The sequence below is a fragment of the Acidovorax sp. genome (genome assembly GCF_016783915.1).
Taxonomy (GTDB): domain Bacteria; phylum Pseudomonadota; class Gammaproteobacteria; order Burkholderiales; family Burkholderiaceae_C; genus Acidovorax.
In genome coordinates, this window is the sequence record NZ_JADHVT010000024.1 from 1 (window position 1) to 43,556 (window position 43,556).

Sequence of the window (43,556 nt, forward strand, 5' to 3'; positions counted from 1 at the left end):
GTCAGGAACACCACATGCGGCATGCCGGGGATCAAACCCAGCAGGATCAAGATGCCTGCCGTCACACCCAGCACGCGGGGCGACATGAACAGCTGCTGAACGATCTGGCGGCCCATGTCGTGGTCCTTGCCCACGCGCGAGATCACCATGGCGGCTGCCACCGAAATCAGCAGGCCGGGAATCTGTGCCACCAGCGCATCGCCAATGGCCAGCAGGATGTAGCTGTCTGCGGCCTGCTTGGCCGACAGGTCGTGTTGCAACACACCAATGGCGAAGCCACCGATGATGTTGATGAGCAGGATCAGGATGCCTGCGACGGCGTCGCCGCGCACGAATTTGGACGCGCCGTCCATGGAGCCGAAGAAGTTGGCTTCTTCTGCCACTTCGGCACGGCGGCGCTTGGCTTCTTTTTCGTCGATCAGGCCGGCATTCAGGTCGGCATCCACCGCCATCTGCTTGCCGGGCATGGCGTCCAGGGTGAAGCGGGCCGACACTTCGGCAATGCGCTCTGCACCTTTGGTGATCACCACAAAGTTGATCACCACGAGGATCGCAAACACGATCAGGCCGACCGCGAAATTGCCACCGATCAGGAAGTGGCCGAAGGCCTCGATCACTGCACCCGCTGCGCCCGGGCCCTGGTGGCCTTCGAGCAGTACCACGCGCGTGGAGGCGACGTTCAGCGACAGGCGCATCAGTGTGGTCAGCAGCAGCACCGAAGGGAAAGCCGCGAAGTCGAGCGGGCGCAGCATGTACGCCGCCACCATCATCACCATCAGCGCGACGGCGATGTTGATCGTAAAAAAAGCATCCAGCAGCCACGGCGGGATAGGCAGCACCATCAGCGCCAGAATCGCCACCACCAGCAGCGGTGCCGACAGGCCCTGCAGGGCGCTGGCGTTGGTGCCCGCCCATTGCTGCAAAGACTTTACGGAGGTATTCATACGACAGCACCTTGCACCGTGGTGCGGTTCAGCGGATCGAGTTCAGGCGGCACGAAAGGCTCTACCAGGCTGTCGGGCATGCGGCCTTCGCCACGCAGGGCAGCCTTGAGGCGGTACACATAGGCCAGCACCTGGGCCACGGCGGTGTAGAGCGTGGCGGGGATAGCCTGGTCCAGTTCGGCATGTGCATAGAGCGCGCGGGCCAGCATGGGCGACTGCAGCACGGGCACGTTGTGTTCCTTGGCCACGTCGCGGATCTTCATGGCAATGAGATCGGTGCCGCGCGAGATGACCTGGGGCGCACTCATGGTCTTCTCGTCGTACTTGAGGGCCACCGCATAGTGGGTTGGGTTCATCACCACAAAATCGGCCTTGGGTACAGCGCCCACGCTGGCGCGGTCGGCAATCTCGCGCTGCTTCTGGCGGATACGGCCCTTGGTATGGGGATTGCCGTCTGATTCCTTGTGCTCCTGCTTGACTTCTTCGTGCGACATCTTCAGTCGCTCCTTGAAGAAGTACGCCTGCAAAGGCACATCGACCAGAGCCGCCAGAAACACGACCAGCAGCAACAGGCTCATGCCCGAGGTCAGCCAGTCCGCGATTTGGCGAATGGCCAGTGGCGACGGTTGCAGGACCAGCATGGCGACCGTTTCGATGCTGTTGCCCAGGAACTTCCAGGCCACGTAGGTCAGGATGGCGGTCATCAGCACCATCTTGGCCACGTTGGCCATCTGTTGCTTGGAGAACAGGTTGGCCAGCCCGGAGATCGGGTTGAGCCGGTTGAACTGCGGTGTGATGGGCTTGGCGCTGAGAATCCAGCCGCCCGCCCCAATGGCGCTGATCAGCGCAGCAGCGCTGGTCAGCGTGGCAAACACCGTGCTGGCCACCAAGCCCACGATGACCATGTCCTGCAGCCGCGAGAGCATGGTGCCCGGCGCCATCACCGTGGCTGCATTGAACGCCAGCTGCTGGCTCATGGCCCACTGCATGCGGTCCATCAGCTGGGGCGCCAGCAGCAGCAAGCACGCCGCCCCTGCCCCCAGGATGGCCAAGTGCGACAAGTCGCGCGAGCGTGCCCCTTGGCCGTCTTCGCGCGCTTTTTGCAGCTTGCGTTCTGACGCGGGGAGGCTTTTTTCTTGGCTGGATTCCATGGTGGCATGACGGCTGGTGTCATGCCATTGTCGTGAGCGACCTGAAAATCTAAAGGCTGATAAGGGGGCTGCAGCCCCCTCTTTTCCATGAGGACCGCGGCGTTTTCAGTGGAGGTACCTGGCCCACCCTCTACCGTGTGGCATCACCTTGTAGCGTCAAAAATAATAGCTTCCAGCGCTTATTACACAAGCGCTGGAAGCCAAATGAGCCAAAATTTGAGGATCAGAAGCCCAGGCTGGCCAGCAGATCGTCCACCTGGGACTGGTCGGTAACCACGTCGGGGGTATTCTCCGGGTCCACCACCGGGCCCTGCAGGTGCGCTGGGCGGGCGGGTTCGGCGGGCACCTGCGCGTTGGTCGGGGCTGTTTGGATCAGCAGCTGTACCAGTTGCTCTTCGATCGTGGCTGCCAGGTTCACCACGCGCGCAATCACCTGGCCAGTGAGGTCGTGAAAATCCTGCGCCATCATTATTTCCGTGAGGTGCGTGTCCGCCTCTTTGGTCACGCGCTCCACATCGGTCAGGAAGTTGAAGATCTCACCCTTGGCCACGGCAGCCACCGGGTCAGCCACCAGTGAATTGACGACCCGGCGCGTTTCTGCCGCGATGTAGTCGTGCTGAGCCTTGGCTTGTTCGACGCGGTTGAGCACCTTCTCGGCCGCTTCTCCGGTCAGGCGGGCGATATACGAAAGCCTGCTCTGAGCGTCTGGCAACTCGCCCATGGAGCCGCGCAGCTTGTCGGCATATCCCAGCTCGTTAAGCGAATCGTGAAGCTGGCGCGTCAGCAGACCAATCTTGTGGTGAACATCGGCAGGCTGGCTGTTGTCCGGTGTGTCGTCCATGGTGTCATAACCCCATCTTCTTCAGAATCAAGGTCACCTTCTCTTCCAGGGTTGCCTTGGTGAAGGGTTTGACGATGTAACCTGCAGCGCCTCCCTGGGCAGCGGCAACGATGTCTTCCTTGCGGGCTTCGGCGGTCACCATCAGGACGGGCAGGTGTTTGAGCTTGTCGTCCTTCTTGATCTCGGCCAGCAACTGGAAGCCGTTCATGTTGGGCATGTTGATGTCGGTCACCACGAAGTCAAACTTGCTGTTGCGCAGCTTGTTGAGTGCGGCGACACCATCCTCGGCCTCATCAGCGTCTGCAAAACCGCTCTCTTTGAGCAGATTGCGAACGATGCGTCGCATGGTGGAGAAGTCGTCAACGATCAAAAAACGAAGGGCTGTGGTCACTTGGGACCCTTTCAGTCGAGATTTACTGTAGGCATTGTCATGGGCAGCAGGTTTGGTGACAAGTCGTAACTGTTACCTGCCAGGGGGGGGATTTTCCCGCTTTTCAGTCAGCAGTTCTGTGGACGTGATTTCGGGGATCCCTTTGCCCATGAGTCGTTCTTCGGCCTCTCGGGTCAGCACCGTGATGGTGATGCGCCGGTTGGAGGGGGACCGTGGGTTTTTGGGGTCCAGCAGATCGCTGGCCGCCAAGCCCACCACACGGCCCAGTTTAGCGTCTGGCATGCCTGCGGAGACCAGCTCCCTTCGCGATGCGTTGGCGCGGTCTGCCGACAGCTCCCAGTTGCTGTATCCCTTTTCGCTGTTGCCATAAGGTACAGCGTCGGTGTGGCCTGCGAGGCTGATGCGGTTTTCGACGCCACCCAAGGCCGCGCCGATTTCGCGCAGGATGTCGCGCATGTAGGGTTTTACCAACGCACTGCCGCTGTCGAACATGGGGCGGTTCTGGTCGTCAATGATCTGGATCTGCAGGCCGTCGGGCGTGATGTCGATGCGGATCTGCGACTTGTACTCATTCAGGCGCGGGTTCTCGGTGATCAGCGCATCGATCTTGGCCTCCAGGGCCTTGATGCGTTCCTGATCCTGCTTTGCGCGTTCGGCCCGTGCCGCATCAATGCTCATGCGGCGCTGTTTGGCTTCTTCCACGTCGGAGCGGCGCACCTGGCCATGCACCTTGGCCAAGTCGTTGCCGCCACCTGGAATGACGCTGGAGCTGTTGCCCGAACCGTCGCCCCCTGTCATCGCCACTTTCAATGGTGAGGCGAAATACGCTGCAATGCCTTGCAATTCGCCCTTGGCGGTGGATCCCAGCAGCCACATCAGCAGGAAGAACGCCATCATCGCCGTCACGAAGTCGGCATAAGCGATCTTCCAGGCGCCACCATGCACCGCGTGGCCGCCTTTCTTGACGCGCTTGATGATGATGGGTTGTAGTTTTTTTTCTGCCATGGTGGCGGGGGCGTTGGGGGGCGGCTACTGCATTCGCTGCTGCTACTTCTTGCCCTTCACATGCCCTTCCAGCTCAGAGAAGCTGGGGCGGACGTTGGAGAACAGCACCTTGCGGCCAAACTCGATCGCTGTCGCAGGGTTGTAGCCCTGCATGCTGGCCAGCAGGGTGGACTTGATGCACTGCAGTTCCTTGGCGGCGTCCTCGGTCTTTTGCTCGACGAGTCCGCCCAGCGGTTCCACCACGCCGTAGGCCAGCAGAATCCCCAGGAAAGTGCCTACCAGCGCCGAGCCAATCATGCCGCCCAGCACGGAGGGCGGCTGGCCCACCGAGCCCATGGTGTTCACCACGCCCAGCACGGCGGCCACGATCCCGAAGGCGGGCAGGGCGCCTGCAAGGCGCGCCAGGGCGGCCACCGGGGCGTGTGCTTCCTGGTGGTGGGTGTCGATCTCGCTGTCCATGAGCGCTTCGATCTCGTGGGAATTCAGGTTGCCCGACACCATCATGCGCAAGTAGTCGGTGGTGAACTCGATCACATGGTGGTCACTGCCCACCGTGGGGTATTTCTTGAAAATTTCCGACTCGTGCGGCGCCTCGACATCCTTTTCAATCGCCATCAGCCCCTCCTTGCGGGCCTTTTGAAGGATGTCATAGAGCATGGCCATCAGCTCCATGTAGCGCTCCTTGGTGTATTTGGAGCCTTTGAGCGCCATCGGCAGCGCAGCCATGGTGGCCTTGATCACCTTGGGTTGGTTGTTCACCACGAAGGCACCCAGTGCCCCCCCCAGAATGGTGATGATCTCGAACGGCAGCGCCTTGAGAATCACGCTGATATTGCCCCCGTGCACGATGTACACACCGAAGATGCAGCCGAGGCAGACGACGTAACCGATGATGACAAACATGCTTTAGACGTGTAGGGCGGCGGCAGGGGTATGACTGCATTGGTGGGGCTGCAGTCCACGGAGTGACCGAAGGTTACTGTAAATGTATCGGATTGCAGAACGCGAAATGCCCCAAGAGAACGGTCAACAGGGGGTTTCTTGGGCGAATGACTGCTGGCCGCTCGTGCCGGTGGCTCGACTGGAGATGTTACTGACGGGGCTGTAGGCGCGTCCCTGGTCAACCGGATGCAGAGGGCTCTTGGTGGGCTTTCGGGCTGGTTGTGCTCAGAATTTTGTGTCAGAACGCCGTGAGGCGCTTTTCTTTATTGTCTTTGGTGCTATCAAATTGATATCAAGCGGGTTGCGCATATTTGCGGCGCGTCCACTATCTGCCCGGAGGCAGCGCATGCAAACGCCTCATTTGAAAGGTGTTTCTGCAGCGACTGCACCTTTTTGGTCCGTAGGGCCTGCACTATGCTGCGGGCATGAAAGCTGTACTGCTGGCGGGCGGCCTGGGCACCCGTATCTCGGAAGAGTCGCACCTGCGTCCCAAGCCCATGATCGAGATCGGTGGGCGGCCCATCCTTTGGCACATCATGAAGATGTACGCCGCCCATGGCGTGAACGACTTCATCATCTGCCTGGGCTACCGGGGCTACGTGATCAAGGAATATTTCGCCAACTACTTCCTGCACATGTCCGATGTGACCTTTGACATGGCCAACAACCGCATGGAAGTGCACCACCGCCATGCCGAGCCCTGGCGCGTGACGCTGGTGGACACGGGTGAAAGCACCATGACCGGCGGTCGCCTGCGCCGGGTGCAGGAATACCTGCCCGCGGGCGAGCCCTTCTGCTTTACTTATGGCGACGGAGTGGCCGACCTTGACATGACGGCCCAGTTTGCCTTCCACCGGGCTCATGGCCGCCAGGCCACGGTGACGGCCGTGCAGCCCCCGGGCCGCTACGGTGCCTTGGTGCGGGATGGCGACACCGTGGCCGGGTTTGAGGAAAAACCGCGTGGCGACGGCGGGTGGATCAACGGCGGCTTTTTTGTGCTTCAGCCTGAAGTCATTAACCTCATCGACGGCGACGCCACCAGCTGGGAGCTGGAGCCCATGGCCCGCTTGGCCACCAGCGGCCAGCTGCGCGCGTTTGAGCACACGGGCTTTTGGCAGCCCATGGACACACTGCGCGAGAAAAACCTGCTCGAAGACCTGTGGCAATCGGGCCGCGCGCCGTGGAAGTGCTGGTAACCCACGATGCGCCCTGATCCCGACTTCTGGCGCGGCAAGCGCGTGTTGCTCACCGGCCACACCGGCTTCAAGGGGGCGTGGCTGGCCCTGTGGCTGCAGCGCCTGGGCGCGCAGGTCACCGGTGTGGCGCTGCCGCCCGCCACCGAGCCCAACCTGTTCACCCTGGCCCAGTTAGGCCAAGCGGGCCCGGGCTTCGAGAGCCACTTTTGCGATATTCGCAGCCCCCAAGCACTGGCCATGCGCGTGCGCGCCGCCCGGCCCGAGGTGGTTTTGCACTTGGCCGCGCAGGCGTTGGTGCGGCCCGGCTACGCGGCGCCACTCGACACCTTTTCCACCAACGTCATGGGCACGGCACATCTGCTCGATGCCCTGCGTGGACTGGCGGGCGTGCGCGTGGCCGTGGTGGTCACCACCGACAAGGTCTACCGCAACCGCGAATGGGCCTACCCGTATCGAGAGGACGACGCCCTGGGCGGGCACGACCCCTACAGCGCCAGCAAGGCCGCCGCTGAGTTGGTCACGGCCAGCTACCGCGATTCCTTTTTGGCCGCACAGGGTGTGGCCGTGGCCACCGCCCGCGCGGGCAATGTGATTGGCGGCGGAGACTGGGCGCAAGACCGGCTGCTGCCCGACGCCGTGCGCGCCTGGGAAAAGGGCGCAACCTTGCACATCCGCCGCCCCCAGGCCACGCGCCCCTGGCAGCATGTGCTGGAGCCGCTGGCCGCTTACCTGAGTCTGGCCCAGTGCCTGTGGGAGTCGCCCACGCTGGCAGGGGCCTTCAACTTTGGCCCGCTGCCGCACGAGGCGGCCACGGTCAAAAATGTCATCGAATTGGCATCTGCTGCATATCCAGTAAGCGCTACTAGCTATGAAAACGAGAGCGAAGGCCCGCACGAAGCTGGCTGGCTCGCGCTGGAAACCGCGCACGCCCGCCAGGTGCTGGGCGTGGCCCCCCACTGGGCGCTGAGCACGGCCGTGGCCCGCACCATGAACTGGTACCGCCAGCAGCGCGGCGGCGCCGACGCCCGCGCGCTGTGCCTGGCAGACATCGATGCCTGGGAGGCGCGCCCATGAGTCGCCTCGCCCTGGCGCCGCTCCCGCTGGCGGGGCTCTTTCGCGTGCAACGCCAGTCGCTGGTGGATGAGCGTGGCTTTTTTACCCGCATGTTTTGCGCCGACGAACTGGCGGGCGCTGGCTGGGCGAGCCCCATCGCCCAGATCAACCAAAGCTACACGGCGCTGAAAGGCACCGTGCGCGGCATGCACTACCAACAGCCGCCGCACGCCGAGATGAAACTCGTGAGCTGCCTGCGCGGCGAGGTCTGGGACGTGGCCTTGGACCTGCGCCAGGGCTCGCCCACTTTTCTGCACTGGCATGCCGAGCATCTGTCGGCCGACAATGGCAGCGCGCTGCTCATCCCGCCCGGCTTTGCACACGGTTTTCAGGCGCTCACCGACCATGCCGAGCTGCTCTACTGCCACTCTGCGGCCTACGCACCCGCGGCCGAAGCAGGCCTGAACCCTCTCGATCCGCGCCTGGCTATCGCCTGGCCCCTGCCCGCAAGCCAGCTCTCGCCTCGCGATGCGGCGCAGCCCTGGATGGCGGAAGAATTTGAAGGAGTGCGCCTGTGAAGTGCCGACACTGCGGCAGCCCGCTGCAACTGCCGTTTCTGGACCTGGGCAGCGCGCCCCCGTCCAACGCCTACCTCAGCGAGGCCGCGCTGCGCGCGCCCGAGTCCTGGTTCCCCCTGCGCCTGCTGGTGTGCGAAACCTGCTGGCTGGTGCAGACCGAAGACCACGCCGGGCGCGAGGCGCTATTCACCGACGACTACGCCTACTTCAGCTCGTTCTCCTCGTCGTGGCTCGCCCATGCCAAGGCGTACGTAGAGACGATGCGCGAGCGCCTGGGGCTGACCGCCGACAGCCGCGTGGTCGAGGTCGCGTCGAACGACGGCTACCTGCTGCAATACGTGCAGGCGGCTGGCATCCCCTGCTACGGGGTGGAGCCCACCGCCAGCACGGCGGCAGCAGCCCGCGCCAAAGGCATAGCGGTGGTGGAGCGCTTCTTTGGCGTGGCGCTGGCCGACGAGCTGGCCGCCGCCGGTCGCCAGGCCGACCTGATTGCCGCCAACAACGTGCTGGCCCATGTGCCCGACATCAACGACTTTGTGGGCGGCTTCACGCGGCTGCTCAAGCCCCACGGCGTGGCCACTTTCGAGTTTCCGCACCTGCTGCGCATGGTGGAGGGCTGCCAGTTCGATACGGCTTACCACGAACACTATTCCTATTTGTCGCTCACGGCGGTGCAGCGCATCTTTGCGGCCAACGGCCTGGCGGTGATCGATGTGCAGGAGCTGCCCACCCACGGCGGCAGCCTGCGCGTGTTTGCCGCCCGCGCCGACGCGGTGGGCCATCCGCAGGCCACGATGGAAGGCGCTGTCCGCGTGCAGCAACTGCTGGCCACCGAGGCAGCGGCGGGCATGCTGGGCGCAGGTTTTTACAGCGATTTCCAGGCCCAGGCCATACGGGTCAAGCGCGAGCTGCTCACATTTTTGCTGCAATGCCAAGCCGATGGCATCACTGTGGGCGCCTACGGGGCGGCCGCCAAGGGCAACACCCTGCTCAACTTTGCGGGTGTGCGGCCCGATCTGCTGCCTTATGCCGTGGACAAGAACCCCGCCAAGCAGGGCCAGTACCTGCCCGGCAGCCACCTCCCCGTGGTGAGCGAGGCGCACCTGCGCGCCCACAAGCCGCAGCGCATCCTGATCCTGCCCTGGAACCTGCGCAGCGAGGTGGCCGAGCAACTCGACTACACGCGCAGCTGGGGCGCGCAGATGGTGGTGGCCGTGCCGCGCCTTGAGGTGTTCTAGGTGATCGAACTGCACCCCACTGCCAAGGTCTCGCACCTCGCAGACATCGAAGACTCGGTGCGCGGCACACGCATCGTGGTGGGCGCCCACTCGGTGATCGACAGCTTCGTCAAGGTCAAGCCTGCGGGCGGCAGCGGCGACCTGGTGGTGGGCGAGCATGTGGTCATCAACGCGGGTTGCGTGCTCTACACCGGCAACGGCATCCACATCGGCAACCATGTGGCGATTGCCGCCAATTGCACCTTTGCGCCGGTGAACCATGCCTATGCCGACCGCAGCTGCCTGATCCGCGAGCAGGGGTTCTTGCCCAGCAAGGGCGGCATCGTGATTGAGGACGACGTGTGGATTGGCGCCAACTGCGTGCTGCTCGACGGTGCCGTGCTGCGGCGTGGCTGCGTGGTGGGCGCGGGCTCCATCGTGCGCGGCGAGCTGCTGGCGTACACCGTGTACGCCGGGCAACCGCTGGCGGCCGTGGGGGAGCGCCGGTGACGGGCCTGCCCCTTTCGACGTTTACGGTGCTGGGCGCCTCCGGCTACATCGGCAGCCGCCTGGTGGCCCATCTGCAGGCCCAAGGCCACTCGGTGTGGTCGCCTGCGCGCGGCGCTGCCGAGGTGTTCACCCGGCAGCTGGGCCATGTGATCTATTGCGTGGGGCTCACCGCCGACTTCCGCACGCGCCCGTTCGACACGGTGGACGCCCATGTGGGCCTGCTGGCCGAGGTGCTGCGGCGCGCGCAGTTCCACTCGCTGCTGTACCTGTCGTCCACCCGGGTCTACATGGGCGCCACCCGCACCGACGAAGACGCGCCCCTGGCTGTGCTGCCGGGTGACCTGTCCTACCTGTACAACCTCACCAAGCTCACCGGCGAATCGCTGTGCCATGCCTGCGGGCGCCCCGGAGTGCGCGTGGCGCGCCTGTCCAACGTGGTCGGGCCGGGCATGGACGCTGCCTCCGGCAACCTGGTGGCCGATCTGCTGCACCAGGCGCAGGGCGGCCGCATTGTGCTGCGCTCCGATCCGCAGTCCGCCAAAGACTATGTGCATGTGGACGACCTGCTGGACTGGCTGCCGCGCATTGCGCTGGCAGGCCGCGCCGCCACTTACAACGTGGCCAGCGGCCGCCAGACTACTCACGCCCAGTGGCTGGCCTGGCTGCAGGCGCGCACGGGCTGCAGCGTGGAGGTGGCCGGGCAGGCGCCGCTGCAGGCGTTTCCCCCCATCAACGTGCTGCGCCTGCAGGGTGAATGGGGTGTGGCACCCCGCGCCGTGCTGGCCGATGACCTCTTGCCTTTTCCGCCGTCGAACGACCCTGTTGGAGTACCCCCGCCATGAACCCCGTTGACCAATTCGCCCAGGAACGCCGTGACCGCCTTGCGGGCTATGCCCAGGACTCCACCTTCCAGACCCTGTCGCGCGACTGGCTGCAGGCGTCCATGCAGCGGCAGTACGTCTACAACTTCGACTGGATGGGCCGGCCCATCATCCAGTATCCGCAGGACATGGTGGCCATGCAGGAGCTGGTGTGGCGCGTGCGGCCGGATCTGATCATCGAGACCGGCATTGCCCACGGTGGCTCGCTGGTGCTCAGCGCCTCGCTGCTGGCGCTGCTCGACATGAGCGATGCGATTGAAGCCGGCACCACGATGGACCCGCGCGCGTCACGGCGCAAGGTGCTGGGGGTAGACATCGACATCCGCGCGCACAACCGCGCGGCCATCGAATCCCACCCCATGGCCAGCCGCATCGCCATGGTCCAGGGCTCTGCCATTGCGCCCGAGGTGGTGCAGCAGGTGCGCGAGTTTGCCCAGGGCTACCAGCGCGTGCTGGTGTGCCTGGATTCCATGCACACGCACGACCATGTGCTGGGCGAACTCGATGCTTACGCGCCGCTGGTCACGCCCGGCAGCTACTGTGTGGTGTTTGACACCTTTGTCGAAGACATGCCGCCCAAGTTCTTTGCCGACCGCCCCTGGGACGTGGGCAACAACCCCAAGACGGCGGTGCACCAGTGGCTGGCCGGGCACGCCGAGTTCGAGATCGACGCCGAGATGGAGCAGCGCCTGCAGGTCACGGTGGCGCCGCACGGGTTTCTGCGGCGCAAGGGGTGATGGCAGGGGCTTGTGATCGAAAACATGATTCAACATGCCGCTATAGCGCTTTATGGATAAGCGCATGGCGCTATTAAATCTATAGTATTTACCTGGGCGGAGTAGCCAGTGCTGCCAGGCGTCTGCGGGTGTCAGGTCGCTGAAGTGGAGCCCAGGCCCATCGCCTGTGTGGCATGTTGCAGGTAGGTCACCGCAAATTCGGTGTGGCCGTGGGCATGCTCCACCTCGGCCAGGCAGGCCAGGGCCACGGGGTCGTGGGGCACGGCGCTGAGCACGGTTTCGGCCAGCTCGGTCACGGCGATCCAGTGGCGGTCCGTGATCTGGTGCTCGGTGGTGGTGGCAGACGCGGGGATGGGCGTGGCCTTGGCTTTTTCCACCAGGTCCTGCAGGCGCTGATGGGCCTCGTGCAGGCTCACTCGCTGGCCGGGCTTCAAGCCCACGCCGGGTACCGGGCCGTGGGTCCATTCCTCAGGCAGCTGGGGCAGCCATTCCTGAATCGCTTGCGCCTGCGCTTTGGGGTCGTCCGGGTGCTCGGCCTTGGCCAGCCACTGCAGCCACATGACACGCAAGCCTTCCGAGAAGTGGTGGTTGAAGATGTCCTCTCGCATGAGGGCCGAAGTCTCAACCTCGCCGCGCAGGCCCAGCCGCAGCGTGTTCAGCGCCTGTACGTCAGTGGCCAGGTCCGTAGCGATGCGCACATACTCTTCGGGCGTCTCGGCCAGCCATTCGGTGCGGCCCAGGTAGGCCAGCAGGCCCACGCCCATGCGGCTCTTGAAGCTCTCGCCCACCATCGACACGATGGGCAGGCCCATCCACAGCACGTCGAAGGTGGTGGTGCCGCCGGTCAGCGGGAAGGGGTCGAGCGCGATGTCGATGCGGTGGTAGGTCAGGTACTGGTTCTCGGTGCGTTGCGCCACCAGGTCTACCCGCCCTGGGGGCAGGCCCAAGCGCTCGCAGCGCTCTTGGTAGGCCTGCGCAAAATCGGGGCGGTCAAGGTTCTTGCCTTCGATCAGCAGGCGCGACCCTGGCACGGCCGCCAGCACCTGGCCCCACAGGGCCAGCACGTCGTCGGTGAGCTTGCCCAGGTTGTTGCACGAGCCAAAGGTGATGAAGCCGTTGACGAGCGCGGGCGCCGGGCGCACCTGGTAGCGCGGCTGGTAGCGCCACAGCGGGTTGCGGCTCATGGGGCGGTAGCAGGCAAACAGCGTGGGCAAGCGGTAGAGCTGCTCTGTGTACTGCGTTTCGGCGCCGGGCGGGTCGGTGATCTCGTCGGTGAACTTGTAGTCCACGGCCGTAAGCCCGGTGGTGGCCGGGAACCCCAGCCATGACACTTGCACCGGGGCAGCCTTATGGGCCAGCGTCAGCAGGCCGTTGTTGCCGGTGTGGCCCGCCAGGTCGATCAGGATGTCGATGCCTTGAGCGCGAATGGCCTCGGCCTGCTGCTGCGGGCTGAAACCGGCCAGGGGCACAAAATGGTCGGCATGGCGCTGGACGCGCTCGGTGACGTGATCGTCCCGCGGGAACAGATAGAAAGCGAAAACCTCAAACTGCCGCCTGTCCAGTTGCGCCAGCAGACCCTCCACAAAGTACATCACCGAGTGCACCCGGAAGTCGGGGGAGAGGAAACCGATCTTCAGGCGCCGCCATGGCGAGCCCCGGTGCTCCTGGAAATCAGGCCATTCTGGGCGCAGCGGCGGCTCGAACACAGCGCCGTACTGCCGCGCGGCTGCCGATAGCTGGGCGGCGTTCACCTGGGGATCTGCAAGCATGAACAAGAGCTTGTTGGTGTAGTTGCCTGGGTCGTTGTAGCGCAGGGCGATGGCTGTCTCGCAGTCCTTGACAGCCTCGCGCACCTGGCCCAGCTCGCGCCGGTGGATGGCGCTTTGCATGAGTGCGGCGACGCGGTCGTGCAGGGTCTCGGCCAGGGCGGCGGCCTTCTGGCTGGCGTCAAAGCCCTTGTCGTGTTGGGTCAGCAGGTAGCAGCATTCGGCCAGCTTGATCCAGCCAATGGCCTGCTGGGGGCGCAGTTCGCACACTTTTTCCAGCAGGGGCAGGGCGTCGATATTGCGTGCTTGCTCAATGAGCACGTTGGCATAGTTGACGAGTAGCTCGGCGTCCTCAGGCCAGTACACATAGGCCTGTCGGTAAGCCTTGAGGGCGGCGTCGAACTCGCGCTGCTTGTTCAGCGAGAAGCCCAGCAGCCGGTGGGCGCTGAGGTGGCGGCCGTTCTTGCGCAGCACCTGGCGGCACAGGCGGGTGAGAGCAGGCCAGTCAGCGGCGGCAAGTGCGGCCTGCAGGCGGGACGCGTCCTGGTCGGTGTGTTTGGTGTGCACGATGACGTCGATCTACGAGCAAAGGAGCGGGATGGGGTGGCAGTGTGCCATGTGCAAAGGGGCCCGATGGGCCCCTTTGTTTCGTGTTTTTGCTGCATCGCACGCAGTACGGGCGGGCAATGGCTTACTTGAGCAGAGACAGCACGCCCTGCGGGATCTGGTTGGCCTGGGCCACCATCGCCGTACCGGCCTGTTGCAGGATCTGAGCACGCGACAAGTTGGCTGTTTCGGCCGCGAAGTCTGCGTCCTGGATGCGCGAACGCGATGCGGACAGGTTCTCAGACGTGATCTGCAAGCTGGAGATGCTGGTTTCGAAGCGCGATTGCAGGGCGCCGAGCTTGGCACGTTCACCGTTGATGAAGGCCAGGGCCGAATCTACGGTCTTGAGCGCGTCGGTGGCGTTGGTGAAAGTGGTCACGTCCAGGTTGGCCACCGTGTGCAGCGAGGAGCCACCGTTGTCCAGCTGGTTGCTGGCCGAGGTCACGGCGAAGGACTTTTCGGAGTCCAGCGTGATGTAGCCGCCCGTGTTGATGAACTCCACGTTGGCGTCGGCCGCGAGCGTCTGGGTCGCGCCGTTGCTGGCACCGGCTGCATCGTAGCCGGTCACGGTCACGGCGCCCGCGTTGGCGTTGACGGTGTCACCGATCACGATGTTGTTGCCCGTAGCGTTGGTCAGGATGATCTGTGTGCCGTCGGAGTTGAGCGAGGCATTGATGCCTGTCTTGGCCGATTGCTCGTTGATGGCCGACACGGCTGGGGAGAGGCGGTCGGTCCCCGTGCCTGCGACCAGCGTGAATGAAATGGTGCGGGGGCTGCCGACGTTGTCACCTTCCAGCGTCAACGAATAGGACCCAGCCGCCGCCATGCCACCCAGGCGCACTTCGGTGCGGGCTGTGGCGGTCACGCCAGTGGTGGCCTGTAGTGCATTAATCTGGTCGGCGGTGGCTTTGGCGGTAGCACTTGCAGCCACCGTCAGGGTGCCAGTGCCCAGGTAGCCGCTGACGGCTACCGAGCCGGTAGTCACGCCGTTGGTGCCTGCTGTGGCCTGGGTGGCCGATGCGCCAATGCCCGAGCCGTTGGAGGCGACGTTCTGGTTGTTGCCGTACACGCTGGTGCGCAGATTGGCTGAGGCCGCCACAATGGTCTGGTTGGCGTTGGCGCCCACCTGGAACTGTTGCGTACCAAAGGTGCCGTCCAGCAATTTCTGGCCGTTGAACTCGGTGGTTTGCGAAATCCGGTCAAGTTCTGCCACCAATTGGCCGACTTCCTGTTGCAGGGCCTGGCGGTCGCCAGCGCTGTTGGAGGCGTTGGCCGACTGCACTGCCAGTTCACGGACCCGCTGCAAAATGTTGCCCGCTGACCCCATTGCACCTTCAGCTACCTGTGCCAGCGAAATCCCATCGTTCGCATTGCGAACAGCCTGGTTCAGGCCACGGATCTGGCTGGTGAAGCGCTCGGAAATCGCCAGACCAGCAGCGTCATCCTTGGCGCTGTTGATGCGCAGGCCAGACGACAGGCGCTGGATGGCTGAGTTGAGCGACATCTGGCTGGTGCCCAGATTGCGCTGCGCAGTCAGCGAGCTGATGTTGGTGTTGATGGTTGCTGCCATGGCGAAACTCCTTAACGTCGCGAGACGGATCTGTTTGCCGGTTCAAGCGCACCCGTCCGGCTGTCAATGGGGGAACGATGGATGGATTGTGGAGACGCTGATTTCTGGTGTAGGGGAGATAAGCGGCAAAAAAGTCGCGCAACTTGTGCGTTTGCCCCTCAAGTTTTCCGGCGGCGACCCGAAAACAATTGCAACGGTCCGTAAGCGGCCCGCCGTTCACCAGATGGCCTGCAGCACTGGGAACCCAGGAGGCCAGCGCGGTGCTGGCGCCCCCGGCTGGCGGCAACGCCATATTCAGTCAGTTCTTTCAGGAGATTTGCAATGGCTTCCACCATCAATACCAACATCGCTTCGCTCACAGCCCAACGCAACCTGGGTATGAGCCAGACTTCTCTCAATACGTCCATTCAGCGCCTGTCGTCTGGCCTGCGCATCAACAGCGCCAAGGATGACGCTGCTGGTCTGGCGATTTCCGAGCGCTTCACCAGCCAGATCCGTGGCCTGAACCAGGCAGTTCGCAATGCCAACGACGGTATCTCCCTGGCGCAAACCGCTGAAGGCGCCTTGAAGGCTTCCGGCGACATCCTGCAACGGGTGCGTGAACTGGCTGTGCAATCGGCCAACGCCTCCAACAGCGCCGGCGACCGCCAGGCCCTGCAGCAGGAAGTGGGCCAGCTGGTGTCCGAACTGGACCGCATCTCGCAAACCACTGAATTCAACGGTTCCAAGCTGCTGGATGGCAGCTTCGGCACGCAGCAGTTCCAAGTGGGTGCCAATGCCAACCAGACCATCGTGGCTGCCACGGGCAATCTGCGCACCAGCGTGTACGGCAACAACCAGAACGTCGCCTCCAACGGCTCGGGCATTGGCGCATCGGCCACCCAGGCCACAGCAGGCACCAACGGTGTGACCACAGGCACCGTGGCCATTAGTGGAGCACTGGGCACCGGTACGCTGACTGTGGCTGCTAGCGCCACGGCCAAGGCTACGGCCGACCAGATCAATGCCCTGAAGGCAGATACTGGTGTGACCGCCACGGCCCGTACCGAAGTGCGCCTGGGTGGTATGGCGGCTGTCGGCTCTTACTCGCTGACGCTGGAAGGTGACAACGTCGGCGCTGCACGTACCGTGTCCTTCACGTTGACCTCCGCCACCGGCACGGACCGCCTGTCGGCCGCTGTGTCCGCTATCAACGACCAGTCTGCCAAGACCGGTATCAATGCTTCTCTGAGTTCCGACGGCAGCCAGATCGTTCTGACCAATGCCACGGGTAACAACATCGTGGTGGGCGATACGGCCAATGCCAACGCGGCCAACGTAACGGTCACCGGTTACGACGCAGCTGGAGCGGCCAACGGCGGCACGACGACCCTGAGCTCTGCTGCCGCAACGGTGGAAAACGTTAACACCGGTGGCTACATCACGCTGGACTCGGAAAAGTCTTTCGCCATCACTTCAACCAGCAACCAGCTGGACAATGGTGGTTCGGCCCTGCAAACAGTGGCCAATCTGGATGTGACCACGTTCAGCAATGCCACCAATGCACTGAAGACCGTGGACTCGGCCCTGGCCTTCATCAACGGTGAGCGTGCCAAGCTGGGTGCTCTGCAATCGCGCTTTGAAACGTCGATCAGCAACCTGCAAGTGACGTCGGAAAACCTTTCTTCCTCGCGTTCGCGTATTCTGGATGCCGACTTCGCCGCAGAAACGGCCAACCTGTCGCGTGCCCAGATCTTGCAACAGGCTGGTACGGCAATGGTGGCCCAGGCCAACCAGCTGCCCCAAGGTGTGTTGGCCCTGCTGCGTTAAGCGGCGGGCATGGCAGGCAGCCAAGGCGTTGCAGCGCCCTGGCGAACCTCAGGCGGCGGCAGATTTCTGTCGCCGCCCTTTGGCTTTTTGGAAGGCGGGTGCCAGGACCGCTGGATAAGACGGGTTTCCTGGCGTGTTTACGGACGTTCTTGATCGCCGTTCGGCGCCATAATTTCCGTTGGACCAGTTCAGGAGGTTTGTATGGCAACCATTTCATCCCCAGGTGTCGGCACGAATGGACTTGATGTCAAAAGCATCATCTCCCAGCTCGTCGCTCTGGAAAAAAAGCCCCTGGACACGCTCAAGCTGCAGGCGGCCACAGTCAATACCAAGATTTCCGCCTTTGGACAGATCAAGTCCTTGGTATCTACGCTGCAGGACGCAGCGGGCAAGCTCACCAGCGTGACCGGTTGGAATGGTGTGGCTACCACGTCATCCGACTCAAAATATGTTTCCGCCACTGCCGTTGGGGGCACGCTGCCCACAACGTTCAGTGTGGAGGTCCAAAGCCTTGCCAAGGCGCAGGCCACCGCGTCGGCAGCATTGCTGCCTGTAGGTGGTGCGCTTGGTGCTGGCACGCTTCGCCTCGAACTGGGCAAATGGAGTGTCGCACCCGCGTCGTTCACGCCTGGCAGCGGCCAGCCCGTCGATATCGCCATCAGCGCGAGCGACAAGCTGTCGGACGTGGCCAGCAAGATCAATGGCGCCAATGCTGGGGTAACGGCGTCGGTACTCAGTGATGCTTCGGGTGAGCGCTTGCTGCTGCGCAGTAAGAGCACTGGTGAAGAATTCGGGTTTCGCCTGAGCGTGATGGAAGGCGGTGATACGGATCCCCAGAGTGCGGGCAACACCGACGCCACTGGCCTGTCGCGCCTGGTCAACGGCTCCACGGTCACGCAGGCGGCCGCCAATGCCAAGGCCACGGTCAACGGTATTGCCGTGTCTTCGGCCACCAACACGTTTGCGTCCACGATCTCGGGCGTGACTTTCAAGGCTGAACAGGTGACGACTGCGCCTATTGAAGTCACGGTGAGCAAAGATAATTCTGCGATCCAGTCCAACATTGATGGATTCGTGAAAGCCTACAACGCCATCAACCAACTGTTACAGGATGCCACCAAGTACGACGCTGCCACCAAGTCGGCGGGGTTGTTGCAGGGCGATTCAACGGCCGTGGCCCTGCAAAGTTCCCTGCGCAACGCCATCCAATCGGTCACCACAGGGGGCGGGGCCTTTCAGCGGCTGGCGGACATTGGTATTACTCAACAGTTGGGTGGTGATCTGGCGGTCGACTCCACCAAGCTCAACAAAGCCCTGTCCGAAAATCCTGATGATGTGAAGAACCTGTTCCGGAGCACGGGAGGTGGTTCTGCCGACGGCATTGCTGTGCAACTGAAGGCGCTGACGACCAACCTTCTGTCGAATGACGGGTTTTTCAAATCCAAGGATGCCACCTTGCAGTTGAGTCTGAAGCGCAACAGCCAAGACCAGACGCGGGTGAATGAGAAGGTCGATGCATTTGAAAAGCGCATCACGCAGCGCTACAACGCGCTGGATACCCAGTTGAGCAGTTTGAATGGCCTGAACGCGTACATCGCCCAGCAGGTCACTGCTTGGAACAAATCAAACGGTTAATCAGGGGCTTTAGTTTTTCTGGCGCTAGCCGATAACTTGAGTAATACCTCGGAAGGATTGTCAGCATGTTCAGCGCCTACAGCCCCCGTGCAGCCAACGCTTACCAGCGCATCAACGTAGAGACCAGCATGCACACGATCGACCAGCATCAGCTGGTCAGCCTGTTGTATGAAGGTGTTCTCAACTCCATTGCCACAGCACGCGGCTCTATGGCTCGCGGTGATGTGCTCGGCAAGGTCAATGCCATTTCCAAGGCCATCCGAATTCTGGAAGAGGGGTTGAGCACCTCGCTCGACAAGGTCGATGGCGGTGAACTGGCGGAGAACCTGGGTGCGCTTTATGACTACTGCATCCACCGCCTTACTCTGGCCAATGCCCGCAACGACGACTCCATGATGCAAGAAGTCATGCGCCTGATCGAGCCCGTGGCCACCGGGTGGAATGAGATCAAAAAATTGGGTGCCAGTGCTGCCGAAGCATCGTCCTCGGGCCAGCCCGTGCTGGTGGAGGCATGATCATGTCCCACATGCTGATTGACTATTACAAGGCGATTGAAGACAGCAGCGCCAAGATGCTGGAGGCTGCCAAGCTGAAGGACTGGGACGGTGTGGTGCGCTACGAAGGCGCCTGTGCCGTGCTGATTGAGCAGCTGCGCTTCAAGTCGCAAGAGCACGAGTTGCTGCCCGAGCACCGCCGTGAAAAGACCCGCATCATGCAGCGCATCTTGCGCAACGATGCGCAGATCCGCTGCCTGGCAGAGCCCTGGCTTGCGCAGTTCGAGCATCTGTTCGAGGGGCAGCCCCAGATGATGCACTGAGTGCGGGCAGTGCAACGCTCCTGGGCTGCTGCTGTGTGTGGCAGTGGCCTAGCGGTTAAGGGTGGTTGCTTGTTAGGGCTTGGATTGTCGGTTGAGCGGAGCACTGCGGTGATGGGCGGTACCGTCCAGTGGGATGCCAAAGTGCGCGGTACTGAACCTGTCGCCACTTCGACCGCCAAGCGCCTCTGTATCAAAAAATGCACTAAATGTGCCTGAAGCGCTAGTGCAGCATGTCCTTGCTGCTATCGAAAATATAGTTTCTTGTGTTGGCACAGCGCAGCGCCACACAGCTGCCCCGTTGAGAACGGGGCCTTCATACTTCACCAGCAGCTCACACCTGCATGTTCATGATGTCGGTGTACGCCTGCACCATGCGATTGCGCACGTGCAGTGTGGCTTGAAAGCCGATTTGCGCCTTCTGGATAGCCACCATGGTCTCTTCCAGACTCACGGAGGGGTTCTCCATTTGCACCTCCTTTTGCATCTCGGAAGACTTGTTTTGCGCGGCACTCACTGACTGCAATGCGCCCTTCAGCGCGCCGGAGAAGCCGACTTCATTGCCCGTGGTTTGCGGCGCTGCAGCACGGCGCGCCACGCCAGCGCCCGTGAGCGGGGCGGTTGAGCTGGAGATGCGAAGGTCCATGGCGGTATCCGTAGGGGAATGGCGGTATGCTGCGTATCCTAGCTACCGGCCCGGGATTCATCGCTCTGAATAGATGGCCAAACGGATGGCTTATCCAGCGAACATTTTGGGGGCGTGACCGAATAATCGAACCCACGCTAGGTCTGTTGCAGGGCCTGCTTTAATGGAAAGCAAGATGTCTGCTGTTGCTGAAGTCCCTCTCAATCCGCTACCGACGCCGGCCAGCCCCAACTGGCTGCAGCGGCTGTCCGCCCTTGACAGGGCGCAGCGCATGCGGCTGGGTGCGGGCGTGGCGCTGCTGGTGGCTGCTGCCGTTGCGGCCGTCGTGATGGGGCGCCAGCCCGACTACCGGGTGCTGTTTTCCAATCTGGGCGACAAGGATGGCGGGGCCGTGGTGGCCCAGTTGTCTCAAATGAATGTGCCCTACAAGTATTCGGAGGGCGGTGGCGCCATCCTGATTCCTGCCGAGCGCGTGCATGACGTGCGCCTGCGTCTGGCTACGCAGGGCCTCCCCAAAGGCTCCGTCGCGGGTTTCGAGCTGATGGAGTCCAACAAGTTCGGGATGACGCAGTTCCAGGAGCGTCTGAACTTCCAGCGCGGGCTGGAGGGGGAGCTCACACGGTCCATCCAGGCCTTATCGTCCGTGCAAAGTGCCCGTGTGCACCTCGCGTTACCCAACCAGAACGGATTTTTCCGTGAGCAGCAAAAACCCTCAGCCTCGGTGCTGGTGAGTCTGCACCCCGGGCGCATCCTGGACCGCGCCCAACTCGCGGGCATCGTTCACCTGGTAGCTTCCAGCGTGCCAGAGCTGGCGCCGTCTGCCGTGAGTGTGCTGGATGACACGGGCAAGCTGCTCTCCCAATCGCCCGACAGCACGGCTGGTGCTGAAATCAATGCCCAGCAGCTTTTGTATGTGCAGCAACTGGAGCAGCAGTATTCGCGCCGCATCATGGACATTCTGGAGCCCGTGGTCGGCCGCGACAACGTCAAGGCACAGGTAACGGCCGAGGTGGATTTCTCGCAGACCGAGTCCACCTCCGAGCAATTCCGCCCCAACCAGACGCCAGACTCCAGCGCCGTGCGCAGCCAGCAGGTGCTGGAAAGCCGTGGCAGCGCAACGAAGACTGCGACGGGTGTGCCTGGTGCTGTCGCCAACCAGCCTCCAGCCCCGTCGGCAGCGCCCATCAACGGCGCCAACCCAGCGCCCAACGCGGGCGGCCAGCAGGGTACCGAGGAGCAGACCAATAAGCGTGAGTCCACCACCAATTACGAAGTGGACAAGACGGTGAAGGTGGTCCGCGGCAGCTCGGGAGCCGTCAAGCGGCTAAGTGCTGCTGTGGTGGTCAATTACCAGTCTGCAGAAGACAAGGGCAAGACCGTGACCAAGGCACTCACCCCCGAGCAGATTGAGCAGATGACCGCACTGGTGCGCGAGACCATTGGCTTCAATCGTGAGCGCGGTGATTCAGTCAACTTGATGAACACACCGTTCCAGGTCACTGCGGTGCCCACCACCGATATTCCACTTTGGAAGCAGCCTGAAGTGATGGACCTGGCCAAGACCTTTGCCTGGCCCGTGGGAGCCGTTCTGTTTGCCGCCCTGGTTCTGATGGGGTTGGTGCGTCCCGCGCTGAAGGGCCCCAAGATTGTGAAGACTGAGGCGCTGTCTGTAGCCGGTGGCCAGCTGGATGCCCTGGAGGCCGAGACCCCCGAGCGCCCGGCCCTTGCGGGTCCTGGCAAGAAGGACGAAATGCTGCCAGCCACACCGGAGCAGCTGCGGCTGGAGGAGGCGCGGGTGCTTGCGAAGGAGAACCCGGTGGCTGTAGCCAATATTCTCAAGACTTGGTTGAACGGCGAGCCCGTCTAGCCACCGATTGCACGGATGACGACCATGGACGACCAAGGACTTCACGATGCCGCCATCATGCTGATGTCTCTCGGCGAAGAAGAGGCGGCGGAAGTGTTCAAGCATTTTTCGCCCAAAGAGGTGCAGAAGCTGGGCGAGACCATCGCGCGCATGCGCTCGGTATCGCGCGAAAAGGTGGACGAGGTCATCAACAAGTTCTCCAACGCGGCTGCAGCCCAAAGCCTGCTGGTGTCCGATACCGGCAACTACGTGCGCGCCGTGCTCAAGCGTGCCCTGGGCGATGACAAGGCCGGCCTGCTGATCGACCGGATCTTGCAAGGGGGGGATGTCTCGGGCATCGAGAGCCTCAAGTGGATGGATCCGCTGTCAGTGGCGGAACTTTTGCGTAACGAGCACCCGCAGATCGTTGCTGCCATCCTGGTGCATCTGGACAGTGACCAGGCGTCGGGCATTCTCATGCACCTGACCGACCGTCAGCGCAGCGAAATCCTGTTGCGCGTGGCTACGCTCGAAGGCATCCAGCCCACGGCCCTCAAGGACCTGAACGAAGTGCTTTTCAAGGTGCTGGCGGGCGGGGACAAGATCCGCAAGAGTTCGCTGGGCGGCGTCAAGGCTGCCGCAGAGATCATCAACTTGCTGGGCGGCAACATGGACGCTGTGGTGCTCGAATCCATCCGGGGCTACGACCCCGACCTGGCGCAGAAGATCATGGACAAGATGTTCGTGTTCGAGGACGTTCTCAAGCTCGACGACAAGGCCATTCAAACGGTACTTAAGGAAGTGGCATCCGAAACCCTCATCGTGGCCCTTAAAGGAGCGGTTCCCGAACTGCGGGAAAAATTCCTCTCCAACATGTCTTCGCGTGCTGCCGACGCGCTGCGCGAAGACCTCGAATCGCGCGGCCCGATGCGGCTGTCTGAGGTCGAGGCGCAGCAGAAGGAAATCCTCAAGACAGTGCGTCGCCTGTCTGACGAAGGCCAGATCGTGATCGGAGGCGGTGGTGATGATGCCTTCGTCTAACCAGCGGTCTTATTCGCGGTTCATTCCCAGCGAGGAGGTCGGTGACTTCAAACAATGGAAGTTTGCGGCAGTAGACGGATCCGACCTGGTGGAGCCTGATTCCGAGCCTGAGCCCGTGGCGGAGCTACCTGCCGAGTTGGATGAGGCGGCACAGCAGGCGCTTTTCCAGCAGGCCTGCGACGATGCGTATGCAGAAGGCTTTGCCCAAGGGCAGGCGCAGACCGCTCTGGAGTGGCAGCGCCGCATGGATGAATACATTGCCCAGCAGGGGCAAGAGGCGGCGCAGCGCCTGCAGAGCGTGCTGCAGACGTTGGACGCGAGCCTGATCGACATGCAGCAGCAGATGGCCCAGCAGGTGCTCGAGCTGGCGTGCGACATCGCGCGCCAAGTGGTGCGCCAAGAGCTGTCGGTCAACCCCAATGCCCTGCTGCCTGTGGTGCGGGAAGCCGTTGGCATGCTGGTGAGCGAGGGGCGTCCAGCTACCGTGCGGCTCAATCCGGTGGACATGGAGGCCATGGCCGTACCTCTGCGCGAGGAGATCAACGCGCCCGGTGTGCAGTGGATGGCTGATGCCGCTGTGCCTGCGGGGGGCTGCTTGGTGGAGTCGGCGGGCACGGTCGTCGATGGCAGCATCGACAAGCGATGGCAGCGTGCCATTGCGTCGCTGGGGCTGCAGTCGCCCTGGGACGACGGGGAGCGCGGGGATGGCGATGACCGTTGACACAGCTTCTGCCTGGACCCGGTTCATGGACGACGCGCGCGAGCGCGTGGCCGAAGGTGCGCCGCTGGAGACGCGCGGTACGCTCACCCGGCTGACGGGCCTGGTGCTGGAGGCGGTGGGCATCCGCGTACCTGTGGGCTCGCAATGCATGGTGCAAATGCCGGGGCACGCACCGGTGTTGGCTGAGGTTGTGGGGTTTTCTGCCGACCGTGCATTTTTAATGCCGGCTGGCGACATCCATGGGCTGTCCAGTGGCGCCAGCGTGGTGCCAGCTGCGCCCTATGTCCCCATGCCCCGCTTGGGCGAACCTCCTCGGCCCGTGCAACGCGCCGGAGTGCTGCGTTTGCCGATGGGCGACGGATTGCTGGGGCGTGTGGTGGATGCCCAGGGCCTGCCTCTCGACCATGGCGGGCCGGTGCAGGACGTGGTGTCTGAACCCATGGGGCGGCGGCAGATCAATGCCATGGACCGGGACCCGGTGCGCGAGCCCTTGGATACCGGTGTGCGCGCCATCAATGCCTTGCTGACCGTAGGGCGTGGTCAGCGGCTGGGGCTGTTTGCGGGCTCTGGGGTGGGCAAGAGTGTGCTGCTGGGCATGATGGCCCGCTATACCCGGGCCGATGTGATCGTGGTGGGGCTCATTGGCGAGCGGGGGCGCGAGGTCAAGGAGTTTGTGGAAGACATCCTGGGAGAGGAAGGCCGTGCGCGGTCGGTGGTGGTGGCGGCTCCCGCTGACGCGCCGCCCTTGTTGCGCATGCAGGGCGCGGCCTATGCCACGGCGGTAGCCGAACATTTCCGCGACAAGGGTCAGCATGTGCTGCTGCTCATGGATTCACTCACCCGATACGCAATGGCGCAACGGGAAATCGCCTTGGCCATCGGCGAGCCGCCTGCGACCAAGGGGTATCCGCCGTCATGTTTTGCCAAACTTCCACAGCTGGTCGAGCGCAGCGGCAATGGCCTGCATGGTGTGGGCTCCATCACTGCGTTCTATACCGTGCTGTCGGAGGGCGATGATCAGCAGGATCCGATCGCGGATGCCGCGCGCGCCATTTTGGACGGGCACATTGTGTTGTCACGCGCCTTGGCAGAGACCGGGCACTTCCCGGCCATCGATATTGAGCAATCGGCATCGCGGGTGATGCACAACGTGGTGTCGCGTGGGCATTTTGACCTGGCGCGGCGGTTTCGCGCAGTGTATTCACGTTACCAGAAGAGCCGGGACCTGGTGCAGGTGGGGGCGTACATGAGCGGCTCTGACCCTGCGTTGGACGAGGCGATCCGCTTGCAGCCGCAGATGGCGGGTTTTCTGCAGCAGGACATGTTCGAGGCAGCCTCCATGGACCACTGCGTAGCCGCCATGGCGGCGGTGCTGGACCATTGACGGACGACAGGGTAAGTCGTCATGTCCAACCTCAACGCCCTCTCTGTCGCAGTCGAAGTGGCCTCCCGCAAGCGGGATGACGCCCGCAAGGTGCTGCAGGACACCCTGGCTGCCGAGCAGGCGGCGCGCGCGCAGCTCGGTCAGCTGGAAGACTACGCCCGTGAAACCGAGTCCCGTTGGGGAGTGAAGGCCAACACAGCCATGCAGCCCGAAGTGATGTACCACCACTACCAGTTCATGGACAGGCTGGGTCATGCAGCCAGCATCCAGACCGGTGTGGTGGGAGACCAGTCTGCGCGGGTGCAGGCTGCCCAGCGCGCTTTGCTGGATGCAGAGCTGCGTTTGGCGAGTTTGCGCAAGGTGGTAGACAAGCGGCGCAACGACCTGGCCCGGCAGCAACAGCGCAGGGACCAGAAACAGACCGATGAACGCGCCGCGCTGCAGTATCGCAACGCGGGCCAGGAGAATTGAACATGGAACCCACCAAAGTAGCTTCCTCCCAGGGCACCCAGCCAGCCCACACGACGCGCAGCAAGGCAGCGTCCCAGCCTGCTGCCGTAGACGCTAGCGATCCTGCGGCTGGAGGAGGGTTTTTGGCGCTGCTGGCGGCGTTGGGGGGCGGGGCTGAGGAGGAGGGCGTATTGAGCTCCGTAGGAACAGATGTTCTCGCCGCGGACAGCTTTCCTGACGTCGGGTCCACGGCTGTAGATGTCTCGGCGGTGGCAGCATGGCAAGGGTTGTTGGGCATGGTGCCCGCCGATGGCGCTCCTCCAGCCGCCGCCGGCACGGACGGAGGTGCACGCCTGACCGCCGCCTTCGGTGCGGGGGGAGTGCCGTCGCCAGCAGGTTTGGGGGTCGAGTGGACGCCATTTGGCCGTCCCCAAGGCTTGGTAGCAGAGACGGCGATGTTGGACTCTGCTGCAGACCTGAAGGACGCGCAGCCTTTGAGCGCGACGTCAACGGCTGGTCGCACCTTCTCTCGGTTGCAGAGCGTTGCGGCGCCCCGTCCTGGGCTTTCAGGCTCGGGAGATGCCGGCGTGGGTCAAGGCGCGCTGGGTGGGTTGAAACCACACTTATCGGGACACGTATCGACGGCCGCTACGCTCTCACAGGCGGTGTCCGAGCGCGCTGCCCAGGCCTCATTGACGGGGGCACAACCTTCCGAACGCGCGGGTGGGCCATCCTCAATATCTGCTGGTGTCGAAGGTGTCACGCCTGTTGCTGATGGTTTGTTGGTCGCTGCTGCTTCGGCGCACGCGCCGGAGTTCTCCGCTGGTGGGCGTTCTAACGGTGAGAACTCAGGAAATGGGGGCTCATGGTCTGAGAGCGCATCGGGCGCATCGCCAGTAGAGGCAGGCAATTTCGCCGATGCAGCGGTGTTGGCGGATCCTAACGCTTTGGGCGCAGAGGAGCAGGTGGCTGAGCAGGTGGCCTACTGGGTGAACCAGAAGACTCAGAACGCGGAATTGACGCTGCAGCGCGATGGTCAGCCGGTGGAAGTGTCGGTGTCTCTGTCGGGCAATGAAGCGCATGTGTCGTTTCGCAGTGACCAGCAGCAGACGCGGGAGCTGCTGGACCAGAGCATGGCGCAGTTGAGCGATTTGTTGCGCAGCGAGGGCTTGGTGTTGTCAGGCATGTCGGTGGGTACATCGGCGCGCGACAGCGCGGGTGGTGGCGAGGAAAGGCAGCAGCGTCCCCAGAGTGGTGCGCGCCAGGCGCGGGTGGTATCTGCTGCCCCCGCAGGCAGTGCGTTGCTGGCGCGCGGTGGTGGGGCCACGGACCGCGCTGTGGATGTCTTCGTCTGATTGTGCGAGGGTGATGTGGACGGTCCTCAGTTCTGTTCACATCCAGCAGTGCAGGCGAGCGCGGTGAATGCCATGGTTTTGGGCTTTTATTCTGGCTATTATTGGTTGCACCCCCGACCCATAATGGGCTATCCGGTTGTGCTCGCACTTTGATAGCGCCAGTGCCGCCTGTCCCCTACCGCAAGGAATTCCATCGTGTCAGCCAATACTCCCGCAGCAGCCGCGCCCGCCAAAAGCAAGAAGATGCTGTTGATCATCATCGGCGTGGTGGTGGCGGTGTTGGTGATCGGAGGTGGTGCGGCAGCGTGGTTCATCTCCAGTCGGTCGCATGCCGCTGAGGACGAAGAGGGTGGCGGTGCACCTGCTGCACACAAGGAGGCTCCGAAAGTCGCCCCCACATTCCTGCCCATGGAAAACATGGTGGTCAATCTGGCCGATCCGGGTGGTGACCGCTTTGCGCAGATTGGCATTACGTTGGAGCTGGAAGACGCTAAGACGGCAGAACAGGTCAAGCAGTACCTGCCGTCGATTCGCAGTGGCATCCTGATGCTGGTGTCGCAACGCACGTCCACTGAGCTGCTGCAGCGCGAGGGCAAGGAAAAGCTGGCCACTGATGTCTTGCGCGAGGTCTCGCGACCTCTGGGCTACTCGGTGCCCTCAGAGCGTGAGCGCGCAAAGGCTGCGGCTGCCGCTGAGCAGGACGGAGATGCAGAGGAACGCCCCGCCGCGCGCAAGCGCACAGAGCGCAATCCGGTGCGCAAGGTGCTCTTTTCGAGCTTCATCATCCAATGAGCCAGCCGGGTAAGGACCAGCCATGAGCGATTCATTTCTTTCGCAGGAAGAGGTTGATGCCCTTCTGGAAGGGGTCACTGGCGAGAGCCAGAAGTCCGTCGAGGAAGTGGCCGAGGCGGGGTCGGTACGCAATTACGACATTTCCAGCCAGGAGCGCATTGTCCGTGGCCGCATGCCGACGATGGAAATCGTCAACGAGCGGTTTGCGCGCAACTTCCGTATCGGGCTATTCAATTTCATCCGCCGCAGCCCCGAAATTTCGGTGGGTACTGTGTCGGTGCAACGCTACAGCGCTTTTCTGCGAGAGCTGGCGGTGCCTACGAATTTCAACATCGTGGCGATTCGTCCGTTGCGGGGCAGCGGACTAATTGTTTGCGAGCCGTCGCTGGTCTTCGGCATCATTGACACCTTGTATGGCGGAGTCGGCAAGTTCCAGACCCGCATTGAGGGTCGTGATTTTTCGCCCACCGAGCAGCGCGTCATCAACCGGCTTGTGGATGTGATTTGCGCGGAGTACAAGAAGGCGTGGCAAGGGATCTATCCGCTGGAACTGGAATACCAGCGCTCGGAAATGCAACCCCAGTTTGCCAATATAGCTACACCCAGCGAGATCGTGGTGTCCACCGCCTTCCAGCTGGAAATTGGCGACCTTTCAGGCGCCATCCACGTCTGCATGCCCTATGCAACGCTGGAGCCGATCCGCGATGTTTTGTATTCGTCCACGCAGGGCGACTCCATTGAGGTGGACCGCCGCTGGGTGAACGTGCTCAAGCGCGAAATCCAGTCCGCAGAAGTCACGCTGGTGGCGGAGCTGGCGAAGGCCGATGCCACCGTGGAGCAACTGCTGGCCATGAAACCGGGTGACTTCATCGAACTGGACCGTGAGCCCCGCATTCGTGCATCGATCGGAGGGGTTCCAATTTTTGAATGCCAGTATGGAACCCACAATTCCAAGTACGCCATCCGCATTGAAGAGTGCCTGCGCACTTCGGACATGAGCTGGCTGGGAGAGAAGAATGGCAACTGAAGAAGACAACAAGGACGCAGGCGCGGACGACCCGTTTGCGGGTTGGGCCGAGGCGCTCGAAGAGCAGAAGCGGACGGACGACAAGCCGGCGGACGCAGAGCAGGGGGGGCCGCTTTCCGGCGAGCCTGTGCGCTCATTTTCCGGCGCTGCGGGTGGCGATACCGTCAACGACATCAACATGGTGCTGGATATTCCAGTGCAGCTGTCGGTGGAGTTGGGGCGCACCAAGGTGCCCATTAAGTACATTCTTCAGCTAGCGCAAGGCTCGGTGGTAGAGCTTGATGCACTGGCTGGCGAGCCCATGGACGTGCTGGTCAATGGATACCTCATCGCCCAAGGCGAAGTGGTGGTGGTCAATGACAAGTTCGGTATCCGCCTGACCGATGTGGTCACGCCGTCGGAACGTTTGCGCCGGGTGAGTCGTGGATAGTGGGAGCATGACGCAGACACTGCTCGTCGTGGTGCTTTTTGTTGGCGCCATGGCGTTGCTTCCGTGGGCTGTGCGGCGCTTGCAGCAGCGTCAGTCCGCGGGGGCGCTGGCGGTCGGGGCAGCGTCACGTGTGGTGTCGGCAGTGGCCGTCGGACCTCAGCAGCGGGTAGTAACGGTGGAAGTCGGACCTGAGAATGCACGTACTTGGTTGGTGCTGGGTGTCACCGCGCAACAGGTCAGCTGCCTGCACGTGCTGCCAGTGGTGGTCAAAGGGGCTGGTGATTCGGTGAATGCTCCACTTGCACCAGGGCCATCGTTTGCCCAGGAGATGCGAACTGCGGCCGCTGATTCTGGAAAGTCCGCGCATGTCTGAACGTGCCCCCCTACTTGCAAGGCGTGGCGTGCGGATGGCGGGGCGTGCGTGGCCGTGGGCCGTTGCCGTGGCGGCCGTATTGGCGCAGAGCTCTGCTTGGGCCCAAAGCGCAGGCGCGCTGCCTCTGGTAGTGGGCAGTGGGCCATCTGGCGCAAGCTACTCGGTGCCAATTCAGACCTTGCTGTTCTTCACGGCGCTGTCGTTTTTGCCCGCAGTTCTGCTGATGATGACGGGCTTTACCCGCATCGTGATCGTTTTGTCCTTGCTGCGTCAGGCCTTGGGGACACAGTCGGCCCCGCCCAACCAGGTCATCATCGGTCTGTCGTTGTTCTTGACCTTTTTTGTCATGGGTCCGACGCTGGATCGTGTGTACCAGGACGCTTACGTTCCCTACACCAACAACACGATCAGCTTCGAACAGGCGCTGGACAGGGCGGAGGCGCCCATGCGCAGCTTCATGCTCAAGCAGACGCGGCAATCTGACTTTGCGCTTTTTTCAAGATTGGCACGTCTTGACCCCAAAGTGACGGCCGAAACGGCACCCATCCGTGTGCTGGTGCCTGCCTTTGTGACCAGCGAGCTCAAGTCGGCGTTCCAGATCGGGTTCATGATCTTCATCCCGTTTCTCGTTATCGATATGGTGGTGTCCAGCATCCTGATGTCGCTGGGCATGATGATGTTGTCGCCGGTGTTGGTGGCATTGCCGTTCAAGCTCATGCTGTTTGTGCTGGCAGATGGCTGGAATCTGCTGATCGGATCATTGGCCGCCAGCTTTGTCACCTGAAGGATTCCCCCATGACTTCACAAATGGTGCTGACCATTGGACGTGATGCCCTCACCTTGCTGCTGATGATTTCCATGCCTGTGCTGGGGGTGGTCATGGCGGTGGGGTTGTTGGTCAGTATTTTTCAGGCTGTCACGCAGATCCATGAAGCAACGCTGGCTTTTGTGCCCAAGCTGATTGCCGCCATGGTGGTGTTTGCGATTGCGGGGCCTTGGATGCTCAGTACCCTGGTGGACTTCATCCGCAGGACGATCGAATCGATCCCCTCGATGATTGGGTAGTGCCATGCCAATATGGGCATCTGGCTGCCTGACGACAATGTTGGGCCGCTTGCGCCAGCGACCCTCACATGGGGCACTTGTTCTGTTTCCGTCGAGGCGCCCCAGCTATGTCACCGGAGGGGGAGCGTGATTACTTTCTCCGAGGCACAGATCATGGCGTGGCTGTCTCCCATCCTGTGGCCTTTTTTGCGCGTGCTGGCCTTGTTCTCCGTGGCTCCGGTGTTCTCCATGCGCGTTGTGCCCATGCGCGTCAAGATCGGCCTCGCGTTCTTGGTGGCTTTGTGTGCGCAAGGTGTGCTGGGCGAGCAGCCTGTCATCAGCGTGAACGGCCGTGAGGCCCTGGGCACGGTGGCGCAGCAAGTGGCTGTAGGGCTGGCGATTGGCTTTTCGGTTCGCCTTGTGTTCACTGCTGTCGAGCTGGCTGGTGAAATCATTGGGCTGCAGATGGGGCTCAACTTTGCTTCATTTTTTGATCCCACCTCCAACGGGCAGATCAGCGCTGTGGCCCGTTTCTTTGGCCATATGTCCATGCTGCTCTTCATTGTCATCAATGGCCATTTGTTGATATTGATGGCCGTGATCAAGAGTTTTGACCGCTTTCCTGTCGATGGCAATTTTCTGCAGGCGTTGGGGCAAATGCGGTTGTATGAGCTGGGTGCTTCTCTCTTTTCCAGCGCGCTCTGGATTGCCATGCCCATGATTGCGCTGCTGCTCTTTGTCAACTTGACCATGGGCATCATCTCGCGCGTGGCACCGCAAATGAATATCTATGCGGTGGGTTTCCCGGTCACGCTCACGGTGGGGATGTTAGGTATAGCAGCCACATTGCCGATGCTGGAACAGCCAGTGCTGGCGTTGATGCAGCAAGCCGTGGATCTGTTCTCTGTCGGCAGGTAGGACCACTGGCTACACCAGCTGGTTGCGGATCGCATAAACGGTCAGTTCGGCGTTGTTCGAAAGCTTCAGTTTTTCAAGAACCCGTGAGCGGTACACACTCACAGTTTTGGGGCTCAGCATCAATTCATCGGCAATGTCCGATAGACGTCGGCCCGAGGCAATCTTGACCAGGGTTTGCAGTTCGCGTTCGGAAAGCGCTGCATGGGGCACCTCCGGCGTGGGCTGGGCCAAGCTGTCCGCCAGCATCTGGGCCACTTCGGCGGTAAGGTACTTGCGCCCCTGCATCACCGTGCGTACTGCCGCAATCAGCTCAACCGGGTCGCCAGCCTTGTTAGCGTAGCCTTGGGCTCCCGCCTTGAGGCAGCGCAGTGCATATTGATCCTCGGGGTACATCGAAACCACCAGCACCTTGATGGTCGAGTGGGTCTCGCGCAGGCTGGCGAGTACTTCCAGGCCGCTGCGTCCAGGCATGTTCAGGTCCAGCAGCAGCACATCACAGGCGGCCGTGCGCAGAACATCGCGCAGCTCAGAATACCCGCCCGCTTCGCCGGTCACCTGAATGTCCGGGGCTTCGGCGAGTGTGTCGCGAATGCCGCGCCGCAATACGGCATGGTCGTCGCACAAGACGACATGGATCACTGGGCATCTCCTGGAGCGGATGTGGAAGGAGATGGTAGCGGGACGGACAGGATGACCGATGTGCCCTGACCTGGGCGACTGCTGATGTCCAGCCATCCCCCTACTGTTCGTGCTCGCTCTTGAAGGCCTTTGAGGCCAAAGGCCTTGGGTTTGTCGCGAACTGTCGCATTCATGCCACGGCCATTGTCAGCGACCTCCAGGGTCAATACCCCTTCTTTGTCAGACAGTTCAATGTCTACCTTGCTGGGCTGTGCATGCTTGGAGATATTGGTCAATGCTTCCTGGGCGGTTCGGTACGCCACCAGTTGAATGTCGGTGGGTGTATCCATGGTTTCGCTACTGCTCTGCAGCCTCGTGGGGATACCGGTCCTGCGCTCAAAGCCCGTAGCCAGCCACTGGACAGCCGCCACCAGCCCTTGTTCCAGGATGGGTGGGCGTAGGTTCATCATGATGCGCTGGCTGGCGCCAATCGCATGTTGCAGCATGTCCACCGCCGATGTGGCGTGTTCCTGCATGGCCGGATCGGTACTGTGTCGCCCGATCCAGGCTACATCAAAGCGCACTGCGGTCAGGGCGCCACCAATGTCGTCGTGGATCTCGCGGGCGATGGCGGCACGCTCTTGCTCAATGGAGGTCTGCAGGTGCTCGGCCAATTCGGCCAAGCGACGCTGTGATGTAGCTAACTCGGCAATGGCCTGCTCGCGCGCGTTGCGTGCCTCGTGGACCTCCAGAGTCCGTGCTATCACATGGGGCAGGCGCTGGATGTCGTCTTTAAGCAGATAGTCCGCCACCCCGAGCCGCATGGCGTCTACTGCTGCAGGTTCGCCGATGGCGCCCGAAAGCAGCACAAAGGGTGGGTGATGCGGTTTTTGCGCCACATGGGCCCACGCATCCAATGCGGTAAAGCCGGGCAGGCGGTAATCTGCAAGGATGATGTCAAAGCTGCCGCTGTCCGTCAGTCTTTGAAATTCTGAAAGGGTATCCACCCGCTGGAGGTGGCAATGGAGCCCGGATCGACGCAAGGCGCGTGCTGCCAGTTCGTGATCGGCCGGTGAATCTTCAAGATGCAGGATTTCAAGGGTCTGGTCTGATGTTGCAGGGCCCATAGGAGCGCTATCATAGGATACAAATTGGAACAAACAAGGGTGTTTGTCCGGTTGGGATGGTTTGTGCGTCAGCGTCCAATGGGCGCGGATGCTCCGGTTTGCTCGGGGGCCTTGGCAGGTTACTGATGCATGTATCGTAGTCCTGTGTATTTGCGTGTTTTGCTGCTACGTGCTGCGATGGAGAAACGATGCAATCTACGCTAACAACGCCTGGAGGACCTGCTGTCCAGGTTCCCGTCATGGTGGCGGCAGAGCTGCAGGACTCCTTGCTGGTCGTGATGCACGACTTGCACCGCTTGGAAGGCTTGCTGAACCACGCCACCGACAATCTGCTGGAGCGGTTTGGCGAGGCGAACGCCATGTTGACAGATGCCGTGGTGGCGGACTCGCCAGAGCTGGTGGCTGCGCGTACGGCGCTGCGCAGCGCTGTGACTGAGCTGCAGTTCCAGGACATGGCCTCCCAATTGATATGGCATACCACCAAGGTGCTGCAGGGCTGTGCCTTCCGACTGGCTTCGGAAGCCATGGGGCATGAAGAAGGTGAAGATGCGGCGCCCTTTGCGGAGATGGCGCCCGACAGGCCGAACCCTGTCACCCAAAGCGAGATGGATGCAGGTTCTGTGGACCTGTTTTGACGTTCACATCACTGGTTACCTTATATATTCAAGTCAGTTGGAGCCATACATGCAATCGATCCTTGCCGTTGATGATTCACCTTCCATGCGCAAAATGGTGTCGTTCACTCTCACCGGTGCCGGCTACCACGTCGTGGAGGCAGTGGACGGGCAAGATGCCCTCGAAAAAGCCGAGACACACAACATTGACCTGGTGCTGGCAGACCAGAACATGCCGCGCCTGGACGGCATTGGCCTGACTCGCAAACTGCGCGAGCACCCTAAGTTCAAAACGATCCCTATCCTCATCCTCACGACTGAGTCGAGCGATCAGATGAAGCAGGCCGGACGCACTGCAGGTGCCACAGGGTGGTTGGTAAAGCCTTTTGATCCGAATCGCCTGATCGAAGTCATCCAGAAAGTGATCCGCTGAGCCGGGTTGACTGAGACCATTTAGTACACAGGAGCCCACCATGGCGGAAACCTACCAAGAAGGATCGGGTGCAGGCGCTGACTTCGATCTCAGCCAGTTCTATCAGATCTTTTTCGAGGAAGCGGGTGAGAACCTCGACCAGATGGAGCAGATGCTCCTGAATCTGGACCTGAGCAGTGCCAACGACGAAGAGCTTAACGGCATCTTCCGTTGCGCTCACTCGATCAAGGGAGGCTCTGCCACCTTCGGATTTTCTGATGTGGCCGAGCTGACCCATCAGATGGAGTCTCTGCTCGACCGCCTGCGTCGCCACGAGCTGCAACCAATCCCTCAGATGGTGGACGTTCTGCTGGAGTCTGCTGATGCTTCTCGTAGCCTGCTGGCGCGCCATCAGGCTGGTGGCCAGGGCGAGGCGGTCTCCACCACCTCCTTGGTTCGGCGCATCAGTGACTTGGCGGCAGGCTTGGTGCCCAGCGATGCTGCACCTGTGGTCGCTGCACCGCCTCCTCCAGCCCCCGCGCCGGTGGCGGCGGCTCCAGCTCCGGCGCCCAAGCCTTCTCCAGCTGTGTCAGGCCAGGCGCGGCAGTTGGAAATCCAGATTGGTCCTCTGGACCGCCCCGAGCAAGCCGATGCGATCAAGGAGTTGTTCCGTGATATTCCCGGGCTGGGGGCGATCCGCGATGTGCAGGGCAGCCAAGCCAATACGCGCGTCTTTGCAGTGGAAACGACCTCCACCAACGACGATTTGCTGGACCTGTTTGCCTTCCATGTTTCCAAGGAGCAGGTGCTGATTCGTGATGCAGCTGCTTCGAGCGACGCAGCTGCCGCAGGTACCGATGATGAGGCTGTGGTTGCCGTGGATGCTGCGGGGGGCGAAGCGCCTTACGGATTCTTCAACGGTGCACCTGGCGCGCCACATGGCGAGGCAGCGGCAACTGCGCACGCGCCTGTACCGCAAGCTCCTAAAGCTGCGCCCAAGGCTGCTGCCGAGCCCAAGGTGGCGATTCAGGCTCAGATGGAGTCGACGACCATCCGTGTTGACGTGAAAAAGGTCGATCAACTGATCAATCTGGTGGGTGAATTGGTGATCACCCAGGCCATGTTGGCGCAGAACAGCCGTGGGCTTGATGCCGGTGCATACCAGCAGTTGCTGGCCGGGCTGGCGGACCTGGATCGCAACACACGCGACCTGCAAGAGTCCGTGATGTCGATCCGCATGATTCCGATGTCCATCGTTTTCAGCCGCTTCCCGCGCATGCTGCGAGACCTGGCGAACAAGCTGGGCAAGAAGGTGGAGCTGGTGACTTTGGGTGAGGCCACCGAACTGGATAAGGGACTGGTCGAAAAGATCACCGACCCGCTGACCCACCTGGTGCGCAATAGCTGCGACCACGGCATTGAAATGCCTGCTGACCGGCTTGCCAAGGGCAAATCCGAACACGGCACCATCACGCTGTCGGCGTCGCACCAAGGCGGCTCGATCGTAATCGAGGTGCGCGATGATGGCCGTGGTCTGTCGCGCGAGAAAATCCTCAGCAAGGCCCAAGAGCGGGGCATTGAGGTGTCGGAGCAGATGAGTGATGCTGACGTCTGGCAGCTGATTTTTGCCCCTGGCTTCTCCACTGCGGACGAGGTGACCGATGTGTCTGGCCGCGGTGTCGGCATGGATGTGGTCAAGCGCAATATCGCAGCGCTCAATGGCTCGGTAGAGATCGATTCTGCAGAAGGCTACGGCATGAAGGTGTCCGTGCGGCTGCCACTGACGCTCGCCATCATGGACGGCATGTCGGTGGGCGTGGGCGAGGAAGTTTATATCCTTCCCCTGTCTTCGGTGGTGGAATCGTTCCAGGTCAATGCGGATGATGTCAGCACCGTGGCGCAAGGCTCTCAGCTGGTCAAGGTGCGTGACGAATACATGCCAGTCATCGCGCTGGAGAAGATCTTCCAGGTTCCGCGCTTCGACCTGAACAAATCCAGCAACATCATGGTGGTGGTAGAGGCTGACGGCAGCCGCGTGGCACTGCTAGTGGATGAATTGCTCGGCCAGCATCAGGTGGTCGTAAAGAACCTGGAATCGAACTACCGCAAGGTGCCCAACGTGTCGGGCGCCACCATTTTGGGTGACGGCACCGTGGCCTTGATTTTGGACACGGGTGGCTTGGTGCGCCGGGCGCGCCACTAGATACAGGTGCGGGCGCTCCGGAAGCGCTGCGCCGTCATGAAAGGAGAATGCACTATGAGTGTGATCGGTAAAACTGCAGACGTTGCACCCACAGGGGCGCGTGAATATCTAACGTTCCGCCTCGACCAGGAAGAGTACGGCATTGACATCCTGAAAGTGCAGGAAATCCGGGGTTACGAGCCGCCTACACGCATTGCAAACGCACCGGACTTCATCAAGGGCGTGGTCAATTTGCGCGGCACGATTGTTCCCATCGTGGACATGCGCATCAAGTTCAACTGCGCGCAGGCGGACTACAACAGTTTCACGGTTGTCATCATCCTCAACCTGCGCAACCGTGTGGTGGGCATCGTGGTGGACTCCGTGAGCGATGTGATGGAGCTGACACCAGAAAGCATCCGGTCGGCGCCCGATATCGAGAGTGCCATCGATACCAGCTGCATTTTGGGCCTAGGGTCTGTGGGCGAACGCATGTTGATCTTGCTTGATATTGAAAAGCTCATGTCCAGCGTAGACATGGGCCTGGTGACCGCCAACGAATAAGGCGCAGCAGTCAGCAGCCAGTGGTGGCGCAGGCACATGTCAGGCTGTGAGTATTGCTTGCAGACCTTTTGGAGCGAACAGGACTTCCCCCTCGGACGATCAATATGGCCCAAACCACCAGTGCTTCGGCGTCAGTCCGGTCAGGCCCAGCCAGGGTAGATTCTGCTTACGTCGCAGCGGCAGCTCCTTCCGGCCCTTTGGCCCAAGGGCGTGAATTTGTCTGGACCAATGCAGACTTTGCCCGGGTTCAGTCCCTGATCTATCAGCGCGCTGGCATCAGCTTGCATGATGGCAAGCACGCCATGGTCTACAGCCGCCTATCGCGACGACTGCGCGACACTGGCCACACCAGCTTTCACGATTATCTGAGCTGGCTAGAGACCCACGATGGGCCGGAGTGGCAGGAGTTTGTGAACGCACTGACCACCAACCTCACGGCTTTTTTCCGTGAGCAGCATCATTTTGAAATTTTTGCGTCGCACCTGCGGTCCAAGCCATCGGTCAACTGGAGGGTTTGGTGCAACGCGGCGTCCACAGGCGAAGAGCCCTATTCCATCGTGATCACCGCGCTGGAGGCGCTGGGCGCCAATGCTTCTTTCAAGTTGACCGCCAGCGACATCGATTCGCGCGTGCTCGCCACAGCCGCGCAGGGCGTGTACCGGCTCGACAGTGTCAAGGGCTTGAGTCCTGAGCGCTTGCAGAAGTTCTTTCTCAAAGGCAAAGGTGGGAACGCGGGCATGGTCCGTGCCAAGCCTGAATTACGGCGCGCCATCGACTTTATGAGTGTGAATCTCATCCGCGACGATTGGCCGTTCAAGGAGCCTTTCGACGTGGTTTTCTGCCGAAATGTAATGATTTACTTTGATGCACCTACGCAGCGGCGCGTGCTCGAAAGAATCCACCGCGTGCTCAAGCCGGGTGGCATGTTGTTTGTGGGGCACGCCGAGAACTTCAGCGAGTCCAAAGACCTGTTCACCCTGCGTGGCAAGACGGTGTACGAGCGCCGCTGACCTGTCCATGTTGTCCTGCACATTGCACCCATGACCAACATTCAAACAGGTTCATCCCCTTCCAATGCTGCTGCTGTGCCCGGCAGTTCCGAAAGGCGCCGCGCTCCGCGTATTGCGCCGCTGAGCGCCGACATCTACACGCCAGGCAACGGTCCCGCACGGGAGTCGTCGCTGCAGGAGCTCAAGGCCCGCAGCCGCAAGCCAGGAGAGGCGTCGTTTTTTTACCTCGATCACCACTTCCAGCACAACGCGGTGAAGGTGCTGCCTGGCGAGTATTTTGTGGCGGATGAGAACATGGTCATCATGACCGTGCTCGGCTCGTGCATCGCCGCCTGCCTATGGGACAGCCGCGCGCGTGTCGGTGGCATGAATCATTTCATGCTGCCGGACGGCGATCTGGCGGACGCATCGGGGCGGTATGGCTCCTACGCGATGGAGCTGTTGATCAACGAAATGCTCAAGCTAGGCGCACGCCGTGAAACCATGCAGGCCAAGATTTTTGGTGGTGCTCAGGTCATGCACAACTTCACCACCATGAACGTGGGTGAGCGCAACACGAATTTTGTGTTGAACTACTTGCACACCGAGCGTATTCCGATCGTCTCCGAGGACGTGCTGGACATCTACCCGCGCAAGGTGGTTTTCTTTCCTGTGACGGGCAAGGCGATGGTAAAGCGGCTGGCACATGCTCATCCTGAAGCCCTGGTGGCCCAGGAGGTCCGTGGCAACGCAGCCACGGTGGCCAAGACCACATCGGGTGGTTCTGTGGATCTGTTTTGATAAAGGTTTGAGTTAATGAGCAGGAAAATCCGGGTGATCGTGGTGGACGATTCGGCGCTTGTCCGTAGTCTGCTATCCGAGATCATCAACCGCCAGCGCGACATGGAGTGCATTGGCACGGCCAACGACCCTCTGGTGGCGCGCGAGATGATTCGCGAACTGGATCCGGATGTCATCACCCTGGATGTCGAGATGCCGCGCATGGATGGCATTGATTTTCTGGGGCGCCTCATGCGTCTTCGGCCCACGCCGGTGGTGATGATCTCCACGCTGACCGAACGTGGAGCTGAAGTCACGATGAAGGCCCTGGAGTTGGGGGCGGTGGACTTTGTGGCCAAACCGCGCGTAGGGCTGGCCAGCGGGCTCAATGACCTGGCTACGCAGATTGTGGACAAGATCCGTGTTGCAGCCGTCGCGCAGGTGCGCCGCGCGCCAGCGCGCGACGCAGTAGCCAGCGGAGCGGGTGGCTCGGCCGCGCCCCATGCTGTGCCTGCAGCCGGTCTGCTTGGCCGTCTGTCCACGGAGAAACTCATCTGCATTGGTGCGTCGACGGGGGGCACAGAAGCCATCAAGGAGGTGCTGGTCCAGATGCCTGCGGACTCGCCGGCGATCGTGATCACCCAGCACATGCCCCCAGGGTTCACTACCAGTTTTGCTGCCCGCTTGAATGGGCTTTGCCAGATCACGGTCAAGGAGGCGGTGAATGGCGAGCGCATTTTGCCCGGCCACGCCTACATAGCGCCGGGCGGCACTCAGTTCCATGTAGCCCGCAGTGGAGCCAACTACGTGGCGGTGGTGGACGATGGTCCGCCAGTCAATCGTCACAAGCCCTCGGTCGAGGTGCTCTTCAAGTCTGCAGCGGCGGTTGTGGGACGCAATGCGTTCGGCATCATGCTCACAGGTATGGGCAACGACGGTGCAGTGGCCATGCGTGAGATGAAAGACGCGGGCAGCTACAACTACGTTCAGGATGAAGCGACTTGTATTGTGTTTGGCATGCCGCGGGAGGCCATCGCCCATGGCGCTGCCGATGAGGTGCTGCCGCTGGGGCAGATTGCCCCAGCGTTGATTGCTCGTTTGCGCGGAGCGACGGACCGCCTTCACCATCGCATTTGAGGGCTATCTCCGCATCCGGGGCGGGGCTGACTGTGCAATAGCCTTCCCTAGAAGTCCACGCTCGTGAGTGCGCTTGGCACCTATTCGGAAAGCGCCGTCCAACGTTCCAATGCCGTCATTAGCTCTTCATCGATGGCGGCGGCTCGGCTTGTCATGGCGGCTGCGCGGGTTGGGTCAGTGCCAAAGAGTGACCCGTCGGCCAGTGCATCCTGAAGGGTTTTCTGCTCAGACTCCAGTGCACTGATGAGGCTCGGCAGCTGATCCAGTTCACGCTGCTCCTTGTAGCTAAGTTTCTTTTTTGATAGCTGCGCAGGCTTATTGGATGTGCGCTCCGGCGTGTTTTGATCTGAAGTTTCTGGTGCAGGTGGTTTGGAGGACGTTGCTGCGGCAGCTTGCAGCGACCGACTGCGTTTGGATTGGAGCAGCCAGTCTTGCACGCCGCCTTCGTACTCGCGCCATAGGCCGTTGCCTTCAAAAGCGAGGGTGCTGGTCACCACGTTGTCGAGGAAGGTGCGGTCATGGCTGACCAGGAACACCGTGCCTTCGTAGTTTTCCAGCAATTCTTCCAGCAGGTCCAAGGTGTCGATGTCCAGGTCGTTGGTGGGTTCATCCAGCACCAGCACATTGGCCGGTCGGGCGAACAGCCGGGCGAGCAGCAGACGGTTGCGTTCGCCACCGGACAGTGATCGCACAGGCGAGTGCGCGCGCGCGGGGGAGAACAGAAAGTCGCTCAGATAGCTCTTGACGTGTTTGCGCTGATTGCCGATCTCGATCCATTCGCTGCCGGGGCTGATGAAGTCTTCCAGCGTGGCGTCGAGGTTGACGGCATGGCGCATCTGGTCAAAGTAGGCCACCTGCAGGTTCGCTCCCTGCCGGATGGTGCCTTTGTCGGCCTCTAGTTCTCCCAGGATCATCTTGAGCAGCGTGGTTTTGCCTGCGCCGTTCGGTCCGATCAGACCCACCTTGTCCCCGCGCAGTATTGTCCCGGAGAAGTTGTGCACGATGGTTTTGTCGCCGAAGGATTTACTCACCCCTTGCAGTTCCGCCACGATCTTGCCCTGGTAACCGTTGGAGCCTCCGGTGGCGACATCCATGCGCACACTGCCAACGACTTCGCGGCGAGCCTCCCGGCGGGCACGTAACTGTTCCAGACGGCTGATGCGGCTCTGGCTCCGGGTGCGGCGCGCTTCTACACCACGCCGTATCCACACTTCTTCTTGGGCTAGCAGCTTGTCGGCCTTGGCGGCAATTACTGCCTCTTGTGCCAACTGCTCCTCTTTCTGTATCTGATACTGGGCAAAGTTGCCCGGGTAGGAGCGCAACTGTCCTCGGTCTAGCTCCACGATGCGGGTGGCCACGCGGTCCAGGAAAGACCGATCATGGGTAATGGTTATGACGCTGCCCGGAAAGTCCAGCAGCAGGTCTTCGAGCCACTCGATGGAGTCCAGATCCAGGTGGTTGGTGGGTTCGTCCAGCAGCAGCACATCAGGGCGCGCTACCAGCGCTTGTGCCAGCGCCACGCGTTTTTTTGTACCCCCCGATAGTGTTCCGACCACGGCTTCGGGGTCCAGGTGCAATCTCTGCAGGGTTTCTTCTACGCGCTGCTCCCAGTTCCAAGCATCGTAGGCCTCGATTTCCGATTGCAGGGCATCCAGATCCAGCCCCTCCGCTCCCGAGAGGTACTGATCGCGGACGGCGATCACGCGTTGCAGGCCTTCGGACGCCGCCTTGAAAATGGTGGCGTTGGGGTCTAACGTCGGCTCCTGGGCGACGAAGGCAATGCGCACCCCTTGCTGAACTTGCAGGGAGCCGTCGTCTGGCTTGGCAAGTCCTCCCAAGATTTTGAGAAGGGACGATTTCCCCGCTCCATTGCGACCGATCAGGCCAACCCGCTCTGCGGTCTCCAGGGAAAAGCCGGCGTGATCCAGCAATGCAACATGCCCAAATGCGAGTTGGGCGTCCAGTAAGGTGATAAGTGCCATAGGGCGGGATTATCCGTGTCGCGCTCTAGCGGGCTTTTGCGCCAGCTATGCGATGGCGTCGCAGCTGAGGTTGCGGCATGCGCTTTGATGGCCGGAAAATCCCGCGACTGGGGCCACTGCGATTTCATCAGAACCTGTCTCGCCCCTGCAAGCGCGCAAGGATGCGCAGGTCTTCCCCGATCCGGTCTACCGAATGGAAGCTGAGAGTATGTGCTTCACAAAGTGTCGCCAAGGGAGCGATTTGGGCCAATCCCATGCCCTCGCCAATCAGCTTGGGGGCGAGATAGACCAGTAGTTCATCGACTAGTCCTTCGCGTAGCAGCGAACCATTGAGCTTGTATCCCGCTTCCACGTGCAGTTCATTGATCCCCCTGTGTCCAAGGTCTCGCACCATCGCAGGCAAATCCACCTTGCCAGCGCTGTTGGGCATGGTGATCACGGTGGCGCCCAGGGCTTCCAGCGCGCGGCGTTTCTCCTCATGTGCCACAGCTGAATATATATAGACCGTGCGGTTTGCGGCGAAAATCAAAGCGTCCAAAGGTACCGCCAGTGCACTGTCTACCAAAACAAGGGTAGGCTGTCGGTCGGTGGGTACGCCTCGCACATCCAGTCGCGGGTTATCCGCAAGCACGGTCCCGATCCCAGTCAATAACGCGCAGGCTCTTGCGCGCCAGGCATGTCCGTCGGCTCGCGCATCGGGCCCTGTGATCCATTGGCTTGCTCCGTTGGGCAATGCGGTCACACCGTCGAGTGAGGCGGCTGCTTTCATACGCACCCAGGGCGTTTTTCGAATCATGCGGCTGAAAAACCCCAGGTTCAGCTCCCTGGATGCTTCCGCTCCTTGCCCCACCTCTACGGCTACCCCCGCCGCACGCAGGCGCGCAAACCCATTGCCCGCCACTGCGGGGTTGGGGTCGGCAAGCGATGCGACGACCTTGGCGATACCAGCCTTAATGAGGGCATCGCAGCAAGGACCTGTACGCCCGTGGTGTGAGCAAGGTTCTAGAGTGACGTAGGCGGTAGCACCTTGAGGAGAATTGCCCCTCTGCTCTGCGTCGCGCAGAGCCATCACCTCCGCATGTGGTCCCCCTGCGCGCTGGGTAGACCCCTGGCCAATGATGGTGCCGTCGTTGTTGACGAGCACGCAACCCACCCGGGGGTTGGGGGAGGTGCGATACAGAGCCTCATGGGCGAGATCCAGTGCCGTCTTGGTGAAATCCGTCATGGTTTGTGTTGATGAAAGAGCGAAGGGGGCGAGTTGTCGTTGCGGCAGCTTACGCGACGGTGAATATGGGGCTGACTGCGAAACGCCGCCGGCGCCAGAGAGACGCGTGGCCCCCTGTTCCTTGATGCTTTGGAGGCGGCTGTTGCTGGATTGGGTGGTTGAGCGGTGGTGAGGATAAAGTCTGGGGTTTTCCCTGTGGTCGCTTCAAACCGTGCTATAGTCGAGGGCTTCGCTACTGAGACCTTGCTGCGAA

Annotated in this window: 44 protein-coding genes; 31 read left to right on the plus strand and 13 right to left on the minus strand. The window is 61.7% G+C overall.

What is annotated here, in order from left to right:
- The 6 genes from ISS20_RS07235 to motA form a co-directional block, all read right to left on the minus strand.
- Positions 1-944, minus strand: a 944-nt coding sequence (locus ISS20_RS07235) for an FHIPEP family type III secretion protein (RefSeq protein WP_291435139.1), incomplete at its 3' end; no start/stop codon positions are given.
- Entirely contained in the window at positions 941-2,095 is a 1,155-nt protein-coding gene (locus tag ISS20_RS07240; protein ID WP_291435140.1) for an EscU/YscU/HrcU family type III secretion system export apparatus switch protein, read from the minus strand. The genes ISS20_RS07235 and ISS20_RS07240, both read right to left, overlap by 4 nt.
- Before the next feature lie 223 nt (positions 2,096-2,318).
- The gene (locus tag ISS20_RS07245; protein ID WP_291435141.1) at positions 2,319-2,936 is read right to left on the minus strand and encodes a protein phosphatase CheZ; all 618 of its coding nucleotides are present in this window, start codon (positions 2,934-2,936) and stop codon (positions 2,319-2,321) included.
- Between the two features lie 4 nt (positions 2,937-2,940).
- Positions 2,941-3,327, minus strand: a complete 387-nt coding sequence (gene cheY / locus ISS20_RS07250; protein WP_010466076.1) for a chemotaxis response regulator CheY — start codon at positions 3,325-3,327, stop codon at positions 2,941-2,943.
- 72 nt (positions 3,328-3,399) lie between these two features.
- Entirely contained in the window at positions 3,400-4,332 is a 933-nt protein-coding gene (motB, locus tag ISS20_RS07255) for a flagellar motor protein MotB (RefSeq protein WP_291435150.1), read from the minus strand.
- A gap of 42 nt (positions 4,333-4,374) precedes the next feature.
- Positions 4,375-5,235, minus strand: a complete 861-nt coding sequence (gene motA, locus ISS20_RS07260) for a flagellar motor stator protein MotA (protein ID WP_056172898.1) — start codon at positions 5,233-5,235, stop codon at positions 4,375-4,377.
- Between the two features lie 464 nt (positions 5,236-5,699).
- On the opposite strand from motA, the gene rfbF reads away from it, so the two are divergent.
- The 7 genes from rfbF to ISS20_RS07295 are packed head-to-tail and all read left to right on the plus strand — an operon-like array spanning position 5,700 to position 11,446.
- The gene (gene rfbF / locus ISS20_RS07265) at positions 5,700-6,470 is read left to right on the plus strand and encodes a glucose-1-phosphate cytidylyltransferase (protein ID WP_291435153.1); all 771 of its coding nucleotides are present in this window, start codon (positions 5,700-5,702) and stop codon (positions 6,468-6,470) included.
- Between the two features lie 6 nt (positions 6,471-6,476).
- On the plus strand, positions 6,477-7,544 hold the full coding sequence (gene rfbG / locus ISS20_RS07270) for a CDP-glucose 4,6-dehydratase (protein WP_291435155.1): 1,068 nt from the start codon (positions 6,477-6,479) through the stop codon (positions 7,542-7,544).
- The gene (locus ISS20_RS07275) at positions 7,541-8,101 is read left to right on the plus strand and encodes a dTDP-4-dehydrorhamnose 3,5-epimerase family protein (protein ID WP_291435156.1); all 561 of its coding nucleotides are present in this window, start codon (positions 7,541-7,543) and stop codon (positions 8,099-8,101) included. Before rfbG ends, ISS20_RS07275 begins: the two co-directional genes overlap by 4 nt.
- Complete coding sequence (locus tag ISS20_RS07280) at positions 8,098-9,339, plus strand: class I SAM-dependent methyltransferase (protein ID WP_291435157.1); 1,242 nt, start codon at positions 8,098-8,100, stop codon at positions 9,337-9,339. Before ISS20_RS07275 ends, ISS20_RS07280 begins: the two co-directional genes overlap by 4 nt.
- On the plus strand, positions 9,340-9,828 hold the full coding sequence (locus ISS20_RS07285; protein WP_291435159.1) for an acyltransferase: 489 nt from the start codon (positions 9,340-9,342) through the stop codon (positions 9,826-9,828).
- Positions 9,825-10,670, plus strand: a complete 846-nt coding sequence (locus ISS20_RS07290) for an NAD(P)-dependent oxidoreductase (protein ID WP_291435161.1) — start codon at positions 9,825-9,827, stop codon at positions 10,668-10,670. Before ISS20_RS07285 ends, ISS20_RS07290 begins: the two co-directional genes overlap by 4 nt.
- Entirely contained in the window at positions 10,667-11,446 is a 780-nt protein-coding gene (locus ISS20_RS07295; protein WP_291435163.1) for a cephalosporin hydroxylase family protein, read from the plus strand. The genes ISS20_RS07290 and ISS20_RS07295 overlap by 4 nt, the downstream gene beginning before the upstream one ends.
- Positions 11,447-11,577: 131 nt before the next feature.
- On the opposite strand, the gene ISS20_RS07300 is transcribed toward ISS20_RS07295, so the two are convergent.
- Both ISS20_RS07300 and ISS20_RS07305 read right to left on the minus strand, forming a co-directional pair.
- Positions 11,578-13,779: an acetylglucosamine transferase gene (locus ISS20_RS07300; protein WP_291435164.1), complete on the minus strand. Its 2,202-nt coding sequence runs from the start codon at positions 13,777-13,779 to the stop codon at positions 11,578-11,580.
- A gap of 124 nt (positions 13,780-13,903) precedes the next feature.
- Positions 13,904-15,388, minus strand: coding sequence for a flagellin (locus ISS20_RS07305; protein ID WP_291435165.1), 1,485 nt, complete (start codon positions 15,386-15,388; stop codon positions 13,904-13,906).
- A gap of 321 nt (positions 15,389-15,709) precedes the next feature.
- On the opposite strand from ISS20_RS07305, the gene ISS20_RS07310 reads away from it, so the two are divergent.
- From ISS20_RS07310 to ISS20_RS07325, 4 genes are all read left to right on the plus strand, one after another.
- Entirely contained in the window at positions 15,710-17,197 is a 1,488-nt protein-coding gene (locus ISS20_RS07310; RefSeq protein WP_291435166.1) for a flagellin, read from the plus strand.
- 201 nt (positions 17,198-17,398) lie between these two features.
- Entirely contained in the window at positions 17,399-18,832 is a 1,434-nt protein-coding gene (gene fliD / locus ISS20_RS07315) for a flagellar filament capping protein FliD (RefSeq protein WP_291435168.1), read from the plus strand.
- Positions 18,833-18,897: 65 nt separating this feature from the next.
- The gene (gene fliS / locus ISS20_RS07320) at positions 18,898-19,347 is read left to right on the plus strand and encodes a flagellar export chaperone FliS (RefSeq protein ID WP_291435169.1); all 450 of its coding nucleotides are present in this window, start codon (positions 18,898-18,900) and stop codon (positions 19,345-19,347) included.
- Between the two features lie 2 nt (positions 19,348-19,349).
- A complete protein-coding gene (locus ISS20_RS07325; RefSeq protein ID WP_007860919.1) occupies positions 19,350-19,649 on the plus strand; it encodes a flagellar protein FliT in 300 nt (99 codons plus the stop codon).
- Between the two features lie 331 nt (positions 19,650-19,980).
- On the opposite strand, the gene fliE is transcribed toward ISS20_RS07325, so the two are convergent.
- Entirely contained in the window at positions 19,981-20,292 is a 312-nt protein-coding gene (gene fliE, locus ISS20_RS07330) for a flagellar hook-basal body complex protein FliE (protein ID WP_056065729.1), read from the minus strand.
- A 175-nt stretch (positions 20,293-20,467) separates the two neighbouring features.
- Here fliE and fliF point away from each other — a divergent pair, with 175 nt between their 5' ends.
- From fliF to fliR, 13 genes are all read left to right on the plus strand, one after another.
- Positions 20,468-22,159 carry a flagellar basal-body MS-ring/collar protein FliF gene (fliF, locus tag ISS20_RS07335; protein ID WP_291435176.1) on the plus strand — a complete coding sequence of 564 codons (1,692 nt, stop codon included), beginning with the start codon at positions 20,468-20,470 and terminating at the stop codon, positions 22,157-22,159.
- Between the two features lie 24 nt (positions 22,160-22,183).
- Complete coding sequence (gene fliG, locus ISS20_RS07340) at positions 22,184-23,179, plus strand: flagellar motor switch protein FliG (RefSeq protein WP_056065732.1); 996 nt, start codon at positions 22,184-22,186, stop codon at positions 23,177-23,179.
- Positions 23,163-23,900: a flagellar assembly protein FliH gene (locus ISS20_RS07345; RefSeq protein ID WP_291435179.1), complete on the plus strand. Its 738-nt coding sequence runs from the start codon at positions 23,163-23,165 to the stop codon at positions 23,898-23,900. Before fliG ends, ISS20_RS07345 begins: the two co-directional genes overlap by 17 nt.
- On the plus strand, positions 23,890-25,284 hold the full coding sequence (gene fliI / locus ISS20_RS07350) for a flagellar protein export ATPase FliI (protein WP_291435216.1): 1,395 nt from the start codon (positions 23,890-23,892) through the stop codon (positions 25,282-25,284). Before ISS20_RS07345 ends, fliI begins: the two co-directional genes overlap by 11 nt.
- A gap of 21 nt (positions 25,285-25,305) precedes the next feature.
- Positions 25,306-25,755, plus strand: coding sequence for a flagellar export protein FliJ (locus ISS20_RS07355; RefSeq protein ID WP_291435181.1), 450 nt, complete (start codon positions 25,306-25,308; stop codon positions 25,753-25,755).
- 908 nt (positions 25,756-26,663) lie between these two features.
- The gene (locus tag ISS20_RS07360; RefSeq protein WP_291435183.1) at positions 26,664-27,089 is read left to right on the plus strand and encodes a flagellar hook-length control protein FliK; all 426 of its coding nucleotides are present in this window, start codon (positions 26,664-26,666) and stop codon (positions 27,087-27,089) included.
- Between the two features lie 195 nt (positions 27,090-27,284).
- Entirely contained in the window at positions 27,285-27,881 is a 597-nt protein-coding gene (locus ISS20_RS07365) for a flagellar basal body-associated FliL family protein (protein WP_291435185.1), read from the plus strand.
- 22 nt (positions 27,882-27,903) lie between these two features.
- The gene (fliM, locus tag ISS20_RS07370; protein ID WP_291435187.1) at positions 27,904-28,908 is read left to right on the plus strand and encodes a flagellar motor switch protein FliM; all 1,005 of its coding nucleotides are present in this window, start codon (positions 27,904-27,906) and stop codon (positions 28,906-28,908) included.
- Complete coding sequence (gene fliN / locus ISS20_RS07375; protein WP_291435189.1) at positions 28,898-29,338, plus strand: flagellar motor switch protein FliN; 441 nt, start codon at positions 28,898-28,900, stop codon at positions 29,336-29,338. Before fliM ends, fliN begins: the two co-directional genes overlap by 11 nt.
- 7 nt (positions 29,339-29,345) lie before the next feature.
- A complete protein-coding gene (locus ISS20_RS07380) occupies positions 29,346-29,711 on the plus strand; it encodes a flagellar biosynthetic protein FliO (RefSeq protein WP_291435191.1) in 366 nt (121 codons plus the stop codon).
- A 34-nt stretch (positions 29,712-29,745) separates the two neighbouring features.
- Positions 29,746-30,495: a flagellar type III secretion system pore protein FliP gene (fliP, locus tag ISS20_RS07385; RefSeq protein ID WP_291435218.1), complete on the plus strand. Its 750-nt coding sequence runs from the start codon at positions 29,746-29,748 to the stop codon at positions 30,493-30,495.
- An 11-nt stretch (positions 30,496-30,506) separates the two neighbouring features.
- Positions 30,507-30,776, plus strand: a complete 270-nt coding sequence (gene fliQ / locus ISS20_RS07390) for a flagellar biosynthesis protein FliQ (protein ID WP_015015801.1) — start codon at positions 30,507-30,509, stop codon at positions 30,774-30,776.
- A gap of 126 nt (positions 30,777-30,902) precedes the next feature.
- Positions 30,903-31,673, plus strand: a complete 771-nt coding sequence (gene fliR / locus ISS20_RS07395) for a flagellar biosynthetic protein FliR (protein WP_291435196.1) — start codon at positions 30,903-30,905, stop codon at positions 31,671-31,673.
- 9 nt (positions 31,674-31,682) lie between these two features.
- Here the strand turns inward: fliR and ISS20_RS07400 are convergent, their stop codons facing one another.
- Positions 31,683-32,312 carry a response regulator transcription factor gene (locus ISS20_RS07400; protein WP_291435197.1) on the minus strand — a complete coding sequence of 210 codons (630 nt, stop codon included), beginning with the start codon at positions 32,310-32,312 and terminating at the stop codon, positions 31,683-31,685.
- Entirely contained in the window at positions 32,309-33,418 is a 1,110-nt protein-coding gene (locus ISS20_RS07405; protein ID WP_291435220.1) for an ATP-binding protein, read from the minus strand. The genes ISS20_RS07400 and ISS20_RS07405 overlap by 4 nt, the downstream gene beginning before the upstream one ends.
- Positions 33,419-33,606: 188 nt before the next feature.
- Here ISS20_RS07405 and ISS20_RS07410 point away from each other — a divergent pair, with 188 nt between their 5' ends.
- From ISS20_RS07410 to ISS20_RS07440, 7 genes are all read left to right on the plus strand, one after another.
- Entirely contained in the window at positions 33,607-34,053 is a 447-nt protein-coding gene (locus ISS20_RS07410; protein WP_056065760.1) for a hypothetical protein, read from the plus strand.
- Positions 34,054-34,102: 49 nt separating this feature from the next.
- On the plus strand, positions 34,103-34,465 hold the full coding sequence (locus ISS20_RS07415) for a response regulator (protein WP_015015796.1): 363 nt from the start codon (positions 34,103-34,105) through the stop codon (positions 34,463-34,465).
- Between the two features lie 40 nt (positions 34,466-34,505).
- Positions 34,506-36,647: a chemotaxis protein CheW gene (locus ISS20_RS07420; RefSeq protein WP_291435201.1), complete on the plus strand. Its 2,142-nt coding sequence runs from the start codon at positions 34,506-34,508 to the stop codon at positions 36,645-36,647.
- Positions 36,648-36,701: 54 nt separating this feature from the next.
- Positions 36,702-37,190, plus strand: a complete 489-nt coding sequence (locus tag ISS20_RS07425; protein WP_291435203.1) for a chemotaxis protein CheW — start codon at positions 36,702-36,704, stop codon at positions 37,188-37,190.
- Between the two features lie 104 nt (positions 37,191-37,294).
- The gene (locus ISS20_RS07430) at positions 37,295-38,200 is read left to right on the plus strand and encodes a CheR family methyltransferase (RefSeq protein ID WP_291435205.1); all 906 of its coding nucleotides are present in this window, start codon (positions 37,295-37,297) and stop codon (positions 38,198-38,200) included.
- 30 nt (positions 38,201-38,230) lie between these two features.
- On the plus strand, positions 38,231-38,980 hold the full coding sequence (cheD, locus tag ISS20_RS07435; RefSeq protein ID WP_291435207.1) for a chemoreceptor glutamine deamidase CheD: 750 nt from the start codon (positions 38,231-38,233) through the stop codon (positions 38,978-38,980).
- Between the two features lie 15 nt (positions 38,981-38,995).
- Positions 38,996-40,096 (plus strand): chemotaxis response regulator protein-glutamate methylesterase, encoded by a 1,101-nt coding sequence (locus ISS20_RS07440; RefSeq protein WP_291435209.1) that lies wholly within the window; start codon positions 38,996-38,998, stop codon positions 40,094-40,096.
- 80 nt (positions 40,097-40,176) lie between these two features.
- On the opposite strand, the gene ISS20_RS07445 is transcribed toward ISS20_RS07440, so the two are convergent.
- Entirely contained in the window at positions 40,177-42,078 is a 1,902-nt protein-coding gene (locus tag ISS20_RS07445; protein ID WP_291435212.1) for an ATP-binding cassette domain-containing protein, read from the minus strand.
- Between the two features lie 127 nt (positions 42,079-42,205).
- A complete protein-coding gene (gene ribD / locus ISS20_RS07450) occupies positions 42,206-43,303 on the minus strand; it encodes a bifunctional diaminohydroxyphosphoribosylaminopyrimidine deaminase/5-amino-6-(5-phosphoribosylamino)uracil reductase RibD (protein ID WP_291435214.1) in 1,098 nt (365 codons plus the stop codon).
- Positions 43,304-43,556: the final 253 nt, after the last annotated feature.

Bases quoted from the DNA above. Each gene is read 5' to 3' on its own strand.
- ISS20_RS07445 (WP_291435212.1), bottom strand. From the start codon at position 42,078: ATGGCACTTATCACCTTACTGGACGCCCAACTCGCATTTGGGCATGTT.
- fliP (WP_291435218.1), top strand. From the start codon at position 29,746: ATGGCGGGGCGTGCGTGGCCGTGGGCCGTTGCCGTGGCGGCCGTATTG.
- fliI (WP_291435216.1), top strand. From the start codon at position 23,890: ATGACCGTTGACACAGCTTCTGCCTGGACCCGGTTCATGGACGACGCG.
- ISS20_RS07410 (WP_056065760.1), top strand. From the start codon at position 33,607: ATGCAATCTACGCTAACAACGCCTGGAGGACCTGCTGTCCAGGTTCCC.
- ISS20_RS07345 (WP_291435179.1), top strand. From the start codon at position 23,163: ATGATGCCTTCGTCTAACCAGCGGTCTTATTCGCGGTTCATTCCCAGC.
- ISS20_RS07325 (WP_007860919.1), top strand. From the start codon at position 19,350: ATGTCCCACATGCTGATTGACTATTACAAGGCGATTGAAGACAGCAGC.
- fliQ (WP_015015801.1), top strand. From the start codon at position 30,507: ATGACTTCACAAATGGTGCTGACCATTGGACGTGATGCCCTCACCTTG.
- fliD (WP_291435168.1), top strand. From the start codon at position 17,399: ATGGCAACCATTTCATCCCCAGGTGTCGGCACGAATGGACTTGATGTC.
- fliG (WP_056065732.1), top strand. From the start codon at position 22,184: ATGGACGACCAAGGACTTCACGATGCCGCCATCATGCTGATGTCTCTC.
- ISS20_RS07405 (WP_291435220.1), bottom strand. From the start codon at position 33,418: ATGGGCCCTGCAACATCAGACCAGACCCTTGAAATCCTGCATCTTGAA.
- ISS20_RS07355 (WP_291435181.1), top strand. From the start codon at position 25,306: ATGTCCAACCTCAACGCCCTCTCTGTCGCAGTCGAAGTGGCCTCCCGC.
- fliE (WP_056065729.1), bottom strand. From the start codon at position 20,292: ATGGACCTTCGCATCTCCAGCTCAACCGCCCCGCTCACGGGCGCTGGC.
- rfbG (WP_291435155.1), top strand. From the start codon at position 6,477: ATGCGCCCTGATCCCGACTTCTGGCGCGGCAAGCGCGTGTTGCTCACC.
- fliS (WP_291435169.1), top strand. From the start codon at position 18,898: ATGTTCAGCGCCTACAGCCCCCGTGCAGCCAACGCTTACCAGCGCATC.
- fliM (WP_291435187.1), top strand. From the start codon at position 27,904: ATGAGCGATTCATTTCTTTCGCAGGAAGAGGTTGATGCCCTTCTGGAA.
- ISS20_RS07310 (WP_291435166.1), top strand. From the start codon at position 15,710: ATGGCTTCCACCATCAATACCAACATCGCTTCGCTCACAGCCCAACGC.
- ISS20_RS07240 (WP_291435140.1), bottom strand. From the start codon at position 2,095: ATGGAATCCAGCCAAGAAAAAAGCCTCCCCGCGTCAGAACGCAAGCTG.
- motA (WP_056172898.1), bottom strand. From the start codon at position 5,235: ATGTTTGTCATCATCGGTTACGTCGTCTGCCTCGGCTGCATCTTCGGT.
- cheD (WP_291435207.1), top strand. From the start codon at position 38,231: ATGACCAACATTCAAACAGGTTCATCCCCTTCCAATGCTGCTGCTGTG.
- ISS20_RS07305 (WP_291435165.1), bottom strand. From the start codon at position 15,388: ATGGCAGCAACCATCAACACCAACATCAGCTCGCTGACTGCGCAGCGC.
- ISS20_RS07440 (WP_291435209.1), top strand. From the start codon at position 38,996: ATGAGCAGGAAAATCCGGGTGATCGTGGTGGACGATTCGGCGCTTGTC.
- rfbF (WP_291435153.1), top strand. From the start codon at position 5,700: ATGAAAGCTGTACTGCTGGCGGGCGGCCTGGGCACCCGTATCTCGGAA.
- fliN (WP_291435189.1), top strand. From the start codon at position 28,898: ATGGCAACTGAAGAAGACAACAAGGACGCAGGCGCGGACGACCCGTTT.
- ISS20_RS07430 (WP_291435205.1), top strand. From the start codon at position 37,295: ATGGCCCAAACCACCAGTGCTTCGGCGTCAGTCCGGTCAGGCCCAGCC.
- ISS20_RS07420 (WP_291435201.1), top strand. From the start codon at position 34,506: ATGGCGGAAACCTACCAAGAAGGATCGGGTGCAGGCGCTGACTTCGAT.
- ISS20_RS07425 (WP_291435203.1), top strand. From the start codon at position 36,702: ATGAGTGTGATCGGTAAAACTGCAGACGTTGCACCCACAGGGGCGCGT.
- ribD (WP_291435214.1), bottom strand. From the start codon at position 43,303: ATGACGGATTTCACCAAGACGGCACTGGATCTCGCCCATGAGGCTCTG.
- ISS20_RS07380 (WP_291435191.1), top strand. From the start codon at position 29,346: ATGACGCAGACACTGCTCGTCGTGGTGCTTTTTGTTGGCGCCATGGCG.
- ISS20_RS07415 (WP_015015796.1), top strand. From the start codon at position 34,103: ATGCAATCGATCCTTGCCGTTGATGATTCACCTTCCATGCGCAAAATG.
- ISS20_RS07245 (WP_291435141.1), bottom strand. From the start codon at position 2,936: ATGGACGACACACCGGACAACAGCCAGCCTGCCGATGTTCACCACAAG.
- motB (WP_291435150.1), bottom strand. From the start codon at position 4,332: ATGGCAGAAAAAAAACTACAACCCATCATCATCAAGCGCGTCAAGAAA.
- ISS20_RS07275 (WP_291435156.1), top strand. From the start codon at position 7,541: ATGAGTCGCCTCGCCCTGGCGCCGCTCCCGCTGGCGGGGCTCTTTCGC.
- ISS20_RS07295 (WP_291435163.1), top strand. From the start codon at position 10,667: ATGAACCCCGTTGACCAATTCGCCCAGGAACGCCGTGACCGCCTTGCG.
- fliF (WP_291435176.1), top strand. From the start codon at position 20,468: ATGTCTGCTGTTGCTGAAGTCCCTCTCAATCCGCTACCGACGCCGGCC.